The organism is Amycolatopsis sp. NPDC000009, assembly GCF_055563465.1.
Genome location: NZ_JBVHDI010000023.1, coordinates 56,351 through 114,021 on the forward strand (window position 1 = coordinate 56,351; position 57,671 = coordinate 114,021).

At 67.1% G+C, this 57,671-nt stretch carries 46 protein-coding genes (1 of these 46 cut by a window edge); 30 read left to right on the forward strand and 16 right to left on the reverse strand.

Annotation, left to right across the window (positions count from 1 at the left end):
* The first annotated feature begins 1,483 nt into the window (after nt 1-1,483).
* The 3 genes from ACZ3HL_RS38025 to ACZ3HL_RS38035 are packed head-to-tail and all read left to right on the forward strand — an operon-like array spanning nt 1,484 to nt 3,132.
* Nucleotides 1,484-1,681 carry an SAV_915 family protein gene (locus ACZ3HL_RS38025; RefSeq protein WP_465536376.1) on the forward strand — a complete coding sequence of 66 codons (198 nt, stop codon included), beginning with the start codon at nt 1,484-1,486 and terminating at the stop codon, nt 1,679-1,681.
* Nucleotides 1,678-1,968: a hypothetical protein gene (locus tag ACZ3HL_RS38030; RefSeq protein ID WP_465536378.1), complete on the forward strand. Its 291-nt coding sequence runs from the start codon at nt 1,678-1,680 to the stop codon at nt 1,966-1,968. Before ACZ3HL_RS38025 ends, ACZ3HL_RS38030 begins: the two co-directional genes overlap by 4 nt.
* Before the next feature lie 18 nt (nt 1,969-1,986).
* Nucleotides 1,987-3,132: a WXG100 family type VII secretion target gene (locus ACZ3HL_RS38035; protein ID WP_465536380.1), complete on the forward strand. Its 1,146-nt coding sequence runs from the start codon at nt 1,987-1,989 to the stop codon at nt 3,130-3,132.
* 230 nt (nt 3,133-3,362) lie between these two features.
* Here ACZ3HL_RS38035 and ACZ3HL_RS38040 read toward each other — a convergent pair whose 3' ends face one another.
* Together ACZ3HL_RS38040 and ACZ3HL_RS38045 are read right to left on the reverse strand one after the other, a co-directional pair.
* On the reverse strand, nt 3,363-3,686 hold the full coding sequence (locus ACZ3HL_RS38040; protein ID WP_465536382.1) for a hypothetical protein: 324 nt from the start codon (nt 3,684-3,686) through the stop codon (nt 3,363-3,365).
* 23 nt (nt 3,687-3,709) lie between these two features.
* Nucleotides 3,710-4,684: an RNA polymerase sigma factor gene (locus ACZ3HL_RS38045; RefSeq protein WP_465536384.1), complete on the reverse strand. Its 975-nt coding sequence runs from the start codon at nt 4,682-4,684 to the stop codon at nt 3,710-3,712.
* Nucleotides 4,685-4,840: 156 nt separating this feature from the next.
* On the opposite strand from ACZ3HL_RS38045, the gene ACZ3HL_RS38050 reads away from it, so the two are divergent.
* Both ACZ3HL_RS38050 and ACZ3HL_RS38055 read left to right on the forward strand, forming a co-directional pair.
* Nucleotides 4,841-5,611, forward strand: a complete 771-nt coding sequence (locus tag ACZ3HL_RS38050) for a GntR family transcriptional regulator (RefSeq protein WP_465536386.1) — start codon at nt 4,841-4,843, stop codon at nt 5,609-5,611.
* A gap of 121 nt (nt 5,612-5,732) precedes the next feature.
* Nucleotides 5,733-5,972 (forward strand): hypothetical protein, encoded by a 240-nt coding sequence (locus ACZ3HL_RS38055; RefSeq protein ID WP_465536387.1) that lies wholly within the window; start codon nt 5,733-5,735, stop codon nt 5,970-5,972.
* Between the two features lie 210 nt (nt 5,973-6,182).
* Here ACZ3HL_RS38055 and ACZ3HL_RS38060 read toward each other — a convergent pair whose 3' ends face one another.
* The gene (locus ACZ3HL_RS38060) at nt 6,183-6,773 is read right to left on the reverse strand and encodes a hypothetical protein (RefSeq protein WP_465536389.1); all 591 of its coding nucleotides are present in this window, start codon (nt 6,771-6,773) and stop codon (nt 6,183-6,185) included.
* A gap of 435 nt (nt 6,774-7,208) precedes the next feature.
* Nucleotides 7,209-8,156 (reverse strand): hypothetical protein, encoded by a 948-nt coding sequence (locus tag ACZ3HL_RS38065; protein WP_465536390.1) that lies wholly within the window; start codon nt 8,154-8,156, stop codon nt 7,209-7,211.
* A 245-nt stretch (nt 8,157-8,401) separates the two neighbouring features.
* Here ACZ3HL_RS38065 and ACZ3HL_RS38070 point away from each other — a divergent pair, with 245 nt between their 5' ends.
* Entirely contained in the window at nt 8,402-8,710 is a 309-nt protein-coding gene (locus tag ACZ3HL_RS38070) for a hypothetical protein (protein WP_465536391.1), read from the forward strand.
* A gap of 1,864 nt (nt 8,711-10,574) precedes the next feature.
* Here ACZ3HL_RS38070 and ACZ3HL_RS38075 read toward each other — a convergent pair.
* Nucleotides 10,575-11,168: a hypothetical protein gene (locus ACZ3HL_RS38075; protein WP_465536392.1), complete on the reverse strand. Its 594-nt coding sequence runs from the start codon at nt 11,166-11,168 to the stop codon at nt 10,575-10,577.
* Between the two features lie 649 nt (nt 11,169-11,817).
* On the opposite strand from ACZ3HL_RS38075, the gene ACZ3HL_RS38080 reads away from it, so the two are divergent.
* The 3 genes from ACZ3HL_RS38080 (at nt 11,818) to ACZ3HL_RS38090 (ending at nt 14,193) form a co-directional block, all read left to right on the forward strand.
* Nucleotides 11,818-12,951 carry a hypothetical protein gene (locus ACZ3HL_RS38080; RefSeq protein WP_465536394.1) on the forward strand — a complete coding sequence of 378 codons (1,134 nt, stop codon included), beginning with the start codon at nt 11,818-11,820 and terminating at the stop codon, nt 12,949-12,951.
* A gap of 323 nt (nt 12,952-13,274) precedes the next feature.
* Nucleotides 13,275-13,580, forward strand: a complete 306-nt coding sequence (locus ACZ3HL_RS38085) for a hypothetical protein (protein WP_465536395.1) — start codon at nt 13,275-13,277, stop codon at nt 13,578-13,580.
* A gap of 409 nt (nt 13,581-13,989) precedes the next feature.
* Nucleotides 13,990-14,193, forward strand: a complete 204-nt coding sequence (locus ACZ3HL_RS38090) for a hypothetical protein (RefSeq protein WP_465536396.1) — start codon at nt 13,990-13,992, stop codon at nt 14,191-14,193.
* A 304-nt stretch (nt 14,194-14,497) separates the two neighbouring features.
* Here the strand turns inward: ACZ3HL_RS38090 and ACZ3HL_RS38095 are convergent, their stop codons facing one another.
* Nucleotides 14,498-14,704 (reverse strand): hypothetical protein, encoded by a 207-nt coding sequence (locus tag ACZ3HL_RS38095; RefSeq protein WP_465536398.1) that lies wholly within the window; start codon nt 14,702-14,704, stop codon nt 14,498-14,500.
* A gap of 197 nt (nt 14,705-14,901) precedes the next feature.
* Between ACZ3HL_RS38095 and ACZ3HL_RS38100 the strand changes: the two genes are divergently transcribed.
* The gene (locus ACZ3HL_RS38100; RefSeq protein ID WP_465536400.1) at nt 14,902-15,732 is read left to right on the forward strand and encodes a hypothetical protein; all 831 of its coding nucleotides are present in this window, start codon (nt 14,902-14,904) and stop codon (nt 15,730-15,732) included.
* 809 nt (nt 15,733-16,541) lie between these two features.
* On the opposite strand, the gene ACZ3HL_RS38105 is transcribed toward ACZ3HL_RS38100, so the two are convergent.
* From ACZ3HL_RS38105 to ACZ3HL_RS38120, 4 genes are all read right to left on the reverse strand, one after another.
* A complete protein-coding gene (locus ACZ3HL_RS38105; protein WP_465536401.1) occupies nt 16,542-17,681 on the reverse strand; it encodes a P-loop NTPase fold protein in 1,140 nt (379 codons plus the stop codon).
* Nucleotides 17,582-18,433 (reverse strand): hypothetical protein, encoded by an 852-nt coding sequence (locus ACZ3HL_RS38110; protein ID WP_465536402.1) that lies wholly within the window; start codon nt 18,431-18,433, stop codon nt 17,582-17,584. Before ACZ3HL_RS38110 ends, ACZ3HL_RS38105 begins: the two co-directional genes overlap by 100 nt.
* Before the next feature lie 202 nt (nt 18,434-18,635).
* On the reverse strand, nt 18,636-19,724 hold the full coding sequence (locus tag ACZ3HL_RS38115) for a winged helix DNA-binding domain-containing protein (RefSeq protein ID WP_465536404.1): 1,089 nt from the start codon (nt 19,722-19,724) through the stop codon (nt 18,636-18,638).
* A gap of 1 nt (nt 19,725) precedes the next feature.
* Nucleotides 19,726-20,904, reverse strand: a complete 1,179-nt coding sequence (locus ACZ3HL_RS38120; RefSeq protein ID WP_465536406.1) for an epoxide hydrolase family protein — start codon at nt 20,902-20,904, stop codon at nt 19,726-19,728.
* Nucleotides 20,905-20,967: 63 nt separating this feature from the next.
* Here ACZ3HL_RS38120 and ACZ3HL_RS38125 point away from each other — a divergent pair, with 63 nt between their 5' ends.
* Complete coding sequence (locus ACZ3HL_RS38125; RefSeq protein ID WP_465374764.1) at nt 20,968-21,927, forward strand: helix-turn-helix transcriptional regulator; 960 nt, start codon at nt 20,968-20,970, stop codon at nt 21,925-21,927.
* Nucleotides 21,928-22,042: 115 nt separating this feature from the next.
* On the opposite strand, the gene ACZ3HL_RS38130 is transcribed toward ACZ3HL_RS38125, so the two are convergent.
* Nucleotides 22,043-25,360: an error-prone DNA polymerase gene (locus ACZ3HL_RS38130; RefSeq protein WP_465536408.1), complete on the reverse strand. Its 3,318-nt coding sequence runs from the start codon at nt 25,358-25,360 to the stop codon at nt 22,043-22,045.
* A 318-nt stretch (nt 25,361-25,678) separates the two neighbouring features.
* Between ACZ3HL_RS38130 and ACZ3HL_RS38135 the strand changes: the two genes are divergently transcribed.
* The 8 genes from ACZ3HL_RS38135 to ACZ3HL_RS38170 all read left to right on the forward strand — a co-directional run bounded on the left by ACZ3HL_RS38135 (nt 25,679) and on the right by ACZ3HL_RS38170 (nt 37,712).
* Nucleotides 25,679-26,791, forward strand: coding sequence for a tyrosine-type recombinase/integrase (locus tag ACZ3HL_RS38135; protein WP_465536409.1), 1,113 nt, complete (start codon nt 25,679-25,681; stop codon nt 26,789-26,791).
* Nucleotides 26,788-27,105 carry a helix-turn-helix domain-containing protein gene (locus ACZ3HL_RS38140; RefSeq protein WP_465536411.1) on the forward strand — a complete coding sequence of 106 codons (318 nt, stop codon included), beginning with the start codon at nt 26,788-26,790 and terminating at the stop codon, nt 27,103-27,105. The genes ACZ3HL_RS38135 and ACZ3HL_RS38140 overlap by 4 nt, the downstream gene beginning before the upstream one ends.
* Nucleotides 27,106-27,149: 44 nt before the next feature.
* Nucleotides 27,150-29,075, forward strand: coding sequence for a hypothetical protein (locus ACZ3HL_RS38145; protein WP_465536413.1), 1,926 nt, complete (start codon nt 27,150-27,152; stop codon nt 29,073-29,075).
* A gap of 692 nt (nt 29,076-29,767) precedes the next feature.
* A complete protein-coding gene (locus ACZ3HL_RS38150) occupies nt 29,768-30,910 on the forward strand; it encodes a metallopeptidase domain-containing protein (RefSeq protein WP_465536415.1) in 1,143 nt (380 codons plus the stop codon).
* Nucleotides 30,911-31,332: 422 nt separating this feature from the next.
* Nucleotides 31,333-33,645 carry an ATP-binding protein gene (locus ACZ3HL_RS38155; RefSeq protein ID WP_465536417.1) on the forward strand — a complete coding sequence of 771 codons (2,313 nt, stop codon included), beginning with the start codon at nt 31,333-31,335 and terminating at the stop codon, nt 33,643-33,645.
* Nucleotides 33,646-33,725: 80 nt separating this feature from the next.
* A complete protein-coding gene (locus ACZ3HL_RS38160) occupies nt 33,726-34,379 on the forward strand; it encodes a cutinase family protein (protein ID WP_465536419.1) in 654 nt (217 codons plus the stop codon).
* A 72-nt stretch (nt 34,380-34,451) separates the two neighbouring features.
* Complete coding sequence (locus ACZ3HL_RS38165) at nt 34,452-36,716, forward strand: ATP-binding protein (RefSeq protein WP_465536420.1); 2,265 nt, start codon at nt 34,452-34,454, stop codon at nt 36,714-36,716.
* Nucleotides 36,717-36,845: 129 nt separating this feature from the next.
* Nucleotides 36,846-37,712 carry an SGNH/GDSL hydrolase family protein gene (locus ACZ3HL_RS38170; RefSeq protein ID WP_465536421.1) on the forward strand — a complete coding sequence of 289 codons (867 nt, stop codon included), beginning with the start codon at nt 36,846-36,848 and terminating at the stop codon, nt 37,710-37,712.
* A gap of 171 nt (nt 37,713-37,883) precedes the next feature.
* Here the strand turns inward: ACZ3HL_RS38170 and ACZ3HL_RS38175 are convergent, their stop codons facing one another.
* Entirely contained in the window at nt 37,884-38,267 is a 384-nt protein-coding gene (locus ACZ3HL_RS38175; protein WP_465536423.1) for a hypothetical protein, read from the reverse strand.
* Nucleotides 38,268-38,795: 528 nt separating this feature from the next.
* Here ACZ3HL_RS38175 and ACZ3HL_RS38180 point away from each other — a divergent pair.
* The gene (locus tag ACZ3HL_RS38180; protein ID WP_465536424.1) at nt 38,796-40,058 is read left to right on the forward strand and encodes a S8 family peptidase; all 1,263 of its coding nucleotides are present in this window, start codon (nt 38,796-38,798) and stop codon (nt 40,056-40,058) included.
* On the opposite strand, the gene ACZ3HL_RS38185 is transcribed toward ACZ3HL_RS38180, so the two are convergent.
* The 3 genes from ACZ3HL_RS38185 to ACZ3HL_RS38195 form a co-directional block, all read right to left on the reverse strand.
* Complete coding sequence (locus ACZ3HL_RS38185; protein WP_465536426.1) at nt 39,950-41,590, reverse strand: carboxylesterase/lipase family protein; 1,641 nt, start codon at nt 41,588-41,590, stop codon at nt 39,950-39,952. The genes ACZ3HL_RS38180 and ACZ3HL_RS38185 overlap by 109 nt on opposite strands.
* A 42-nt stretch (nt 41,591-41,632) precedes the next feature.
* Nucleotides 41,633-42,502 (reverse strand): SGNH/GDSL hydrolase family protein, encoded by an 870-nt coding sequence (locus ACZ3HL_RS38190; protein ID WP_465536427.1) that lies wholly within the window; start codon nt 42,500-42,502, stop codon nt 41,633-41,635.
* 1,021 nt (nt 42,503-43,523) lie between these two features.
* Nucleotides 43,524-43,748 carry a hypothetical protein gene (locus ACZ3HL_RS38195; RefSeq protein ID WP_465536428.1) on the reverse strand — a complete coding sequence of 75 codons (225 nt, stop codon included), beginning with the start codon at nt 43,746-43,748 and terminating at the stop codon, nt 43,524-43,526.
* Nucleotides 43,749-45,099: 1,351 nt separating this feature from the next.
* On the opposite strand from ACZ3HL_RS38195, the gene ACZ3HL_RS38200 reads away from it, so the two are divergent.
* A complete protein-coding gene (locus ACZ3HL_RS38200; RefSeq protein WP_465536430.1) occupies nt 45,100-45,270 on the forward strand; it encodes a hypothetical protein in 171 nt (56 codons plus the stop codon).
* 164 nt (nt 45,271-45,434) lie between these two features.
* On the forward strand, nt 45,435-46,337 hold the full coding sequence (locus ACZ3HL_RS38205) for a DUF4238 domain-containing protein (protein WP_465536432.1): 903 nt from the start codon (nt 45,435-45,437) through the stop codon (nt 46,335-46,337).
* A gap of 340 nt (nt 46,338-46,677) precedes the next feature.
* Here ACZ3HL_RS38205 and ACZ3HL_RS38210 read toward each other — a convergent pair whose 3' ends face one another.
* Nucleotides 46,678-48,228, reverse strand: coding sequence for a hypothetical protein (locus ACZ3HL_RS38210; RefSeq protein ID WP_465536433.1), 1,551 nt, complete (start codon nt 48,226-48,228; stop codon nt 46,678-46,680).
* A gap of 875 nt (nt 48,229-49,103) precedes the next feature.
* Here ACZ3HL_RS38210 and ACZ3HL_RS38215 point away from each other — a divergent pair.
* The 8 genes from ACZ3HL_RS38215 to ACZ3HL_RS38250 all read left to right on the forward strand — a co-directional run.
* Nucleotides 49,104-49,472 (forward strand): hypothetical protein, encoded by a 369-nt coding sequence (locus ACZ3HL_RS38215; RefSeq protein ID WP_465536435.1) that lies wholly within the window; start codon nt 49,104-49,106, stop codon nt 49,470-49,472.
* A 228-nt stretch (nt 49,473-49,700) separates the two neighbouring features.
* Nucleotides 49,701-50,351: a hypothetical protein gene (locus ACZ3HL_RS38220; RefSeq protein WP_465536436.1), complete on the forward strand. Its 651-nt coding sequence runs from the start codon at nt 49,701-49,703 to the stop codon at nt 50,349-50,351.
* Nucleotides 50,352-50,485: 134 nt separating this feature from the next.
* The gene (locus tag ACZ3HL_RS38225; RefSeq protein WP_465536438.1) at nt 50,486-51,391 is read left to right on the forward strand and encodes a hypothetical protein; all 906 of its coding nucleotides are present in this window, start codon (nt 50,486-50,488) and stop codon (nt 51,389-51,391) included.
* 485 nt (nt 51,392-51,876) lie between these two features.
* Nucleotides 51,877-52,758 (forward strand): hypothetical protein, encoded by an 882-nt coding sequence (locus tag ACZ3HL_RS38230; RefSeq protein WP_465536440.1) that lies wholly within the window; start codon nt 51,877-51,879, stop codon nt 52,756-52,758.
* 235 nt (nt 52,759-52,993) lie between these two features.
* Nucleotides 52,994-53,500: a hypothetical protein gene (locus ACZ3HL_RS38235; protein WP_465536441.1), complete on the forward strand. Its 507-nt coding sequence runs from the start codon at nt 52,994-52,996 to the stop codon at nt 53,498-53,500.
* Between the two features lie 468 nt (nt 53,501-53,968).
* The gene (locus ACZ3HL_RS38240; protein ID WP_465536442.1) at nt 53,969-54,406 is read left to right on the forward strand and encodes a DUF7715 family protein; all 438 of its coding nucleotides are present in this window, start codon (nt 53,969-53,971) and stop codon (nt 54,404-54,406) included.
* 290 nt (nt 54,407-54,696) lie between these two features.
* Nucleotides 54,697-55,578 carry a hypothetical protein gene (locus tag ACZ3HL_RS38245; RefSeq protein ID WP_465536444.1) on the forward strand — a complete coding sequence of 294 codons (882 nt, stop codon included), beginning with the start codon at nt 54,697-54,699 and terminating at the stop codon, nt 55,576-55,578.
* 207 nt (nt 55,579-55,785) lie between these two features.
* Nucleotides 55,786-57,671: the 5' portion of a site-specific integrase gene (locus tag ACZ3HL_RS38250; RefSeq protein WP_465536445.1), read on the forward strand. Its footprint extends 463 nt past the window's final position; 1,886 of the gene's 2,349 nt are visible here — the first part of the coding sequence; it begins with the start codon at nt 55,786-55,788; its stop codon lies off the right edge, out of view.

Consider the following 57,671-nt stretch of genomic DNA (forward strand, 5'->3'; position numbering starts at 1 on the left):
CAGACGCGTGACGACATCAACGTCGCGCTCACGCCCGCGTCGTCACCGGGCGCGACCTTCCGTCTGACGATGACGCCGACAACGTCAACTGGGAGACAACATGCACGAGATCGCGCAGACACTGCCCGAGCTCATCACCACGCTGGGCGCCGCTATCGCGACGATCATCGCCGCCGCGTGCAGCAGGCCGAGCCTGAAAGGTACCGACGACGACCTGTAACCCCAGCGGCCGGAGACGCGCGGTACAGCTGTCGGAGACAGCACGCCACGGAGCGCCCAACTCCGGAACGTAATGCACCCAGCCCCTTCCACGGGCCGCTCCGAAGGCCTTCGGCACCGCCCACCAGCGCAGCCGGGCTGCCCAATATGGGTTCCAGCACGCAGATTGTCCCCACCAGCTCGTCGAGCAAAGAACCGATCAGCCACCCGCCAGACGTTCGCCATCGGCGCAAGGCACCCCGACAAAACGATATCTACAGACAGTGCTTTGACCATCACGCAAACGGTTCGTAGTCTGAGGTCGACAACCACACCTCAGCCCTTGAACAGCAAGAACGCCCTTACTCGCCCAGTAGGACGAACAGGACCACATCGCCCGTCACATCGCGGGGCAGTCCTACAACCATTCAGGTGACGGACCTTCCCGTCCCACGGACACCTGCCCAGCAAGCGATGCGAAGCGTAGCCATTTGCGCTCGCAACCGGGTGAGATGGCAAACGCACTGCGATATCCGTGTGAAAGGGGTGCCCACCTGCGCAAACTTGCGTAATGCTTGAAGGGAAAGAGAACAGAAAAAGGTGCCCCCTGCGGGAACAGGAGGCACCTGGTTGCAAGTCCCTCATCGTCCGGCGCTCACCAGAAGAAAGGGTGGTTGCATGTCCACCGTAACCTGTCGATGCCGTCATTGTCTCTGCTCCGATCCGTCGACTTGTGCGAAACAAGTCACGGCGAGCGGTTGGGACGTCCTGCTGACCGTAGCGCGCGAGCCTGAACCAGCACGACGGGTGCTGACGTTCCTGCTGCTCATCGCCATGAGCTCCGTATCACTGGCCATCGCGGCCGCCGCGGTCGTCGCTCCGCAGACTCTTGCCGAGCCCGCCGCCCCGCCGCCAGCGTGCAGCACGCGCTAGAGCGAAGGGCGCGCCTCAGGCGGCGTCTCGACCGCCCATCTCCATTTTCTCTATTTCCTAGCTGAATTCCGAATGCGTGAACAACGTCGGTGAACCTCATCGACGGAATTCGTTGATCGCTTTGAAGGAGCAGACAATGACTATTGATCCGTCGTGGTTCACTACAGCGCGCCTTCCACAGCCCGCTACGGAACCTATGGCGAGGCCGGTCTCCACTTTCGAACCTGACATGGAACCTCTCCCGCCCGCGCCGCGAGGGGCGGCGACCGCGCCTGTGCTCGCTCCGCCGGTGCTGTACGTGCCGTGTGTCCGACAGCCGACCGGCGGGGACGTCGAGATTCAGACTCGCGTGATGCGAGACGGTCGGGTCGCGCTCCTCGCCTACACCGCGCTGGACCGGCTCGCCGCCCACTGCGGGCACACCCAGCCCTGGGCTGCCGTGGAGACCGTGCATCTGGACGAACTGGACCGGGTATGGCCCTTCGACGTCCTGATGCTGGACCTGCCCGTTCCACACCACGCCCGTACCCGCAGCGGAGGTCGACGATGAACCACGACCTCCTCCAGATCCCGTTCGACAACCTGGCCGCGGCGGCGGGATCGCTGCGCGACGGAGGCTCACTCGTCGAGAGCCTGAAATCCTACCCACCGGACGAGACCGGTGCCGGCGATTTCAGTGGTGACGCGAGCGCTGTCATCGCACACCTGCTCGCCGCCGCCGGGCAGGTCGCGATCGGACTCAATGCCGTCGGTGACGCGGTCGCCACGGCCGCAGACTCCTACCGCTCCACCGACCGGGCAGCCCGCGACCGGGTGTCGCTGCTGTGGACGAACTGACCAGCCGAGAGGACAACGATGCCGATCAACACCGTGGTCGCAGGGGACCCCGACGCCGTTGCCGCAGCAGGGGCGTGGCTCCGGGGACGGCTCGCCGCGACCCTCCACGAAGCGACCGGAACCATCGCCCAGGCGAGGTCGACTACCAGCAACACCTGGACGGGACCGGCCTCAGAGGCCTTCGGTGCCCGGACGGAACACATCCGCCGTGGCATCGACGATCTGACCGCCGAGACCACCCGCGTCGCGAACTCCTTCGGAACATTCGCCGACGCCATGCGCGAAGCACAAACCAGGATGGGACGCGCCCGGGACATCGCCACCACAGCCGGGCTCACCATCACCGACGGCGTCATCGCCGAACCCGGTCCTCCGCCAATGTGTTTTCTCGACCCTGAGCTCGACGCCGCAGTGAGGCTCCGGAACAGGCAGATGCACGACGCCTATCAAGCAGCCCGCGCCGAAGCACGCTGCGCGTTCGACGTCCTCGTTGATAACGGTGTCACCGCGGCAAGGATCTGGAACGAAGCGACGAAAAAGTGGTTCCTCACCGCCCCCGAGTTCGTCGGCAAGGCCGCCAAGTCCCTGGTAGACAAGCACGTCACCGCGCTGGACGCGGAAGCGGACCGATTCCGCGACCAGAGCGTCACCGCCCAGCAGCGCGCACTCGAGGCCAGGGGCGGCCCTGACGCCGCGCTCCACGAGAGCATTCGTGACGAGACCAGCACCCAGGCCGCCGACGTGCGTGACAAGGCAGGAAAGGCGAAACTCAGCCAGTTCGGCCTGGCTGCCTTCGACAAGGGCATCACCATCGGCGCGATCGCGCTCGACATCTCCCAGGGCAAACCCCCGGGGAAAGCGATCGTTACCAACACCGCCGGATCGCTCGGTGGCGGCTTCATCGGCCGTGCCATCGACACGGCCCTCACTGCCCGAGGCGCCGGGGCAGCCGGCGTCGCTCTCGCCGCGGGCGCCACCGGTGCACTCGCCGGAGTCGCGGTAGGTCTCGCCGCCGAGGCAGTTTGGGATGACCTTCCACCAGTGGTCAAAGACAAGATCGAACAAGGAGTAAAGGAAGTGTTCGAGGCTGGCCAGCACGCCATCGCCGACGTGTGGCACGGCGCCGAGAACATCGCTGAAAAGGTCTGGAACTTCATCTTCTGACCGGCGATGCCCAGTCAGCCGTCGCGTACCGCGCTCGCACTTGTTTCGACAGGCGCGGTACGCGACGGTGAGGGGCCAGGCAATGAAGGTCAGCAACGGTGTAGCCGATTCAGCTGGCCGCAGCAGTCCGTGCCAAGGCACCGCTCTGATGCCGGAGAGCTCGTGCGGACGCGCCAGCCGGGCGATCGCCTGGGTGGCGGCGGAGCAACTGGTGCCGGCGCCGACAACGGCTATGCCATATCGGCCAGGAGCAGCGCCAGGCTTCCCAACGAGATCACGCTTCCGTCGCGGGCGGGGGGTCGTCTGGGCCAGCTGCCGGATCTCCGCGGCCCTGCCCGCGCCGACCTCCTGCCCCGGCTGGATGGCAGCGTCGAACGGGCGAGCCAGACCGCACGGCGAAGCCGCGCGAGATGCGCACGATCGCCGGTGCGTGCCGCGATCACCACCGCGTCGTAGACACCGGGGTCGAGCAGGAGGGTGGTGTCCGCGGTGATGGCTGGATCGTTCTCGTACCGTTCGCGTTCGCCACGCTCTCCACACCTCGGCCTACGCACACCATCGCCTCGACCTTACGGGTTCACAGCGGGCGGTATTCGCGGATCTTGCCCTTGACACGCGGTTGCGGGTCGTCGAGTGTCAGGCCGAGGTCGGCAGGCGCGTCCGCCTGTTTCAGGCGGGAATTTTCCCCGTACAGCTCGGTGACTACGGTCTGGCAGGCTCCGCACCCGCTCACGTGATGACCGACTTGCATGCTTTGCCGCTTCTGCAACCCGCCCCGAACCCATGCGCCCAGCTTTGCCGCCGTCGCCAGACAGCCCCGCGAGCGTTCGTCAGGCTCGGGCACATGCGCCTGAAGGTATTCCTGCCGCAGGCGTTCGCGAGCCCGGTAAGCCAGGGCGGACACCCCGTTCGGGGTCAGCCCCATCATCGGAGCGACCTGGAGGGGAGTCAGCTCCTCGACTTCGAGGTGCCACAGCACTTCCTGATGCCGCTCGGTGAGCCGGGTGAAGGCACGCACGGCGAGCAGGCGCTCCAGGCCGGCGAGCGCGGTGTCCCGGAACGGCTCGGTGATCGCGCCCGGGTTGCCGGTGTCGATCGCGGTGGTCTCGACGTCCGCGGTGAAGGTGATCCTGCGTTCCCGGCGTGTTCTGTCGTAGGCGATGTGCCGCAGGGTGGTGAGCAGGTACGCGCGGAACCTCGCGTCCTCCGGACCACGGTCCCCGCCCTGCAGGATGTCCAGCACTCGAAGGAATGCCTCGGAGACCAGGTCGTGGGCCTCGTGGTCCGGACCGGCCAGTTGCCCGGCCAGGTGGTACGCCGAGGCGCGATGCCGCAGGTACAGGGCGCCGTAGGCGGCCGCGCTCGTGGCGGGCTCGCCGTGACGCACGATCTGCAGCAGGTCGGCGTCGCTCCGCTCCTCGGTGGGAACATCGGGCGTGACGGCTGATGCCGCGGCCTGGTGGTGATTCTGGGGGTTCGTGCGCCGGTCGGCGGTTCGCTGAACGCGGAGGGCAGTGGCCGGCCGCTTGCTGGGCAAGACGATGGTGGACACGACTGACTCCCCCGCTGGACGTGGTACACGACGTGGTGCGAGGTACCGGCCGGATACCAGCGCAGATTCAAAGTCCTAGGACTTTGAGAATTGCATGCCGGGCCTGGATGCGCAATAGTCCTAGGACTTTGGTTCCGGCGGCGTCGAGGGGCTGGTGTGGTGGTCAAGAAGCCGACGTACGAGGTGATCGCGGCGGAGCTGCGGGACTCGATTGTCGACGGCACGTACCAGCCGGGTGAGATGCTGCCGCCGCTCAGCCGGCTCACCCGCCAGTTCGACGCGTCGAAGGAGACGGTCCAGCGTGCGGTGCGGGAGTTGGTCGCGGAGGGCCTGGTCGAGACGAGGCGCGGGGTGGGCGGCGGCACGGTGGTGACGGCCGCGCCCGTGCGCGAGGTGATCGTGCGGGAGCGCAGAATCTTCCGCGACGAGCGGGGATACTTCTTCGATCTGGCGGCACAATCCTGGGTCGCTGTCAGGGACCCGCTGGTCCGGACAGCACCGGCTCCTGCTGATATTGCCGTGCTGCTGGGGACCGCACCGGGTCAGCCGGTGGTCATCCGCGATCGTGTGATGGGTGACGCCGACACCCGCCAGGTGCACCACGTCTCCCTCAGCTACCTGCCTCCGTGGCTGGTCGACGAGCTCCCCGTCATCGCGGAGGCCGAGACCGGGCCGGGCGGGATCCTCGACCGGATGGAGGAGCACCTGCAGGCGGAGCTGGACATGGAGGAGCGAGTCGGCGCCCGCCCGCCGTCCGCGCGGGAGCGCGAACTGTGGGCCCTACCGCCCAGTGCGCCGATGCTGCGGCTGCGGCGGATCGCCCGCAGCCCGGACGGACGGATCTGCGAGGTCAACGAGACCGCGTTGCCAGGCCACCTTTACGAGATCGGGTACGCGCTCGAGCGCACGGACACACCAGACCGGTGAACTCGTCCAGACCAGGAGAACGCGACGACGTGCGTGGGCCAGCACTTGCCCTGCCAATCAGGTACGCGACGATGGGAGCGGTGACAGTGGCTGCCCACACGGTGACAGAAGGGCTTCCCGCATGACTGAGGCTGAACTTGCCGAACTGTTCGCGGGGGCGTCAGCGCTGATCGAACCCGGGCAGCCACTCGCGACCCAGGTCATGGCCGTGCAGCTCCTGCTCGGAGTGGTCCGGGAGGACCCGCGATACACCCTGCAAGTCAGGGAACTCCTGACCGCGCAGGTGGCACTGGGGGTGCAGCCCGAGCACCTCGTCACCGAAATCACCAAAGCGCTCGCGCACCTGCCTGTGCCCCGCTGATCACGGCAACATCCTCACCCCCCGACGCTCTGTCCACGTCGACAACCAGCTTGAATGCCGGCAGTGAGCGGTGGCACAGAGACCGCGCGCAAGCCGGTCGCGCCGGTTCCATCACCTCGGCTTCCCACATCCGCTGTGGCTCTGTGGCGCGTAATACCCTCAGCGTCGCCGGTTCGCCTGTCGCAAGCGCGGGCTGGCAACGATGCTCGATCACGCGAATTCCGAGGCTTCGAGCATATGAGTGCACCGTCGTGGATCTCCGAGCGTCATGCCGTCCGGCAGCTGCTGCGCTGCCCAGAACGCCTCCGCCGCCGCACTGTCGGTGATTGCCGTGGTCGACCATCGGTAGCCCTGGCCGCGCGCCAGCGCGGCGGTCACCAGCACGGTCCCGAACCCTCGTCGCAGGTACCGGTCATCGACCCGGACTTGCTCGATGACGCCGATGCGGTCCGTCTGGCAGACCTGCACGTCCAAATCGGCCACGGTCGTGCCCTGCAGCCGCAGCATGATCTGTTCGACCCCACCGGGAACCGTCGGCGGCTCAGCGGCCAGGATCACCGAAGGCGCCGGCCCTGGTGTTTCGTCGGCGAACCGGAGATCGACCTCGACCCACGTCGCCCTCGGCCAGCCCAGCTGACGGCACAGTTCGCAGCAACCGGTCGCCAGGTGCCGGATGGTGTCCCAGCCACGGCTCCGGCCCACGAGGTCGAGGTCGTGCCCGTTGAGGCATCTCGCGTGCCGCAGCGCGGGCCGGACGGCGAAACCATCGCCCACAGGTAGGCATCGACGTGGCGCGGGCATGATCGGAGTATGCGCTTGCTCCTGCCCCTACGCCTGAACGACGTCAGGTGAAGGCGGGTCGCGCCGGCCGTCGAGCCGCTTCGTTCGCCAGCTCCACAGATAACCGCCACGCACGTTGCGTCGGACCGGACCGCGGAGACTTCCGTGGTCGCTGGTCTCCGTGTGTGATAGACGCTGCGTGACCCATGTACTGCGCAGGTCAACGCCACAACCTCAGAAGGGGCGGTTCCTGACCTGCGAAAACACAGCGGCTCGTTGCGCCCGGATCTGACCTGCGGACTCGACCCTTACCGGGCCGGACACCCGACACCGCACAGGATTGCCGGCCCCAGCGTGACCGAGCAGTACATGACCCACGCCGAGCGCTATTGGTCGTCGTCACCTTCAGCCGAACCGGACGCGACGGAGCAGTTCGTGCGGTCGAGATCCGGGCAGCTAGGCCATGTCGGCGAGGAGTAGTGCCAGGCTTCCCAGCGGGATGGGTGACCCGTCGCGCCGGGTGATCGTCCGGGCCAGTTGCCGGATCTCCGCGGCCCTGCCCACCTCGACGTTCTGTCCGGGCTGGGCGGCGGCGTCGAGACGAGCGAGCCGGACCGCACGGCGGAGCCGCGCGAGATGCGCACGGTGGCCGGTGCGTGCGGCGATCCGCACCGCGTCGTAGACGCCGGGATCAAGTAAGAGTGCGGTGTCCGCGGTGATGGCGGGATCGTTCTCGTACCGCCCGCGTTCCCCCTGCTCCCACAGCGCGCCCAGCGCGCGTTGCCGCCGTCGCACCGCCTCCCGCCGCCGCTCCAGCGGACTCGCCTGCCCGCTTAAGCCGTGCCGCCGGGCCGATCCGGCACTACCCGGCATAGACGGCGCGCGGCGTTCCGCGTCACCGTAGACGAGGTGCATGCGTTCGGCCCACGCCTGGAACGTGGTGCCCGCAACCGGCGGGTCGGGCAGGACGGCCGGTGGACGGGTGATGTCGCGTGTGTCGTCCTGCTCGCCGGGATCGGCCGGGATCCAGGCGTGCAGCCGCCGGTTGAGGTAGATCGTCAGCGGCCCGATCGTCGGGGTCTCGCGATCGACCAGCCACGGCGGCCGCCGCGTTCCGTCCGGATCGGAATCCAGCATCCGCACGATCGCCTCATTGCACCACCCCGCCCGATACAGCGGAGCGAACAGCGCGGTCAGCTCCCGTGCCTGATCTCGGGGCCAGCGAGCGTTCCCGATCAAGGTCAGGACCGCTGCGGTGATCTGCCGGTCGTTGCCGGGGACGACCTTGCCCGGCCATGTCCGGATCTGACCCGACCATCCCCCGCCGTGGCCACGCGTGGTGGTCTGCAACTCGGCGGCGATGATGCCCGGAACCGGGCTGCGTTCGGCGACTGGCTGACTCATCGGGCGGGCGCGTGACTTCCTGTGAACTGGACCGGCAACGTCCCCCTGATCGTGCCATCGCCGTCCGTGAGAGGTTGGCACGATCGGCGACGTGTCGCCCGCGACTTCACCAGCCGCTGCGACCGGCAGCCTGACGTTCGACCGCCGCACACACCGTCACGGCCCACGGGGCCGTGCATGCCCTGCGCCGACGCGAGGTTTAACACCTTTGTTGCGTTTCGCGTCAGTTCAGCGATATCTCAGGCATGAACAGGCCCTCCGCACCGGAGCCCGCACCCGACCTGGCGCAGTCGCTTCTCCATGCCTGGGCAGCGCAGATCGTCTCCGCGGAGTACTCCGACGCGGTGTCCCTGAAGACGCTCGCCGAGATGTGGCAGCACCGCCGCCGCACACTGGACGCGGCGACCGCGTGCGAGAACGCCACCACCTGCTCGCCCAGCACACCAGCGTGGCTACCAGACGAGATCTGGCCGCGGCACTATCAGCGGCACACCCGAGGTCGTCAGCACGAGCTCGGCGAGTTCTTCACCTCGCCTCCGCCCAGCGCAGCTTGAGTTCGGCGGGCGCGAATCCCGCTCCCCTTGAAGCAGCCCCTGGGCGTTCCGTTCACGCCGCCCTCACCTGAGCGGCCTGCACACGTCTCGGCCGCCACCGCACCCCCTTGTCCATGTGGGTCAGGCGCCCGCGCCGTCGCCGAGACCGACGTCGCGACGACGGCGGATGTCCACTCGGTGGCCAGCCCCGGCCAGGGAGACCGTCCCCACGCCTAGAAGACTGGAATCTACCAGCGGGTAACATGCGACATTTCGGTGACATTTGCGCAGGCCGGAACAGGAAAAAGGCCAATCAATATGGACATTGAAAAGTGTCGCGCATCTATCGGCAGAATGGTCCACTCGTCGAGTTTTGCGGTATTCTTCCCGCAGGCACCATCTGCTTGACCATCTCTGCCGACCCGCTCCGGGCGATTCCCGTGCGCGGCGCCGGTGCGGGGTGACCAGCTCCGCAGCCGGCGGGGCGGCCCTGCCCGGTCGGGAACCGGGAGTGATGGATGGGCAGTCGAGGTGCCGACGACGAGGACCGTCGGGTCCAGAAGCGGTGCGCGCGGAGTTGCGAGGCTCTGGCGACGTTTTTGGAGGTGGGAGCTACTTCGGTGGAGCTCCTGCACGACGGCGCGAGCCTGGCAGCCAAGGCTGCCAGGCTCGCGGCAATCGGACTCCGGGTAGTCGCCAGATGGGCGCGTAGGTAGCCGGTAGCCCTCGTCGATGCGGCTGGGCGGCCGTCCGAGTGTCTGCAGCACTCGACGGCCGTTCAGTTGCACAGACGCAATCATACCGAATTAGCCATCTTGGCGAAAGCGCGTTGCGCCCGCACAATTGAATTCGCCCCCATGCAATTACCGCTTCCAGCGGACTGTCCCATTATGCAATTGCACCGTTTGCGTGATACCGACGATCTGCCGCAGCGTGTCGAATCACGTAGCAGAGCGGTCTGGCTCTGCGCTATCGCGCATTGGCGGAATCCGCGATCGACTCCACTCACGTCGCCGCCGGTCAGGGCGGTGCACACGGACCGGAACGCAGGTGCGGGGTCCGCCACCGGGAGCCGTCGCTGGATACGGCTCCGACACAGGGTCGCAACCGCAGGTTTGGCCCAGTGCGTCCGCGATCCGCGAGGCAGGCTTCGCGCGACCACGTGGCCGACCCGTCAACGGTGGTGCCGCTACCTGTGAACACGGTCATGCAGGTGAATGCGCTCTGCGAAACCACGGTGTCGATACATCGCGTGCGGTCGTTCTCTCGGTCAGGCGCGTGACGGAACTGCCGGCGCGCGCCCGGCGCTCAGCTCGACAGGGTGAGGTCGGCGTGGCCGCTGGGATGTCGTGCTGGCCGAGCGCAGCCAGAAGTGCCTGCAGGGACCAGGTCCCGTGCACGCCGGAGAGTTCGGCGAGGTGCCCTGGCCAGGGTCCAGCCATGGGCGTCGCACAGGCCGGTGGCCAGCATCCGCGGGTACGCCGCGGGGCGCGACCGGGGCTATCTCGTCGGCGGCCCCACAAGGCGGTGCAGCTCAAAACGGGATACCCGTCGAGACTGCCGACGCCCAGCAGGGTCTCGTAGCGGCCGGGGGCCGAGGGCGACTCCCCTTCGCCAGGACCGACGAGAGATCACGGTGGGCACCGGGCTCGCGGTACATCTCCTGAACCACGATGTCGCCAAACTGCCCCGAGGTGACCAGGTAGGCGCGTGCGAACGCCGCCCCGGGTCAACCCGGGATCGTGGAACGCCCGGCCATCGCCCAGACTCGCGACAGGGTCGCGAAACAGATCCCGCGGCGTAGTTCACAGCCGCGTGAGTCCACCGGCAGCTCCGAGTCGCGCATCGCCGAGCGGAAGGCCCAGCGGGGAACGACGAGGCTCGGTCAGTCGTCCTCGCTGCGGTGCAGCCGCGCGGCAAGGAGCGCCACGAGATCAACCTCGGCGCCCGGCCCGAACCGCTCGGCCTCCTCGACCGACACGGGTGTCGCACCGTGCCGCAATCGCGGGCAGACCGGGCAGGCGCCTTCCAGCCCGGCCTGCCAGGGGCGCCCACACGAGTGGCACAGGCCCAATCCGAGCAACGCTGCCTGTGCTCCGGAAGTGATGGTGGGGATGCGGTGCTGCCAGCGGATACGGGCGGCTTCGATCGCGTGGCGCTGTCCGGCCATGCGCGCGGCGTGCTTCCAGGTCGCATCGTCGGTATGCCTGGCCAGCTCGTCGTACAACCGGGAGGCAAGGGCGTAGGCCTCGGCCCGGCGGTAAGGGTCGGTCGAGCGGAAGTCCTTCTCGGCCATACCCAGGCCACGCTCGAGATCTTTCCGCGACAGACCCGGGCCGAACCCGCCGACGTGCCCCGCGCTGTCCGGATCGTTCTCGCGCCACGGGCAGCTGCGCTGATTGCGGACGTGGCTGTAGGAATCGTCACCGCCACGGGCCTTCACGCGATGGCGGCGCTTGCTGCCGGCGTTCTTGGTCATGATCGCCTCTCCACGGTCGGAGCCCACGCCATCCGACCGGCACGATCGACCACATTCCGAAGGATGTCGAGCTGCACGTGAGTCCCCAACCTCGCCCCTGGGCGGGTATCGACCCTTGTCCTCGTCGACGTCCGCGTCCTTGCGTGGGAAGGGGACATCTCGGAAGCCGGCAGCGACGTGCGGCAGCCTTGCCGACCGTACCGCACCCTCGTGACCGACCCCAGACGTTCATGCCGAGTCACGTATACGGGCTGGGTGCGTGAAGCTCCCGTACCCCGAGTCGCGGCCGACAACGCCAACCCCGATGCGCCGAACGACGCCGGCAGCATGGCGCCGGCCTCCGGAGGCTCGGCCGGAAGCAGCATCGCTCGGCGGCAGTGCGGGGCGAACTCATCGAACGGCGCCGGGCCCGGTCGTCCACGACCTGACCGCCACCAGAGCGAAGCACAGTTGCCGTTTGGGGGCGTCCGCCGCCCGGCTCGCAACCCCTCGGGCCGGAACGCCGCGATGTTTCGAGCTTCCCCGAGTGTCGGACCGGCGTGATAGACGGTGGACATGAACGTTGCACTGGAATGGCACCCGTGGAGGGCTGTCGTAACGTCCGCAGCGAGCGGTCCGGCCGCGGCGCGCCGCGTGCGGTGGTGACATCGTGTCGTTGACCAGTGAACTCGCCAGCCCCCGTAGCCCGCTCGCCGCGTGGTGCGAGCGAACGTTCGCCGGGACGGCGTCGGTGGTCGAGAAGATCGCGACCGCCGTACGGGACGTCCGCCCGGTCCGTCCAGTAGGCGAAGTCCCGGCACGGTGGTGGGCGGAGGTCGGCGGCGCCTTCGGACAGCGGCTTGCGGACCTGGTCCAGCCAGCGCCGCCGTACTACGCGCTGCTCGGGCTGATCCAGGCCAAGTGGGCGTCCCCTGGGTGGGCGCACGATCAGGCCGCGCGCTACCCCAGCCACCGGGACCTCACCGCCGAGTACCGTGCCCGCGCGCTGCATCTCCGGCCCGCGGCGGGGTCCTGGCTAGACCTTGGCGGCCCCGGCGAACCGCACCTGCCGGGCAATCCGGCCGCCGAGGTGGCGTGGGCGGACTTCCTCGAGCGCGGCCGCACCTACCTGGCCCGCCACGCCCCTACCGGAGCGCTCGGCTCCTCCGGCGCCGAAGCCGGACTGGCCCGCCTATGCTGGCTGCTGACCCTGTGCGAGGACGTCTACCGCACCGGTCTCGTCGACGACCGCCTGGCCCGGCTCTTCGATACCGGCCAACCGACCGTGGACCAGCTACGCGGCCTGGTCGAGCAGCGCCAGGTCGACGAACTCGTGACACTCGGCCGACGCCTGCACGAGCGCGGCACCCTCTGGGAGCTCCGGAAACTCGCCGGCAACCCCGGCCCCGGCACACCCCTCGGGATCGCCGGACCGACGATCGTCCCGCACTGGGCCGACGCCGACCTCCTCCTCGGCGCCATCGACCCCGACCACGGAATCGACGCCCACGGCGGAACGCTCATCGACGTCAAAACCGTCGTCAGCGTCCGCGACACCGCCAAGGTCGGACGCTGGCTGTGGCAAGTACTGCTCTACGCGTGGCTGGACACCGCTGACCTGTACCGGATCCGGCAGGTCGGTTTGCTCCTCGGCCGGCACGGTGTCCTGTTCACCTGGCCCGTCGACGAACTCGCCGAACGCCTCCTCGGACGCCGCGTCACCGGCGACCACGCCCGCAACGCCTTCCACGACATCGCCGGACAGATCATCACCGGCCACGGTCTCCCCTGGCCGGTTGCTTGACCATGCGACGACGAGACGCCTGTGTCGACCTGCTCCCCGGGACGACCTAAGCGTGGTCGGTTCGTGCGCCGGCCATCATCATCCGGCCTCCGCGGACGACCACATCCATCGCGCAGGAACCAGACACCTTGGGGTATCGCGTTCCTCGACTGCGCGCCCGAACGAAACGCCTGGGCAGCCACTCACCGGGCGTCGTTCGCTCCGATGCCCGGAGCACGTCATCGCGGCGCACGAACGCCTGGTCAGCCGCGCGATGGCGAGGTTAATGCCCCTATCCGATGCCTGCGCAATCGTCTGGTTCACACGACAGGGAAAGCGACACGGTGAGCAAGCCTCGGGGTTACTACTTCGACCGCATGCTGAGACTGCTCCGTGTCACAGGTCCCTTCACCGATTGGCTGGCCACCACCGCGACCTACCTCGTCCTCGCCAGCGTGCTGCTCTGGATCGTCTCGATTATTCCGATCGCGTGGGTGTCCGGAAATCTCCCAGCGCCGCGCGGCGGCTGGGGCGACGGGCTGGGCTGGCTATATCTCGCCGCAGTGCTTATCTGGGTAATCCCCGCCTCCGCCTGGTGCGGATTCCGGATCTACCAGAACCGTCGCATAACCGACTACTCGAACCGCTAGGCCTCACCGGCGTCCCTTTGGAAATTGTCCTCACGGGACGCGCGCAAGCTCAAGCTTTGGTATTTCCTCAGCTGGGGGTGAGCCTGACGGCTGCGGTGACCGGGCCTCGTGGGCCGGCACGGCCGCCTGCCCGGCAGACCTCATCGCTGCATGAACGGATGTTCGGCGGCGGTCCCCACGCGATCCTGTGACCGCACTATGCAGACCGTTGTCCTGTGCGGATGCTGCTCACCGTGCGACGCATCCGGCATACTCTGCCCCCGTGGACCTCGTCGTGCTCTTCCCGGTCGTGGCCGTAGTCGTCCTTCTCAGCGTGATGCTGCTGGCGGCGTTCACCAGAAAAGGCTCGGTGGCCACCATCTCGATGACCGCTTGGTGAATCAAGGAGCACACGGCAGCACCGCCGGACATGGTCTATACCTCGCTCACCCCGCACTGCCCGACCGGGTACTCGGTCGAGGATCACGTTGCCGCCCGCGGCAACGTGATCCTGTCGTCCCGACCGACGGTCTTCACATGGGGCTTCCTCTACCCGGCTGTCATCCACGCGGAGGGCACCGGGACGCGTGTGGACCTCGGGATCAAGCCGAAGCTGTTCAGTACGGGCCGTTAGTAACGCGAGCACACTGGAAACTCGCGCATGCACTGGTCATTCTGACCCAGGGCCACGTCGAAGGCGACTGACCTATACGATGCACGAGCTGATGCCATCGTGTGTAGGGCCTCACCGCTCGTGACATGTCGGCCTTGTGCGACCTGGGTCTTCTCGGTCGTCTCACGGCGACCTCACCATGATCAGTCTCAACCTGTGGCATTTCCTCTCGACGTCGGGGAGCAGGCCGAACTGTGAGGCGCCGCCAACCCGACCACAACGACCCCGCTCCAGCGCGCGATCGGAGTCGGTCGTCGATGTTCGCTCACAGGAGCCCGTGAGCCAGCTTGGCGAGGGAATCCAGCATCGAAGGATCCCCCGTGCCGATCGCCAGGACGGCGACAAGCAGTATCCCGGCAAGCCAGAAAGTGGTGGCCGGCCTGAGCCGCGCCACGCGAACTCCCGCGACGGCCATCACCGTCAGCAGAACAGCGGACATACCTGCGGCGATGAAGATGTATGTGACGGGCATAGACGCCACCCCTTTCGTGGAACTCCTCCCTTCATTTTTTGACAGCCGCCAATGTCTGTCCAAGACAACTTTTCGGGGCGAACCCGATTGATCCGACCTGAATCTTGTAACACCAGACTGGCATGTCGAGATATTCAACCCAGGCCGGGCGCCCCAGAGCTGGTTGCTCCATTGGGGTGAGGGAGTAGGAGGGGCTAATGCCTGTCACGGCGGGCTCGCGAACGCCGCGAGACGATGACCTCAGTGCCGTATTGCGCGACATCGCAGTCGGCCGCAAGCGCGATACCCGTTTGCGGTTGGCCAACATGGCGGAGACAAGGGCTTTTCTTGATGTAGGCTTGGAGTTGCTGCGAGAGGACCTGATCGACAGCGTCGAGCCGGATTTCGAAGAAGACGAGAGGTCGAAACTTTTCGAATCGATCTCTCGTGATCGAATTCTGCGAAAATCTGCGGATGTCGCACCCGAATTGCGACTCAGTGTCAATATGTTCCGATATCGATGGGATCGCAAAGACCGCTACACTGAAGACCTCATTTCTTACATGTTCCGGCTCGCTCCACAGAAGGCACACCTCGACGATATGGAGACACTGAGTCAAAGTATGGTCGCCGATTTGAGTCTCGGGCAGTTCGTTCGCCGCTTGGCGGACGAAGAGGTACGGTTGATGCTCGAAGATCCGCTTGTCGGCCTGCAGGGCATCGTCCAAAGCGCGATGCCCAACCATCCGCGGGTTCGCGAGTTCTGCCGAGCTCAGCTCAACCAGTTGCTCCCGCGCTGGGCCAGCCTCTATGCGCAGGTTTCACATGCTTACGGAGTGCGGCTGCGACCCGGCCGGACATGGCTCGATCTTGCGATTATGTTCAATGCAGTCGTTGAAGGCGAGCTGGCCTGGGCACGTCTCGGTCAGCGTCCGGTATTGACGAACGGTGATCACGTGCTGGCTGGCGCGATCCTCGCGATGCTGCCCAACCTGGTCGAGGGGCTGGATGACGATCTTGACAGCGTTCATTCAGTAGGCCGAGCGTGACTTCGCGGCACGTCCGTGGCCGCGGCGGGCAGGTCTTGCCAGGTCCCGCCAGGGGACTTGAACACCTCGGTGCCCGGACTTGCCACCGCGTCGGCGGGTACCACTGGCAATTCGAGCTGTCGCGGAGCGGGCTCGACATAGCGCGACCTCAAGCGGCATTTATCGAACGTCGTCTACGCCCGCATGCTCGCCGATCAGAAACGACGTTAGGCCGTTCACGGTCGCAGACCAAGCTTCCGGAATAGTAGCGCCGCCCATAGCAGGAACGAAAACGCCACGGCGCGGCTGCACGCAAGGTCTGCAAGTCAACGTCGAGCCAGCCGGTCACCAACACTGACGCGCAGTCTGGAAGCCGAACTTGAACCAACGCCGCCAGGGCCTTCAACGTAACCATGACCGAACTCCCCACCACAGGTGGGAGTTCGGTGCCTTCCAGGTCTACAGCGCGAGGCCCGACTGCGATCGCCGAGTCGCCAAGGCCCACTCAGGTGGTCCAGCGTTGACCAATCTCATTCAACGGTATATTTGCCAACATTGGTCAAGATTAGTCAAACTTTGCCACTGGAAATGTGACCTTACGTGGGTGCCTGTAGGTCTCGGCCCGTGTGGCAAGTTGATCTTCTCTAGCCTGCGCGTTCCCGAGCCGTCTCACTGCGATGTCATCATGATCATTCCCAGTGCACGTGTCATTTCCTTACTGAAGTTGTTAGGTCCTGTGGATGTTACGTAAGCACCCGCCTTATAAGCGGAGGGTCAGAGGTTCGAGCCCCCTTGCCGGCTGCACTCTTGACATGAGTCGGCCCGCGCCGTCAGCGAGGTGGAGAAGGCAGCACGTAAGAGAACGGTCGGACGCGCGGGACCCATGTCTGGAGGACTTGCAGGTCTGGCAGGTTGATCGCGTCCGAGAGCGCGAGCAAGCTGTCGTGCAGGTGTGTCCATGCCGCGAGTTCGGCGTCGGCGATCTGGCCGATCGCGGTGCTCGTCCAGTGTTGGGGCTGGCCTTGCGGCTTCAGCGTTGCGATAAAGTCGGTCCAGGTCGTCGCGGATGGCGTATGGAGCAGGGCGTCGGCGAGCCGACCGCTCAGGGTTGCGTGTGCGGCGAAGGCGCCGAGAAGCACGATGACTGCTTGGTATTCGTGGTCGATGAAGGCTGCGGTCTCGGTGAGGTCACGGGTTGAGCGGACCAACCGGTAGAGGTTGACCAGCCGTTTGGCGTCGCGGGGGGTCTCGATCAGCTGGTCCAGGCGCGAAAGCAGATCGATCTCATGGTCGAACAGGGGGTGCGGTCGCTCGGGAGTCTGTGTCGGATCCAGCTGTGTGGCAACTTGAGACCTCTCCTCGACTTGGATCGCCGTGGTCACCACGCTTGACGTCACGGGCGGCTCGGTGCGCGCGGCGGCATCGGTAGCTGGTGGCGTGGACGCGCTGTTTGAGTCCGCGTGGCGCGCTGACGGTTCGACCATGCTGTTGACTAGCTGCCGCAGGCCGCCGGATGCCATGGGGGGCAGGACGAGTGGGATGTTGAGGATCTTCTCGAGGTAGTCCTCGGGTGAGATGCGCCAGCCGTCGCGGTGTGCGGTGGGTTGGCCCTCGACGAGCTGGCCGTAGTGGCTGCTGATGGAGCGCAACAGCCAGCGCGGGTCTACCCCGACTACGACGACGAACAGGTCGAAGGCGAGGAGCAGGTGCACGGCTTGTAGTACGTCGACGACTTGAGCTGGAGCGCAACGGTCGAGGTCATCGATGTAGAGCACGATCCGGTCGACGGGTTTCGGCGGGTCATTCTCGCTCTGGGAGGGCTCCCGCAGCAGGGCGACGAGCTTCTCGAAGTCCTTCCGGATCGTGGAGATCAACCCCAGGCTGCCGCGGTAGTCTTCGGTCGTGGACCGCTCGGCCAGGAACGCATAAAGCCGGCGTCCGGGGGTGAGCTCGGCGAGCTGCCCTCCCAACTGCCCGACTCGCTCGATGACCTGTTGTAGCTGGCGAGCATTGCCGCATAAGGCAGGATCCCAAGCATGTCCTGCGCCGCGTCGATGTATTCGTTCGAGTCGACCAGATCCCTGCTTATGCCTCCGGCAAGCCTCCATGGACGCACTGCTTGCCGTGGGACATTCTCCCTGTTTAGCTCGCGATCGACGAACGTCTTGTACGTCGCTAAAATTGTCGCGCGCTCATCGTCATGCTCTACGCCGTATATAAATGCCGAGTTGAGGTGCCCGTCATTGACTGTTCGAGCTCGCGCCACTTCCTCTAAAGCGATTAATATTCTCGATTCGTAATTCCGCAACGAGAGGCGCCTGGATGGAGCACTAGCTTGAAAAGCAATGGATAGAATGCGTGGATCTTTAAGGCATTGATCAATAACCTTCGCAAACTGCGACTGCTTTATTTTGGAACTCGCTCGAGCACGGTTGCGCAGTAGGAAAATCACGTAGGGCTTTTCGCTTTTTGTTCCATCGTGAACATATATCGGTTTGAGTTCATGCTCGAAGACGTTCATGTCAACGGCAATGGCGGCCTCGGGCAGTGCCTCGGCGATTAATTCGAGCATGGACTTAATTTGGTCTTGTTCTTCTCCGACATCAACAATCAGCGCATCGGCGGGGATGCTCCGTGGTTGATCTGCTGAAGTGAAAGACCACTCAACCCTGAGGTGTACCCCGAGCTCTTGAAGGTCGACTTGCGCTGATTGAGGATCCATACTCTCAGCTCGCGTTGAGGTCGCTGAGTGTTACACGGCACCGACTACTGCCTGGTGTCTAGCTGGGAAGTGCTGCAGTACGAAACTGTAGGTTCTCGCCGCTGGTGACATGTCGATCTTGCGTGGCCTGGGCGTTCTCAGTTGTCTCACGGTGACGTCATCATGATCAGTCTCAAACTCTTGGCATTTCCTCATCTGTGGGCTATCCGTTGAACCGGATGTCGTGAACGGCGCCGGGAGCGGCGAACTCCAGTAGCCGCAGCGCTTCGGCTTCGATGGCTTCTCGGTCGGCGGCGGAGATCGAGCGCAGCGGCACGACGGTGAGCACACCTGTGCGGTCCTTCGTCCAGGTCGCGGCCACCGTGCCGTCGACGAGCACGGTGGCCGCGACCGCGTCGCCTTGGCAGACCTGGCGTCGGATCGGGTCGGCCATGACGCGGGTCCGGTCGGCGTACGCGAGCAACGTCGCGTCGAACTCCGGCAACAGCCGGACGGGCGCGGGGAGATCGGCGGGCGGCAGTTCCCGGTCGCGCAAGTCGAACAGCTCGCGGCCCGACTTGTCCGCATACGTGCGCAGTTCCGGCCGCAACTGCTCGAAGATCTCAGGCAGCCCGCTCACCCCGGACCAGGTCCGGGCGTCGGCGACGGTGGCCGGGCCGAACGCGGCCAGGTAACGCCGCACCATTTCGCGGGAGCTCTCGGCGGTCGCTTCGGGCAGGTCCGGAAAGGCCGCGAACGGGGTCGCACCACGCTTGCCCCACGTCCCGCTCGGCGCGGGATGCACCACGGGGAGCAGGTACTGCACCGTCCAGCCGAGCGCGGTCGCGTCGGCGCCGGGGCGGGTTCGCGCGAGCGCTCGGCCCAGTTCGGGACGGGTGAGCACTTTGCCACTGGACAGCAGTTCCGCCGCTTCGGTGACGAGGTCGTCCAGCTCGATGCCGGTGGTGCGGCGGCCGAAAACGTTGCGCTGCACCCGTTTCAGCAAGAGCGCCAGCACCGGCCGTACGAGCCGGAAGTCCGCCGCCGGCACCAGGTGCTGGGTAGCCCGCATCAACACGGACCGCACCAGGGAACCGGTTTCGATGGCGGTGGTGAGGTCCTCGATGGTGAAACGGTCGAGCCTGCTCCATAACGCGAGATAGGGCGGATCCGGGGACTGCGCGTTGAGCCCGAAGAGGTGCCCGGTCGCCGCGACCACGTCCAGTCCGGCGCGGCCGAGCAGCAGCTGCCGGTCGAGCAAGGCGCGGTTGAGCGCCCGCGGGCTCAGCACCGCGGTCCCGCGGGCGCCCATCTCAGCGCACCTTCCGGAAGAACACGCGGACGTCATCGACCAGCGCGGCGGGCGCCTCCATGGCGAGGAAGTGCCCGCCGTGGCCGAGTTCGGTCCAGTGCACGACGTGGTGGTCGCGCTCGGCCCACCGGCGGACGGTCACGTCGTGCGCGGACACGAGCACACCGGTGGGCACGGTCGGCGCCGCAGCGCCGCTCCAGTCGCCGGATCCCCAGTCCCCGGATTCGCCGCCGCTCCAGTCGTTCGCCGAAATCTCCTCGTAGTAGATCTGGGCGGCCGAACCGGCGGTGCCGGTGAACCAGTACAGCGAGATCGTGGCGAGCATGCGGTCGCGATCCACGCATTCCTCGGGCAGCGCTTCTTCGGGCATGGTCAGTTCCTTGAACTTCTCCACGATCCACGCGAGCTGACCGGCGGGCGAGTCGTGCAGGCCGTAGGCCACCGTCTGCGGACGCTTGGAGTTGCACTGCAGGTAGCCGTCGTTGAAGTTCTGCATCGACTCCCAGCGGCGCTGGTCGGCCTCGGGAAGGTCGTCCAGTTCGCCCTCGGCGCCGATCGGGAACGTGATCATCGCGGTGAGGTGCACGCCGAGCACGTGCTCGGGATCCTGCTTGCCGATCTCCGGGCCCACCCACGAACCGGTGTCGTAGCCGTGCACGCCGTACCGCTCGTAGCCGAGCGCGGCCATCAGCCGGGCGAACAGGCCTGCCATCTTCGCGGCGCTCATCCCCGGGCCGGCCAGCGGCGTGGAGAACCCGAACCCCGGCAAGGACGGGATCACCAGGTGGAAGGCGTCGGCCGGGTCTCCCCCGTGCGCCCGCGGGTCCGAAAGCGGCCCGATCACGTCGAGGAAGTCGGTCACCCCGCCCGGCCACCCGTGCAGCAGGACCAGCGGCGTGGCGTCCTGTTCCGGCGAGCGCACGTGGAGGAAGTGCAGGCGCTGGCCGTCGATGGCGGTGACGAACTGCGGGTGGGCGTTGAGCGCGGCCTCCTGCGCCCGCCAGTCGAACCCGGTGCGCCAGTACTCGGCTAGTCCGGCTAGGTAACCGACGGGCACACCCCGGCTCCAGCCGACGTCCGGCAGTTCGCTCGGCCAACGGGTGGCGGCCAGACGCGTGGCGAGATCGTCGAGGTCCGCCTGCGGGATGTCGATCGAGAAAGGGTGGATGTCCTGTGTCATGAGGACCACGCTAGAACCCGGTTAGGACAACTTCGGTCCTAACCGGACGGCAGAATGAAAACCATGCTGGAAACCTCCGCACGACTGCTGAAGCTCCTGTCGCTGCTGCAGACCCACCGCGACTGGCCGGGTACCGACCTGGCCGAACGCCTCGGCGTCACCACGCGGACCGTGCGACGGGACGTCGAGCGCCTGCGGGAACTCGGCTACCCGGTGCACGCGCTCCAAGGCACACCCGGCTATCGGCTCGGCGCGGGCGCGTCCCTGCCACCGCTGCTGCTCGACGACGACGAAGCGGTCGCGGTGGCCGTCGGACTGCGCACCGCCACGAGCAGTTCGGTCACCGGTATCGAGGAGACGGCGTTGCGCGCGCTCACCAAGCTGGAGCAGGTGCTGCCGTCGCGGCTTCGGCATCGGGTGAACACCCTCCAGACCGCGACCGTGCGCGCCGGAGTGGCGCCCGGCCCGAAGATCTCGGCGGACACGCTGATGACCATCGCGAACGCGTGCCGCCACCACGAACGCCTGCGCTTCGACTACGTCAGCCCGCGCGGCGGTGCTTCCCGGCGGCACGCCGAGCCCTACCGCCTGGTCCACTTCGGCAGGCACTGGTACCTCGTCGCCTTCGACGTCGACCGCGACGATTGGCGCACCTTCCGCGTCGATCGCCTCACCCCGCGACCGCCCGCCGGCGCCCGGTTCACGCCCCGCGAGCCGCCGTTCGACGACGTCGCGGCCTATCTGGCGCAGCAGCTCTCCGCGCGCGCCTGGCCGTGCCAGGCGACGGTCGAGCTGCACGAATCGGCCGACGCGGTGGCCGACCGGGTCTGGCCGGGGATGGGCGCCGTCGAGGCCCTCGACGAGCACCGCTGCCTCCTGCACCTCGGCGCCCCGTCGACGTCCGACCTGGTGTGGATGATCACCTCGGTCCAGACCGATTTCACCCTGGTCAGCGGACCGCCGGAACTCGAAGGCGCGCTCCGGCAGCAAGCAGAACGGTGCCTGCGCGCGATCGAAACTTGACCGGGCGCTGCCGCAGAGGCTCACCAGAATGTCGTCGATGACATCCACACGACATGGCCGGCAAGATAACGGCACGAATCATGAGACCCTACAGAAACGCGGAATCTGACGTCGACTACCGGAAGTCGCGCGATGTTGTGGCGAGACCGCGCAGATCGAGTGGTTCGAAGTGGTCTGCTGCGAGGCTGGTGACACCGTGGTGGGATTGGACGACACCGTGGACCAGGAGCGCGGGTGAGCTGCGCACGATCTTGTGCTCCCGATCCCAGAGGCGCTGTGTCACAACGATATTGAGCATGCCGGTTTCGTCCTCGAGGTTGAGGAAGGTGATGCCGCCGGCGGTGGCGGGGCGTTGGCGGTGTGTCACAGCCCCGGCGACCCAGATTGCGGCACCGTTCCCCGAGCCGGACACAGCAGCGATGGTGAGCGCACCGCGATCGTCGAGATACGCGCGCAGGTACTGCATCGGGTGCTCGCCCGGGGAGATCCCGGTAGCCCACAGGTCGGCGGCGGTGATCTCGAAGGCGGTCATGCCGGGCAGGGCGGGGGCGTCGAGTCCGGAGGCGATGCCGGGCAGGTGGGTGTCGCGGCTGGCGGCGGCGGGTCCGGCTGCCCACAGTGCCTGGCGCCGGTCTGGGCCGAGGGATTCCAGCGCTCCGGCGGTGGCGAGTGCCTCGAGCGCGGGGGTGGTGAGGTCGGTGCGGTAGCCGAGGTCGCCGAGGTCGGCGAAAGTGCCGTTCTGGTCTCGTTCGGCGATCAGCCGGTCGACGGCGTCGTCGCCGAGGTGGCGGATCCCGCCGAGGCCGAGCCGGATCGCGACCCCGCCCGTGCTGCCGGGGTCGGGTTCCAGGGTCGGGTGGGCCAAGGAGCGGTTGATGTCGGCGCGCCGGATCTTCACACCGTGGTGGCGGGCGTCGGTGACCAGGGATTGCGGGCTGTAGAAGCCCATGGGCTGGGCGCGCAGCAACCCCGCGGTGAACGCAGCCGGGTAGTAGCACTTGAAGAACGCGGAGGCGTACACCAGCAACGCGAACGACATGCTGTGTGCTTCGGGGAAGCCGTAACCGGAGAAGGCTTTGATCTGTTCGTAGATCGTGTCGGCGAGCTCGCCGGTGATCCCGTTGGCCGCGGCACCGGCGTAGAAGCGGTCCCGCAACCTTTCCATCTTCGCCGCGGACCGTTTGGCGCCCATCGCCCGGCGCAGCTGGTCGGCCTCAGCCGCGCTGAACGACCCGACGCTGGTGGCCATCTGCATCACCTGCTCCTGGAACAACGGCACACCCAAAGTGCGGTCCAAGGGGCCGGCCAGGAGCGGGTGCGCGTGCGACCACTGCTCCTCACCGCGGCGGCGGCGCAGATACGGGTGCACGGATCCGCCCTGGATCGGGCCCGGGCGGATCAGCGCGACCTCCACGACCAGGTCGTAAAACGTCCGTGGCCGCAGCCGGGGCAACGTCCCGAGCTGCGCGCGGCTCTCCACCTGGAACACCCCGATCGCATCCGCCGCGCACAGCATGTCGTAGACCTTCGAGTCGGCGAGGTCGAGCTGCCCGAGGTCGATGACGGTGTCATGGTGCTCGGCGATCAGATCGAGCATGTAGTGCAGCGCCGAGAGCATCCCCAGGCCAAGCAGGTCGATCTTCACCAGCCCCGCGGACGCGCAGTCGTCCTTGTCCCACTGCAAGATCGACCGGCCCTGCATGCGGGCCCACTCGACCGGGACCACCTCCGACACCGGGGTCTTCGACAGCACCATGCCGCCGGAGTGGATCCCGAGATGCCGCGGAAACCCCTCCAGCCGGGCCGCGAGCCCGAGCACATCCCGCGGGATCCCGTGCCCGTCCTGCCCGGCGGTCGCGGCGACGCTGTTCCACCGGTCGGCGGCCTTGGCGAACGCGTCCTGCTGACCGGGGCTGTACCCCAGCGCGCGGGCGGAGTCCCGGATCGCCGACGGCGCCCGATACGTGATCACGTTCGCGACCTGCGCCGCGTTGCGTCGGCCGTGGGTGTCGTAGACGTACTGGATGACCTCGTCGCGCCGGTCAGACTCAATGTCGACGTCGATATCGGGGTAGCCGTCGCGTTCGGGAGCGAGGAACCGTTCGAACAGCAGTCCGTAGCGGACGGCGTCGACGCTGGTGATCCGCAACGCGAAACACACCGCCGAGTTCGCCGCCGACCCGCGGCCCTGGCAGAGGATCCCGGCTTCGCGGGCGAACCGCACGATGTCCCACACGATCAGGAAATACCCCGGAAACCCCAGCTCGGTGATCACCTCGAGCTCGTAGTCCAGCTGCGCATAGGCCCGCGGCGCGTCGTCCCGGATCCCGTACCGCTCCCGCGCGCCCGCGTAGGTCAGCTCGCGCAGGTAGGAGGATTCGTCGTGCCCGTCCGGGACCGGGAACGGCGGCAACTCCGGCGCCACCAACGTCAGGTCGACCGCGCACTCCACCCCCAGCAGCGCCGCCCGCTGCACCGCTCCCGGGTAGCGGGCGAAGATCTCCGCCATCTCCTCCCCCGACCGCAGGAACTGCATTCCCGCCGCCGGGAGCCAGCCCTGCATGTCCTCCATGCTCCGGCGCGCCCGGATCGCCGCGACCGCGTCCGCGTACACTGCGTCCTGCGGCGCCGCATAGTGCGTGTTCGTCGTCGCCACCGTCGGCAGCTTCAGCTCGGCCGCCATCCCCGCCAGCAAATCGTTGTGCGTCGAATCCAACGGCAGGCTGTGATCGATCAGCTCAACCGTGACCGAGTCCCGCCCGAACCGGTGCACCAGCACCCGCAGCTGCTCGGCGGCCATAGCCGGCCCGGACTCCACCAGGGCCCGCCGCACCGCGCCCTTACGGCAGCCGGTGAGGACCTGCACATGCCCGCGCAGATCCTCCACCACCTGATCCAGCTCGTACCGCGGGGCGCCCTTCTCCCCCGCCAGCTGACCGGTCGAGATCGTCCGGCACAACCGCTGATACCCCTCCAGACCGCGGGCGATCACCAAAAGATGCGTCCCCGCCGGATCCGGCACCCCGTTCTGCGGCTCCGTCAGCCCGAGCGACAACTCCGCGCCGAACCCCGTCCGGACACCGAGCTCCTTCGCCGCCTCGGCGAACCGCACCGCCCCGTACAAGCCGTCGTGATCGGTCAGCGTGATCGCGTCCAGCCCCAGCCGCGCCGCCTCCTCCACCAGCTCCTCCGGATGACTCACCCCATCCAGGAAGCTGAAGTTCGAATGACAATGCAACTCCGCATACGGGGTCCGGGCCAGCGCACCACCACCGTCATCCGACCGCGGCGTCATCAGGTCCGGCGGCGGCCCTGCATACCCCTCACGCTTCCGCGACCACGCCGGCGCATCGTTACCGTCTCCCGCCGGTGGACGGCCCGACGCGATCCGCTCCAGCTCCGACCAGCTCGCCGGACCACCACTCCACGCCATCGACCACTCCACGACACACCAGAGGAGCCGTGGGGAAGACAGCACCAACATCGAACGTCTGTGCGATCGTCCGTTCTACCTGCAACTTTGTCAAATCCAGACCGAGCAGAGTTGCACCTATCACAACAGACTGCCTGTGCAGCGTTTGTGCAGATCACAAGCTTGCTGACGGAACCTCGGGGAGTCAAGTCGAACCTTCAGCGCGGGCCGTGAGCACCACTGCCACCCAGGTCGACAGGCACATCAGACGTTAGTCCGAACGAGTGGATCTGCGCATTGCTTAATGCCACATCGTTGTGTTTGATGCAACATATGGCAGTGGACGACGACCTTGCCGGCGCGGCTCGCATAGTGCTCGTCGAAGGCGTGTCGTTTCTTGATCCGGAGACGGCAGTGTTCGAGGCGATGCTCGAGGGGTGGGTGCGGCAGCAGCGAGTCCGGTCACTGAAGTCTCGGACCATCCGTGCCCGGTTGGATTTGGTACGTCGGCTCGCCGCGGCGTCGAACCAGTACCCGTGGCAGTGGACTGCCGGCGAGGTGGAAGCGTTCCTGTCGCATTTGCGCTCCGGCGACAGGCCGGTCCGGATGTCGACGCTGCGCGCGCACGAGGGCGTGTTGCGCTTGTTCTTGCAGTACGTCACCGATCCGCGGTATCAGTGGCCGGACGTGTGCGCGCAGCGATTCGGCGCGGCACCGGTGATGGTCTTGCATGAGTTCAACAGCGTCCGGCACGTCACTGACGTCGAGAGCCGGCCTGAGCGGCGCGCGTTGAGTTACGACGAGGTGCAGGCGCTGTTCGACGCCGCCGACGGGTTAGCGGATCAGGCGCGGGCGCGTGGTCGCAAGGGCAGCATCACCGCGTTACGGGACTCGATCGTCCTGAAGGCGGTGTACGCGTTCGGACTCCGACGCCGGGAAGCCTGGGGTCTGGATCTGCCAGACCTGCGCCACAATCCCCGCATACGCCATTTTCAGCGCTGCGGCGCACTGTTCGTTCGCTGGGGCAAGAGTTCCCGGGGAAGCCCGCCGAAGCGGCGCACTGTCCTGCTTGTCCCCGAGATGGACTGGGTGGTCGAGCCCTTCGAGGAATGGCTCGAGGAGATCCGGCCGTTGCTGGACACCGCCGGGCTCCAGGCGCTGTTTCTCACCGAGCGCGGTAGCAGGCTGGCGCCTCGGGGGCTCAATGCGGCGTTCCAGCGGGCCCGGGACGCCGCCGGCCTGGACTCAGAGCTCGACCTGCACTGTTTGCGGCACTCCTACGTGACGCACCTTGTCGAGTTCGGATACCCGCCACGGTTCGTCCAGGAGCAGGTCGGCCACGTATATCCCAGTACGACCTCGATCTACACCGATGTGTCGGACGAGTACCGGAACCGGTTGATGCAACAGGCACTTGGCGCCTTCGCGCCGTTCATGTGGGAGGCGCCGTGACCAAGAAAATGACCTTCGAGTGGCATCTGCGTATGCGGATGGCCGAGCGTGGAATGTTCCAGACCTCGGATCTGGTCAAGCCCTTGGCAGAACGCGGGATCGTGCTGTCTCGCGAGCAGATCTACCGGCTCGTCACGACGCCGCCCCAGCGGCTGTCGATGGATGTGTTCGCCGCCCTGTGCGACATCCTCGACTGCGCACCCAACGACCTGATCGAGATCAAAGCCACCCGTGCGTCAACGGCGAAGGCCGCAGGAACGAAACGGGTTCCGAACGCCCGCCGCAGCACCATCCGCCGCCCGGATCTGTCATGACACAACCAAACTCTGTTGGCGGGCCGGAGGAATCGGCCGGGCTCTTGAGCGCCCTGTCCAGGCACCTGCCCCACCTCAGTGATGCGGAATTGCAGTTGTTGCTGACCTCCTCGAGTACCGCCCTTGAGGATATCCCTGACCTCGTCGCCTTTCTGAACGATCACGACGACGCACTGACCACGGCCAGGTCGACCGTACCTTCCGGCTATCTTCCGCTGGCGCACCTGCTGTCGGTCCACACGGGAGTGAGCATCGCGCGCCCTCTGTGCTCGGCATGCGGGCGAGCGACTTTCTTCTTGCCTCATATCGCGCCGGAAGGGCGCTGGTGCGCACGCTGCGTCAACCGGCATACCCCGTGTTCGCGCTGCGGCACGCTGGGAGGCCGCCAGACCGTCACTCCCGAAGGTCCAATCTGCTCTCCGTGCCGACGCGGTGCTCGCTCTGCTCCGCCTGCGCGGGCGACGAAGCCCAAGGACGCGAAACCGCGGCGACGCACCCGCCGCATCACCTACCTGCCATGCACACTGTGCGGCAAGGTCTCGCGCCTCGGCGCCTTCTGGCCGCTCGGCGCTATCGGAGTGTGCTGTCACAGGAAAGTGATCTCGGCCAAGATGCCGTGTGCTGCCTGCGGCACCGTGCTGCCGCTCATCGGTTCAGGCGCCGACGGCACCCGGATCTGCGGCCCCTGTGCAGGCAGCCCGCTCACCTTCGCCTGCCGTACCTGCGGCACGACCGGCGACAACTACACCGCGCGTACCTGCCATCGATGCGCACTCACAGACCGGGTCACCAAACTGCTGTCGCGGCCGGACGGCACCATCGCCGCCCATTGGAAGATCCTTCAGACGAAGCTCGTCGCCAGCGACAACCCGTCGGCCACGATCAGCTGGATCACCGTGACGAAATCCAGCCGGTTGCTCCGCCAACTGGTCCTCGACGGCGTCCCCGTCACCCACGAGTATCTCGACACCTTGCCGTTCTCCCGAACGGTCAACCAGGTTCGGGACCTTCTCGTGCGCTGCGCTGTCCTGCCCGAGCGAGACACGGAGTACATCGACCGGATAGACCCGTGGCTGCGTCACCTGCTTGCCCAGGCGCCGCCACATCACATGCACCTTCTGGGTCCCTTCGCCCGCTGGTATCTCCTGCCGAAGGCCCGTCGCGGCGCACATCGGCGCGGAGTCGGTCAGAGCTCACCCACGACCATTCCGTCCACCGTGTTGGCAGCCTCCCGCCTCCTGCACTGGCTCGACAGTCAGCACCTCGTCCTTGCCGACCTTTCGCAGTCGCTTGTGGACGAATGGCTCGACAGCGGCCGCGGCCACTACCGATACTTGTATCCGTTCATCACCTGGGCCCGCACCCGCGGCCTCATCCCCGCGGAAATCCGCGTGCCGTTCCCGCAATATCCGCAACGGCTGGCCCTGCTCGACGACAACGAACGCTTACTCCAGCTACGTCGGTGTCTCGACGAGGGCGACATCCCACTCACGCTTCGTGTCGCTGGCGTTCTCTCCCTCCTCTACGGACTTCCCGTCACGACGATCGTCCGCTTGCGCCACGACCAGGTGATCATGACACCCGCAGGAACCTTCCTGACACTTGCCGATCACCAACTCGCCATTCCGCCGCGGCTAGCCAACCTCTTGGAAAGAGTCGCGGCTCAACCACCCACTCGTCGCGAGGCCCTTGGCCTCGAAGAAAGCACGTCGCCTCTGCTGTTCCCCGGGACAACCCCTCTCCGGCCGACGGCGGCCAACGCACTGTGCCAACGCCTGGCAGGCCACGGGATCGGCGGACTCGCAGCTCGCAACAGCGCACGGCTCGCCCTCGCTGCCCAGCTACCTGCCGCGATTCTCGCCCAGCTCACCGGCATCGAGGCGGAGACCGCCGTGAAATGGAACCAACGCGCAGCCCACGACTGGACCTCCTACGTCGAAGCACGCCTTTCCGTCGACCTGGACGCTTGAACCCGCACCTGCCGCTCTAAGGTTGCCCTGGCCCTCGGCACAAGAAATGATCGCTCGTACCGATCCCAAGCCCGGCTTCCGATTCTGGGCACTTTTGTCGAAAGTAGACTCCGCACCTGACGGCACCCAGATTGGCCGTCTCAGGAGCTGCTCCCGGGCTGTGGCCTTGCCCGGCGCGCCGGGCCGCCACGCCTGTCGCTGTTCGACGACCTAGCCGACGCAGCTGCTGGACTCCGCGTCTCAGGCGCTCGCGGACAGGTCTGCCTTCTTCAATCGGAGCTTCTCACCGTTCTGGACGCTCGTCTGAAAGCTGCATCATTGGTGCCTGCGCTTTGCCGTCGAACTCCTCAACCGAGGATTCAACCGACATGTCCGGGGCAGGCCCCGAACAGCAGATCGACGACGCGTTCGGAACGCCCCCACCCAACGACACGACCGCCCTCCCCTCAGCTCAGCCGACAAGCAGAAGCCGCCTGTCGAGCCGATCGACAGGTCCGACGAAGGGGCCGATGCCGGTGCCTCATGCAGGGCCACTTCCAGACGGCCGTTCTTGTCACTCTTGGAAGAAAATTCCGACGACTCTTCCTTGGCCGTATAGTCAGAACTACGTATTCGCGTGCGACGGCCTTGTTCCCGTGGACCCGGCGCTGTTTGGGTCGGCTCTCCCAGCCCTCGGACCCCGGGAGATCGTGATGCGCCGAACACGGTCGATGCTGACCACGCTGACCGTCGCCATCGCGGCGTTGTCGCTCTCGCCGGCGCCGCGACCCGCCAACGCCGCCGGCCCCACCCCGATCCGGACCGCGGTGGTGCTGGCCGACTTCGGCGGGAAAACGGTCGATCCCGGGCCGCGCTACCGCGGTTGGCTCACAGACACCTATTTCGGCTCCGCCGACTCACTGCGCTCGTACTACGAGGAGGCCAGTGACCGACGGATCACGTTCACGCCGATGACCGGTCGGCAGCCGGTTCTCGGCCCGTGGAAGCTCGATCTGGGAGCCACTTGCGACTTCAAAACGATCGAGACCGCGACGCGTCGACAGCTCGCCGCACGCGGGATCGGCGCGTCGGAGTTCGATCGCCTGTCCATCGTAGTCCCGGACATGCGCGGCCAATGCGCCTGGCTCGGCCTCGGTCAGCAGCCGGGGGACGTCCACATGTTGATGGACACCTTCGACCTCGGCCATCTGATTCACGAGAACGGGCACAACTTCGGCTTCTGGCACCTTTTCGGAGCGCGTTGCGACACCGGCCTGCTGACGAAATGCGCCGACATCGGTTGGCAAGGCTCCACCCCGATGGGCAAGGGCAGCAGCAAGGCGGGCCTGGCCCCCACCGAAATCGTGAAGGCGGGCTGGGCATCCCCGGATCAACGGATCGAGAACCCCGCGAGCGGCACGTATTCCCTGACCCCGTTGCACGCCACGGCGGATGTGACCGGACCGCGGATCCTCGACGTACCGATCGACGGTGACGGCGGCCGCCTCATGGTGGCCTACCGCAAGGAAGGGACCACACTCGACACCGCTGTCGAAACGGGCGTCCTGCTGTACAAGACCACCACCGCGAACTACGGCCGTTCCTGGCTGATCGACCCCACACCGGCCACGTCCGAAGACAACACCCTGCCTCCCGGCACCACGGTGACCGCACCGAACGGCACTCGCGTCACCGTGGAATCCGTGACGGATCAAGCCGCGGCGGTCCGGATCGAGGGAGCCACCACACCACCGACCACCCCTCCCCCTCCCCTCACGACCGTCCCGCCCACGCCGACGCCCCCCGCGCCACCCTCCGCCCCTCCGCGGACCTGCTGGTGGTTCATCTGCTGGTGAAGCACGGCCCACCCCGCGGCCGTGCCATAAGCTCTCTCCTGCCCTGCGTTCGGCGGCGGTCAGATGCCCCGGGGACGGGTGCTCCCGAACTGACCGGCCTCACCACCGCGCGAACGGTCGCCGCCGAACTCGAAAGTGTGGGCAGCGGGGACTCGGACTGCCACGGCTGAACGGCCGGTCAACCGACGCATTGTCCAGAGAATCGACGCGCGGCAAAGCCCTTCTCTGTCAGTACCCGAAATCGGCGGCAGTACCTTTCCGGAATACCCGCGAACGGCAGAGCAGTCATCGAGCGATACCGATGCTCGCCAGAGGGAGTGTCCGAACCAGAGCCGACATGCGAACACGCCTCGACTCGGGCTACGCTCAGCGCCCCGACTGGTTGACGAGGCAGGGAACGGGTGAATTCGTCGACGGAGCCCATGACACCATGCGCCGTCACATCGTTGGCCCGGCGGACCAGCTACATCGACCGTGCGCAACTGACGACGCGAGCTCTGGAGTTGCTGAACGCCGGGCCGGTGGTCACGTTGACCGGCGCGGGCGGGGTGGGTAAGACGCGATTGGCCGCCGTGGTGGCCGAAACGGTTTCCGGGAAATACCCGAACGGCGTGACTTTCGTCGAGCTGGCCGAGGTGCGAAACGTCGAGCTGTTGCCGAATGTGGTGGCCGAGCGGCTCGGGCTCTACGATCAGTCCGCGCGGCAGCAGCTGGATGTGGTCGCCGACTTTCTGCGGTCCCGCCGTCAGCTGCTCGTGCTGGACAATTGCGAACACGTGCTGGAAACCGGCGCCGACATGGTGACCGCGCTGGTCTCGGAATGCCCGAAGCTCACTGTGCTCACGACCAGCCGCCAATCCCTGGGAGTTCTCGGCGAACAGGTGCTGGTGGTGCCGCCGTTGTCGGTACCGGACGGCGAGGCGGCCGGCTCGGCGGCCGAACTGGAAACCTACGAGGCGCCGCGGCTGTTCGCCGATCGGGCGCGCGCCGTGCTGCCGGCCTTCGAGATCACCGACGGGAACTGCCGGGACATCGCCGCGATCTGCCGCGGCCTGGGCGGGCTGCCGTTGGCCATCGAGCTGGCCGCGGTACGGCTCCGCGTGTTGTCGGTGTCGCAGCTCAGGTCCCGCTTGGCCGATCCGCTGGCTTTGCTGTCACGAGGGCGCAGGGACGGCCCGGCCCGGCATCGGACGCTGCGCGCGACGATCGAGTGGAGCCATGCGCTCTGCTCCGAGCGCGAACAACGTGTCGTGGCCCGCGCTTCGGTGTTTTCCGGCGGGTTCGCGCTGGCTGCCGCCGAATGGGTCTGCGCGGGCGACGGAATCCCGGCCGGGGACGTGCTCGACCTGGTGCACGGGCTGATCGACAAGTCCCTGCTGACCGTCGAGGAGGCCGGCGGCGAACTCCGGTACAGCATGCTGGAAACGCTGCGCGAGTACGGCGCCGAGCGTCTCGCCGAAGCGGGCGAAACGGAACGCGTGGCCCGTCTGCATCGCGATTGGTGCGCCGACCTCACCGCTCGCTACGCGGCCGGCTGGATCGGGCCCGACCAAGTCGCCTGGCTGCGGCGGATCTCGCTCGAACACGCCAATCTCCGCGCCGCGCTCGAGTACTGCGCCACCGCGCCGGGCGAAGCGGTCGTCGGCCTGCGGATGATCAACCAGCTCGACGTGTACTGGTCCGCGCGTGGGCTGCTCAACGAAGCGCACCGGTGGCTGGACAGGCAGATGGCCGCCGCGCCGCCCGACACCCCGGAGTGGCCGCAGAGTCTTCTGCTCCGCGCGTGGTACTCCGTCCTTCGTGGCGACGCCGACGCCGCGGCGGCCGACGTGCGCGTCAGCCGGGAACTGGCCGAGCGGACCGGCGGCGAGGTCGCCGCCGCCTACGCCGAGGCGATACGGGCGACCGCCGTCCTCTACTTCGGCACCGAGCCCGTCGACTGGTTCGGCACGGCCAGGGAGGTGTTCCGGCGGCACGGGCTGACCGCGGCCGAAGCGTACGCCGAATTCCATCACCGGCACGCGACCGCGTTCGACGGCGATCTCGAAACGGCCAGGGAACAGTTCGCCGCGAGCATCGCGGCGGCGGAGGCCACCGGCGAGCTCTACTGGCGGTCTTGGGACTGGTGGGCGTTGAGCGTGACGGAGGAGCTGCACGGCGACCCGGCCGCCTCCGAGCGGGCCGCGCTGGAGTCGTTCCGTTTGCAGCAGGTCTTGGGCAACCGGTCGGCCGAGCCCCACACTGTGGTCGCCCTCGGGTGCGCCGCCACCCATCGCGGCGACATGATCCGCGCGGCGACCCTGTTCGGAATCGGCGGGACGATGTGGGCCGCCATCGGTACCGATCCGCGGCGTTTCGGCCGGTTCACCGCTCACAACGGCGAGGTCGCGGCACGAGTCGTCAAGACGCTGGGTCTCGACAAGGTCAAGCGGCATTACTGGTCCGGCAAGTCCCTGTCCCGCCAGGACGCCGTGCGTTACGTGCTGGAGGGGGCGGCGTCTCCGACGGCGAGGGCGTCGAGCGCCCCTCTGAGCGCGCGGGAGTTCGAGATCGCCGAACTGGTCACGCGCGGCCTGACCAATCGGCAGATCGCCGCCGAGCTGTTCATCTCGCCGCGGACCGCCGACACGCACCTCAGCCACATCTACACCAAGCTCGGCGTCGGCTCACGCGCCGAACTCGCGGCCTGGGTGGTGCGCCGCGCCGATACGCAGGCCGGAGACCCCAATACGTAGTTTCCCGGATGGAGCAGGCCTGCCCGATCGTCCAGGCTCGAAGATCGTCAAGCAGGGCGACTTCAAAGGAGAAGACGATCATGAGCGCACGATGGGGCCGTTTGACGGCGGCGATCGGGCTGGCCGTCGGCGCCGTGGCCATACCGGCCCCCGTGGCCGGGGCCACGGCGGCATGTCCGGATCTGGACGTGGTCTTCGCTCGCGGCACTATGGAGATCCCCGGCCCCGGCGTCGTCGGCAAGCCACTCATCCCGGCCGTACAGCGGGCTCTTCCCGGCAAGTCGGTCAGCTCGTACGCGGTCGATTACGCGGCTTCGATCGACCAGAGCAGCGCGGGCCCCGGCGCCACCGACATGACCCGCCACGTCATCCGGCTGGCGGCCGCCTGCCCGGGCACGAAGTTCGTGCTCGGTGGCCTGTCGCAGGGCGCCAGCGTCACCGACATCGCCATCGGCCTCAAAACCGGCCTCGGCACCGGTGAGACCGTTCCAGCGGACCTCGCCGACCGTGTGGTGGCGGTCGTGGTCTTCGGCAACCCCCTCGGTGGCCTGTTCCGGCAGACGATCAAGGACACCAGCGCCGTCTACGGGCCGAAAGCACTCGAACTCTGCAATCTCGGCGACATCGTCTGTGGCGGACTCGGGACTCGCGGGCCCGGCTTCGGTCACGGGTCCTACGCGTTCGACGGAAGTGTCGACTTGGCCGCGCGGTTCATCGGCCACCACTACCGGTGATCGAAGGCTTGTTCCTCCGAATGGGCGAAAGCGGGTTAAACTGATCATCCGTCGTACGGAGTCGGATGTGAGGTGGACGTGCTGTCATCCGCGCCGGTCTCGGCCGAGTCGACCAGCTATGTCGGCCGTGCCCAGGAGGGCGCCACGATACGCCGGTTGCTCGGCCAGGCACGGCTGGTGACGCTCGCGGGTCCCGGCGGGGTGGGCAAGACCAGGCTGGCGGCCAGGGTCATGCGGGACTCCGTCCGGGCCTTCGAGCACGGCGTGGTGTTCGTGGAGCTGGCCCCGGTGCGAGACGGCGCGCTCGTGGCGAACCTGGTCGCGGACCGGCTCGGGCTTCAGGATCGGTCCGACGCGTCGGCGACACGCATCGTGATCGCACATCTGCGGCACCAGACGCGGCTGCTGGTGCTGGACAACTGCGAACACGTCATCGACGCTTGCGCCGGGTTCGTCGCGGAAATCCTGGCCGAATGCCCCCGGGTGGTGGTGCTGGCCACCAGCAGGCAGTCGCTCGCCGTGGCGGGCGAGCGGCTGGTTCCGGTCCAGCCGCTGCCGACCGCGGACGCGGTGCGGTTGTTCCTGGACCGGGCCGCGGCGATCTGGCCGGACGCCGTCGACGGGGAAGCCTCGCGACAGGAGCTCACCGAACTGTGCCGGCGGCTGGACGGACTGCCGCTGGCGATCGAGCTCGCCGCGGCCAGGATCCGTTCTCTCTCACCGGCGCAGATCCTCGACCGGTTGTCCGGGCGCCTCACCTTGCTGACCACCGGCCCGCGTCTCGCGCCGCCGAGGCAACAGACGCTACGGGCCACCATCGACTGGAGCTACGAGCTGTGCACACCGTCCGAGCGGACGGTGTGGAAACGGGCTTCGGTCTTCGCGGGTTCCTTCGATCTCGACGCCGCCGTCCAGGTGTGCGGGGGCGATGACATCTCCCCCGAGGAAGTGCTCGACCTGATCGACAGCCTGTTGGACAAGTCGGTCCTCGTCCGTCACGACGAGCACGGCACCGCTCGCTACCGGCTGCTGGAAGTGCTTCGGGAGTACGGCCACGAACACCTGACGGGAGACGGTGAGCAGGACGAGATCGCCAGGCTGCACCGGGACTGGTACCGCGAGCTCGTCACCCTGGCCGACGAGGAATGGCTGAGCCGTCACCTGTACTGGATCGAACGGCTCACGCGGGAACACGCGAATCTGCGCGCCGCACTCGACTGGTCGCTGGCCCGGCGACAGGAGGCGGGCGTAGCACTGGTGATGGCGTCCCGCCCCTTCGAGTACTGGCTGCTGCGCGGGCTCTCCTCGGAAGAACGCAGGTGGCTCGATCGCGCCCTCGCCGCGGCGGCCCCGGAGCATCCGGCACGGCCGTTCGCGCTGTGCATCGCCGCTCTCCACGCGCTCTGGCAAGGAGATCACGAGAATCTGGGCAAGCACTTGGACGAGGTCGAGCAGCTGGCGGCCGCGGGCACGGACGAAGAGCTGACCGCGCGCATCCTGCACCTCCGCGCCTTCGCCGCCATGATGGCGGGCGGCCCCGAGTCCGTCGATCTCGCGGCCGATGCCTGTGCGATCTTCCGGGCGCGCGGGCTCGTGCGGGCCGAACTGCACCCGCTGTTCATCCACGGTGTCTCGATCGCCTACCGCGACCGTGACCTCACGACGGCGCGCCGCCTGCTGTCCCGGATGAACGACGTGGCCACCGAACACGGGACGACCTTCTACCAAGCGATGGCCCTGTTCGGGCTGGCCGTCGTCGAAGTCGAGTTCGGCGACATCGAGGCCGCCGCCGAGGCGGCCGCCGAGGCATTACGGCTCGACGTGCTCACCGGTGACCTCCACGGCCGCGCCTACCGGATCGACACCTTGGCGTGGATCGCCACCCGGCGAGGCGAGCACGCCCGCGCCGCAACGCTGTTCGGCATCGCCGCCACGGTATGGGACCGCATCGGGACCTCACCCGATTTCGCCGTCGCCATTCCCCACCGCCGGCATCTCAAACGGACGAGGCAAGAACTCGGCGACGCCCGGTTCGACGAGGCGTTCACCGCCGGCCGCCTGCTTCCCGACGAGGACGGCCTCCGCTACGCCCTCGACGAGCGCGCCCCCGAACCCGAACCGGCGAACGGGGCACCCGCGAGCCCGTTGAGCCCGCGGGAAACCGAGATCGCGGAGCTGGTCGCCGAAGGACTGACCAACCGCGACATCTCCACGAAGCTGGTGATCTCGCCGCGCACGGCCGAGACCCATGTCCAGCACATCATGACCAAGCTCGGCTTCCACTCCCGCGCGCAGATAGCGGTGTGGTCGGTCAGCCGCCACACCGAACTCATCTGAACCCGCTCAACCCGGCCCACGGACGAAATCCGCTTTCGGAAGCTACGCAAGATCACGGATGGTGCCCGTACGGGCATCGCGCAAGACTTCGGGTTCTCGCTTTCCCGTCCCCGAATCGAGGAGTAAGCCGTGCGCCGAGTCCTGCCCAGCCTTGCCGCGATCACTTTGGTGGCCACCGCGCTGACCTCAGGGTCCGCCTCCGCGAGCACCACCGGCTCCTATGGTTCCTATGTCGCGCTCGGCGACTCCTACACCTCGGGAACGCTGATCCCGAACACGGTCAACCTGCCCTGCACCCGCTCCGACCACAACTACCCGTCATTGGTCGCCGCGAGTCTCGCCCCCAGGTCGTTCACCGACGTCAGCTGTAGTGGTGCGGCGACACCGGATATGACCGGCAGCCAGCTGCTGGCGGGGAACCCGCCCCAGTTCAACGCGTTGAAGCCGGACACCGACCTGGTCACCGTCGGCATCGGCGGCAACGACATCCCCTTCGGTGAGATAGTGCTCAACTGCGGCGCCCGCGGCGTATTCGTGCCGCACGGCTCGCCGTGCAAGAACTTCTACACCAGCGGCGGCAAGGACACGTTGGCCGCCAAAGTGCGCGCGGTCGGCCCGAAGGTCGGCAAGGTGCTCGATGGAATCCACCAGCGTTCCCCGCGGGCCAAGGTCGTGCTCGTCGGCTACCCCACGGTGATGCCCGACTCCGGCGCGAACTGCTGGCCGTCCATTCCCATCTCCGACGGCGACGCGCCCTACCTGCGCGACATCACGAAGCTGCTCAACCAGGTCCTCGCCGAGCAGGCCTCCGCACACGACGCGATCTTCGTCGACACCTACACCAGCAGCATCGGCCACGACGTCTGCCAGCTCCCGTTCGTCAAATGGATCGAGGGCATCCTGCCCACCTCACCCGGCAGCCCGGTGCACCCGAACGCCGCTGGCACGGACAACCAGGCACGCCAGGTACTCGCCGCGCTCACGGCGCACAGGTGATGTCACCGCAGGCCTGTGCCACATCCACACCGGCTTCCACCAAAGGAATGCAGCTCAGTTCGGCCCGGCTCCGAACCGGACGCTGTACGCGGGACTCGCCAGCGGTCCTGCGTGGGGCCGCGGATGATGTCGCCTTCAGCGCGGAATTCCTTCGTGCGGCTCTGCTGAGTATCATCCAGCCGTACGCTGGACGGTGAAGTTCGCCTGCGCGGTTTGGAGTGCCCGGCGCGCGAGTGCGACGACGACCGACCAGTGAGGCAGTACAGCGGTCCGGCCAGGCGGCACGACCCAGCGGCATTCCGGCGTCGACCGGCCGGGCACCGGGAGCACGACCGCCCTGCCGGTGGGCAGCGTCCGGACATGGGCGCGATCGAGATCGCCGGGAAGCACGGTGCCCGGCGGCCGCGCGATCGTGAAGAAGGTCAGGCGTCCCCCACGTCCTGTCGACAGCACGACAGCCGGCTGCAAAGCGGATATCAGCCCATGGACGACGGCATTCGCGAGTGGCTCGGGGATCACGAGCGCGGACATCCGCCTGTCAGGGGTCACTGTCACGTGACAGACCTCCACGTCGAGCCCGACCGACCAGCCGAAGCTTCCCCGATAGGCGGCGCACGCCGCCGCGAGCGCCCTTCGCTCATCGCCACTCGTTCCTGAGCACATCACGATCCTCCGTTCGGCTGACCGGAACGGCCGTCAGCCGGTCCGGCGCCGGTCGCGGGACGAAATGTCGGGGTGATCCCGCTTCCGACATTTCGGGGACGTTAATCGCGGATGACGACGCACACATCCGTCGAATTACGCAGACCGGTCAGCTTTTCGTGACCTCATGCCCACCTTTCCGAGCACTCCGATGAGGCTTTTCGACGAAAGCGACAGCTCAGCGGAACCCATATCGCCAGAGGCATGGGCGAAAAATACGCATACGCCTTACGTAGTTCGACTGACCTCACGACAGAGCGTTTCGGGCACGCTTGCCCCTAATCTCACCCAGTGTTGCGGAAGGGGCATCCGATGCCAAAGGTCAAGACAACTGCGTCGCATTCGAGGCGACGGCGGAAAACAGCCCCTGCCGTGGGCCTGATGCTGACCGTGGTCGCGCTCGGGACGGTGACCGGGCAGGGACAGGCATCGGCCGCCGAGGCCGAAATCCGCGGCGCTGACTCCCAGCAGGCGATCAAGGGTTCCTACATCGTAGTGCTCAAGGACGGCATCTCGACGCAGTCAACTGTGGGTTCGCATGCACAGAAATACGGCGCTACCGTCAAACATCGGTACGGAAAGGCACTCAACGGCTACGCGGCCGATATGAGCGAGTCACAGGCCAAGCGGCTCGCCGCCGATCCCTCGGTCGCTTATGTCCAGCAGAACCAGACGATCCGCCTGAGCGAGTCGCAGCCCAATCCTCCGTCATGGGGTATCGACCGGATCGACCAGCCCGACCTGCCACTCGGGAACAGCTACCAGTACTCCACGGACGCTCCCGGCGTGCACGCCTACGTCCTCGACACCGGCATCAACACCGCGCACAACGACTTCGAAGGCCGCGCGAAGTGGGGACTCAACGCCGTCGGAGACGGCAAGGACACCGACTGTCACGGTCACGGCACCCACGTCGCGGGCACCATCGGTGGTAAGAGCCACGGCGTCGCCAAGGCGGTCACGCTGACTGCGGTGAAGGTGCTGAGCTGTTCAGGCCAGGGCGACACGTCCACTGTGGTCGCCGGCATCGACTGGGTCACGGCGAACGCCGAGAAACCCGCCGTGGCGAACATGAGTCTCGGCGGCGGCTCGGATCCCGCACTCGACGAAGCGGTCAAGCGGTCCGTCAGCGCGGGAATCACCTACTCGCTGGCGTCCGGGAATGGCAATGTCTTCGGTATGCCGCAAGACGCCTGCCAGACGTCTCCGGCCAGGGTCGGCGGATCCGCGGGTACCGCCATCACCGTGAACGCCTCGGACAAGAAGGACTCCAAGGCGTCGTTCTCGAACTACGGCCGCTGCACCGATGTCTACGCACCGGGCGTCGACATCACGTCGGCGTGGATCGGCTCGAACACGGCGACCAAGACGATTTCGGGAACGTCGATGGCCGCCCCGCATGTCGCCGGTGCCGCTGCCCTCTACCTCGCTGGCAACCCGTCGGCCACTCCCGCACAGGTCAAGCAGGCCCTTGTCGGCGCTGCGTCGCAGGGCAAGATCAAGGGCGTCAACAGTGACACCCCGAACCGTCTGGTCTATACCGGGCAGGGTGGCCAGACCCAGCCGCCGGGCCCCGGCCCGGATCCCGAGCCCAAGCCGAAGCCGTGGTACTGCATGTGGGTCCCGGCGCCGTTCTGCTTCTGAGCCCTCGCTCCCGCGAAAGGCCAGGGGCTTGACCACCGGGTGGTCAGGCCCCTGGCTCGTTTCCGTGTGGTGTGCGAACGTGCGCAGAACCTAGACGCGGGACTCGTCGTCGAAGACTTCGACCGGTTCGGTGTCGCGGTCGAACGCGGCCCAGCCGGGGTCACCCGTGGTGGCGAAGGAGATCCACGCCGTATGCATGCGGGTCGCCAGTTCTTGCGGCGGATTCGGCCCGGTGAGCGCGTCCACTCCGTAGGCGTCGAGAGTGTCGAACACGAACGGGATCTCCAGAGCATGGCAGGCGCCGAGTCCCTCGACGCCTGACGCCAGCCGAACTTGTAAGCATGAACCGAAGCATGTGCCGCCTGGCCGCGAGCGAGGCGCATAGCCGGCTCGCCGAACATCAGGTCGGTCACGATCGCGCACAGCAGGTCACCCGGCGTCCGCTCCTGACTGTTCGCCAGATATGGGTCCGCAGTAGACGGTGCCAGGCCCATCCCGGCGAGCATGGCGGGCAGCGCGTCCGCCGTGATCGCCGCGGCTACGCCGGTCGGCACGGCGAACAGCCGGTACTCCTGGGCGGTGGTGCCGACCAGCATGTCGACACCGGCCGCGGCGCCCGCTTCGATCACCTCGATCGGAAGCCGGGTGATCACCTCACCGTCGAGCACTGGGAACAGCGCCATCACGCCGTGTCCCTGCCGGAGTATCGAACCACCGAACCGGTTCGCGTCCCTGACGTCCCGCAGTTCCCGCGTGACCGCGGCCTGGGCTGCGATCAGCGCGTCAAGACCAACTGTGGACAACCCCGCCGCGGTCGGCTCGACCCCGAGCCGACCGGCCACCTCGCCGGTGACCAGCGCCGCGTCGCCCGCGTCCGCGGCGACCTCGGCCGAGCCGCTTTGAATGATCGCGCGACGGAACAGGCCACGCGCCGCCGGCAACGACAACAGCGTAGCCACGCTCGACCCACCCGCGGATTCCCCGAACACGGTGACGTTGCCCGGGTCACCGCCGAACGCGGTGATGTTGTCGCGGACCCACTCCAGCGCGGCGATCTGATCGAGCAGGCCCCGGTTGGACGGCGCGTCGGGCACCTCTGCGAATCCGGGCGCGCCCAACCGGTAGTTCATCCCGACGAGTACCACCCCGTCGCGGGCGAACGCCGAGCCGTCGTAACAGGGAACCGCGTTGCTGCCATTGCTGAACGCGCCACCCGGGATCCACACCAACACCGGCAGGCCGGAGGCGCCGGGGTCGGGTGTCCACACGGCGACGTTGAGGACGTCATCGCCGGGAATCGACGGTTTGAACAACAGTTCCTTGAACGGCGGCGGGTACGGTGCCTGCGGCGGGGTCGGGCCGTGCGCCACCGCGTCGCGCACCCCCTCCCAAGAGGGCTCCGCCGCCGGGGCGGCGAACAACGCCGCCCCGGTGGGTGGTGCGGCATAGGGGACCCCGAGGAACGTGTGAACCCCACCCGATACCCGGCCGCGGACTTTTCCGCCCCGGGTCCGCACGACACTGTCCACCATCGACTCCAGTTCCGAACCTCGAGTTACCGCGCGGCAAGCAGATCATCCGATCGCGTGGGACAACGCCTGGTAGTACCCGTTCGCCTGACCGGCCTTGTTCGGGTGGTACGACTCCACGATGTTCCCCAAGACGAGACCGTTCATCCACGGCTTCGCGCTGCACACGCCATGACCGTCGAACTCGTCACGCACGTCCTCATAAGTCAATCCCGCAGCACGTACCCGCTCGGAAATGACCTTCGAAAGTTCGTCGGCACCGTCATTGAGGGCCGTGCGCTTACCCAGCCCCATCGGGCAGAACGCCGAGCCGGACACGAAGATCCTCGGATAGCCGAGCACGACCACACGCGCTTTCGGCGCCCTGTCCTTGATGGCCGCGTAGGTCCTGTCCAGCTTGCCGGGAAGTTCCGCTCGCGCACTCGCTTTCGCCTGCTCGATCCGGTCCACGCACATCTTCTCCGTGCCGGTCGCGCACGTGGCCATCATCCCGGCGAACCCGACGTCGTTACCACCGATCGACAGCGTCACCAGCGTGGTCTGCGCGCTCACCGCACCCAGCTGGGTATCGAGCACCTCCTTGGTCGTCGCGCCGGCGCAAGCGGCGAACTTGAACGACGTCGTGGCGTGCGCCTTCGCCCAAAGCGCCGGATAAGCATTGGCGCTCCGCACACACATCCCGCTCGCCCCATAGTCTCCGGCACCCGTCCCCGCCGAATAAGAATCACCGAGCGCTACATAGTTTTCACCGGCGGCCTGAGCGGGCACCGACCCGGCGGCGATCATCGCGGCCGCTGCGGTCACGAGCATCACTGATCGTGCAAGACGCATGACTACCTCCGTCGCGGCACCGCAGCGCCGCTTCACCCCTCGAACAGTGAAAGAAGTCTGCGGTCGGGCCCCGGCCAGGCACATCGATGAAAATACTTATTCCGCCCACACACACGCCCGGGCTCCAGAACGGTGTCCTGATGCACGCGACCAGACTGATGAGCAGATGCATCCCGTCATCACGCTCCCGGACGTCGCAGAGGAGGACGGGCCGAAAGCCGCCTACGTCGGGAGCGTCACGATTCTCCTCCATGTGTTGCCATGAAATCCGCCAAAACCGTTCACGCCGACCACGAACGAGATGCCGCAGCACTCGAAGAGGTCGACGGCCGGAAGCACGCCTCGAGCCTGCGGCTGTCGGCCAACACCACGGCCCCGAAGATCTGCGGGTCTCGCAGTTTGCTCGAACCTCTCCGCGGTATGACCTCCGCGGTCCACCCGGGAGCCGTCACAATCGTGGTCGCCCACGCCGCGCCACCAACCACCGCCACACCCACTGGCGGAACTATCAGCAGACCCCTGCCTTGTAGCCAACCTCGCGTCCGTGCAGCCACGCCCCTCCATTGCGCCGTGGGACAGGGCCCCGACACCCGATCGCTCTCGATCAGCGGCTACCAACCGGCTATACCCCGGCGTATGGGCATCACGTGACCGCCAGGGAGACGAAGGCTTTGGCCGTTTCCTCGCGATGGGCGTCGGGGACGGCGACGACGGCGCTGTCCGACCGGGAGCGGCTGTTCAGACGGAGCCAGGTCCGAGGATGCGGTCATAGCGCGCCTTTACGCGCCGCCGGATGAGTACGTCAGTGATGGTGAGTACGACGACCACCGCAGCGAGCGAGCCGAGCAGCCAACCAAGGCCACGTGGGTGGGGTGTGCGCTGCGCGCAGCAAGACACGGTTCGACGGCGTCTGCGGGTCAGTTGATGCACCCGCCTCCCCCACTTCCCCCGACCTACCCGCGTCGCTCCACCAAACATGTGTTCGAGCAGATCGGCGCACGAGGCCTAATACCGCATACTCGAATATGTGCACTGCGCCAGTAGAATAGGCGTGTGACGGACCGCGCTATCTGTCATCTGATCACGCTGTCTGCACCTGAGAGGTTTAGTCCGTCGACCAGGTCTCCTCGGCAAGGCGAAGCGCTGCTTCGACCAGCATCGCGACGCTGTCGCCCTGTCGTTGAGTGGTGATGGCAAGCTCGCCTGCCAGATGTGTGAACAGTGTCGAGGCCGCGGCGGTGCGGTCGCCACCGTAAGCTCCGAGAGCTGCTTTGGCCGCGCCCACGAGCGCGTCGAGGTTGGTGTTGGCTTGAGCACGGATCTGGTCCATAGCGGCCACTGCGCCATAGCGTGGGTCTGTCACGGCATTCTCCAAGGTTCTTTGGTAGATGTAGCTGGGACCTCATCATGAGGTCCCACTGCGGCCGCTAAGGATGCCGGTCCGAGCATCAGTGTGGCTGAGCGCCAAACTGGCCAACTACTGTGCGCAACTGGCCAATTGAAGCGCTCAGGCACAGTTTCGCAGTTCACGCCCGGCTCGCCGCCAGCACGACGAGATTACGCGCCTGCGGGCCGCCTCCACGGCGGCCAGCCGTGTCACACGACTGCCACCACGGGCGACCTCCTGACATGCGCTACGGCATCGGACGGCCCTCTCGGATCTGCGGACAGTGAAATTCCTCCGGTGCCGCCGTGAGAACGGATCGCTGCATGCGAGGGCGGCCCGCTGCCCAATGCGGAGGAACTTAGTGCGCTGGTCGATCGGGTCCCTGAGCTCGTTTACCACGTTGCCGAGCGGGGCGGCATGGACGGGCAGTGCGTGGGTGACCTGGATATTGATAGTGAGTAACTCAGTACCTGTTCGAGGGCCATCCGCCGCACCCTCGGGGCGTACCGGTTCGTGGGCGCCCACCTAAGTTTCAGGGCCACGCCTCCAGGCAAATCGATGGACTTCATCTTCTCCGTGCAATTCGTCGGGCGTGGGCCGCAACATCGCCCTTTACCAAGTCCGACTTGCCACGGCGCGAGTTGCCTCCGGCGCGGTGGACGTGGCAGTTGAAACCGCCGGCGGCGTCCTGACCATCATCACCGAGAAGGCCTCGACAGCTGACGGGTCAATCGGGAGACTGGACCTCGTGAAGGGGGACGATCAGGTCACACCGCGCGCCCGGGGTGGACACACTCATGGTGCGCTATCGCAGGGTGCTCGCAGCCCGATGACCAGCCAGGCACCACCCCTGCTCGTGCGCTGCCACGACAAGGAAGGAATGCACCGGCTCCGCGACGACCTCCAGAAACTGATCATCCCCATGTCAGCGAAGCAGCCGTCACGACAACGACCAGCGCGGGCAGTTCCGCGCGCTGCCGATGGAGCCGGGCCCCACCGTGGTCAAACTACTCAGGAAGCCCGCGTTGATCGATGATTCCGGTGACAGATCGGGTCGTCTGTCAATTCCGAGGCTTGACCGTTCCTTGGTCGATGCGTGTTCGAGTTGGGCTCGGCAGGGAGCGAACGCGTTGAACCTCAGCGCCTGACGGGACGCGGCTGGCCCCGCGCCTCAAGCCGTAAGGCCTAAGGGGAGACTCTGTCGGTATCGGCGCCCCGAGTGGTGCCCTGGTCGCAGAGTCGGCATCCTGGCCGAAGCACCCAACGACGATTCCACGACACAGGAGAATTTGGCATGAACGGCCAGCACGCGCCGGACGACGTCGGCCAAGACCTCGAAGCAGGACAGCCTGCGCCGGCGATCGATGACCGCGCCCCGCAGGTCTACAGGTCGATGAACGAGGCCATGGTGGAGGCGGCAGAAGTTACGCCGCCCCTGCCGTTGCCGCCGGATGGCTGGCGATAACGCGTGGCAGCCGCAGTAGTGTGGTGAGCCTCTACGTCACACGGGCGAGACTCGACCGCGGTCCCGGCGAGCACGAAGACCTGGCTAGCTGGCTGGCCGGCGTCAGCCCAACATCATCCCACTTCACGCCGCCGCGCTGATGCCGGACCGGAAGGGGAGTGACCGTGCCACAACCGCAGCCGAAGCGGCGCCACCACACGGTTCCGAAGTTCTACTTCGACCGCTTCGCGTCCCGGCTGCCGGGCAGGAAGCACCCTCAGGTGACCCGAGTGGAACTCCCCGGCCACAAAATGCACCCGCAATCCACGAACGACGCGACCGTGGAGAACAACTTCTATCAACTGGAGGCACCCGGTGGTGCCCGCTTCGACGTGATCGAGAACCTGCTCGGCGACCTCGAAAAGGCGGCTGCCGACGCGCTCGGTGAACTGGTGGACCACGGCGCCGCCTCCGAGAATCCGCAGGTCCGGGAACCGATCGCTGCGTGGATCGCGATGCAGCATCTGCGCACGCCCGCCGAGCGGGAACGGACGACCATGATCCATGACCTCGTCACCGAGCTCACTAGCGGCGGCGCCGCATCGGTGGCCACGGGGCAGGCGCACGCCGCAACACCGCGGGGACGGACCGAGCGAAACAACGATCGCCAGCGACACACCCGCGACGCCCACCTGCGCGCGATGTTCGCCAACTACGAGCAAGCAGTCGAGAACATCGTCGACCGAAGCTGGGTCATCGTGCGGTTCGCCCGCAAGGCCCTGCTGACCTCTGCCTCCCCCGTGAGCCTACTGCCGGACCTGAACGCGGACGACAGGGCTCCCTTCGGACTCGCGACCTGCCGCGGCATCATCGTCCCGCTCGATCACCGGGTCGCGCTCGCGCTCGGGCCCCCTGGGCTCCCCGACGCTGCCATCGTCGGCACAGCGCTGCGGGCCAGGGCGCTGAACCAGGCCGTCGTGCTCGGTGCCCGCCAGTGCGTGTTCCACCACCCCGACGACGATCCGCTGCGCAGGATCGAACTTCCCGAGCCGATGGCCCACCGCATCCGATTCGAGCACCTGACGTAGACGCCGGATGTCCTGTGTGGTGATCGTGCTCGGGCAGACCGTCGAGCGCACAGACACCGGGGTTCCGCAAGATCGACACGGGAACTGCGGAATGAGGGCCCCGACCGTCCTCATCCACCAGCTGTTCGCCGCGCGGGACCTGGCCCCGCGCGGCCGGGCGGCGCCCGTCGCGGATCGCCCTTGCTCGTTGACGAGGCGAGCGCACTGCTCGGCGACCGGCGGACCAGCGCCGAGAACCACGTGGAGTTTGGTGCGGCACTGCCTCGCGGCGGGCCGCAACCCGGGCCTGCCGCCTGCGAGCGGAGCGGCCTCTCGGAGCGGGGACAGGTCGTCGGGGAGTCTATTCAGCGGCGGAACTACCGTAGACGTGTCCGATGAGCCACCAGGCGAACGTCCATAGTGGATTCGGCGAGTCAGCGACGTCGGTGTAGATCGGGTAGGCGCCGGGCATGTCGAATCCCTCACGGCCGTCCCACACCCGGGCCCCGACGTCGTAGGAACAGCTGAGTTCCGCTGTGTCCGCGTTGTCGATGGTGACCTCGATCGACCATCCGCCGGCGCCGTCGGCGCGGTACTCGACCTCGACCGTGTGACCGTTGACCTCCCGCTGGAAGTCCCCGTCGCCGTCGAAAGGCCAGCCGTCGGGGAGTTCAAGCCCCGGGATGACGCCCCCGAGCTCCTCCACGACACTTGCCAGCGCGTCACGATCGTCGTCGTAGGCGTCACCGGGATGCAAGGCGATCGCGCTGTCGGGCTGGATATCGACGACCTTGCCTGCGGACAGGTCGACGAACACATCGGCGCGCAGCAGCAACCCGGGCACGGTGTGGGTATCGGCCAGCTGGTGGCGGTGATGCAGATCGGTGACAGCGGTGGCGCGCGCTTCGGCGAGCAGCATCAGCGTCGCCACCGCGAGATGCGGGGTTTCTCGGCCGACCTCGCCGTCTCGCACATGCGGCTTCACCGCTCCGGCGTCCTCGGATTCGGACTCGGATGTGGCCGGTGCGGCCGCGAGGCCGGTGTCGTCTTCCTCCACCAAAACGGAAAAGATCCCTGCCACCCCGTCGATGCGTGTCAGGGCGACCGAGTCCACGCGGTCGACGTCCGGCGACAGGTGCGACATCACCACCTCGGCGAGATCGTCCACCGCGCCGAGATCGAGCAGACCCGTTCCCTGTTCGGCGGGAAGCTGCTCCGCCACATGCCGCAACACGATCGCCGCGGCGTCGCCCGGGTCGACCTTGACGGTGAACAGCGTCGGAAGGAGGTTCTTGCGCGAGCGAAGCAGGGCGGTCGTGTGCTTCCACGCCGTCAGTGCGTTCGTGATGTCCTTGTCCTCGGTGACGAACAATAGCCGCTCGGAGACGTTGCCTACTCGCGCCAGAACCTCCCGCAGCCATGCGCTGTCGGACGCCCCCGTCTTCACTCGCTCATCTTCGGAGCCTTTGCGCTTCGCCGGCGGCAGCTGGAGCACCTGGTCCTTCAAACCGGCCAGAGCGTGTTCGGGCGACAGCGGGATGACCTCCACATTGGGGACCGTCGCGACCTTGTCCAGAAACGCCAAGGCCACCGCGTTCTTGTCGGCGAACTCAGTCAGGAACTGGGCGAGATGGGCCTTGCCCAACCTCTTGTTGGTCGAGTTGATAGCGGTGGCCGCTTCGTCCCAGTCCTGCGCGAGGTGTTCCGCCCACTCCCATGCCACTGGTTCGGGTATCCAGGCCGGGATGTCGATTCTGGCCAGGTGCCCGGCGAAGGATGTGAGCAGCTTGAGGTCCGGGCGCCCGTATCCGAAGCAGTTCGCGTCGAACACCACAGCCCGCAGGCCGTCCCGGACCGCGACGTCGAGACCGACCTCGGCCGAGGTCGCTCGCTTCTTCCGGCCAGTCGTCACGTTCCCGCTCCTCGTCATCGCTCCCCGTCCGGCTGGTGCGTATCCAGGTCCGCACAGTTCATCCCATTGCTGGACGCTGATCGACCTGACCAGCCCGGTCTCGCAGAGTCATGGCCGCAGCGTAGCGGAGCCATCCGGCGCCCCGCGCCTGATGAAGGCCGTTCGCAGCCGCTTCGTCATGCGAGAAACCTGCCATGACGAAGCCGGCGGGATCCGTCAAGCTCGAATCACGGGTGCTGGCCCGACGACACAGGGACTGACGGTGTACGGACCATCCGATTCGACCGGCCGAGCTCCGCCACGGCGGCGCTGATGTTCCCGTACTTCTCCTACCTGCTCGACGGCATCAAGCAGTCTCGCTCCACCGCCGTTGGCGGCTGAGGCGTGATTCCCATCGTGAGAAGTGCTGGCCTGGCCAAGCCCAGGCCAGCACTTACACACCAACCCGCCTGGCGAGGTGCCAGACGCTAAGAATCAGGTGCGCCGTGGCACCGCGCGTGGGCGACGACCCAGCAGACGGGGGGCGTCCTGCTGAATCGTTGACCAGGTGTGTCTCCCGAAGTCGGCCGCGATCGCTGTTCTGTTACCCCGATCTCCCGCACTGGCGCGAAACTCGACGACCTCGGAGAGATTCGCGCCAGCCTCGGCAGCTGTCCGTTCCCGCGAAACTCAGCGGAGCTCGAGCACGCTGCGCTCGCGATGGGGCGGGGGGGCAAGCCCGGGGAAAGCATCCGGGGCTTGCCCCCGCCCCATCGAGAGCGTCGGCCGGTCGTGCCCCGCCGAACCTTTCGGGGCGCGGCCAGAACAACCCTCGATCCTTTCCTCTACCGGCATGTCGGGCTGGCCGTTCACCACAGCAGCACGGGAGAACGCTCATGGGCGCAGAAACGTTCCTTACCTATTCCGAAGGCACTGACGTCGAGATCGCGTTTCGCGAGGCCGTCGAACAGGCGCAATTCGACCACGGCCACGGCGGCTACACCGGCACCATCGCCAACAAGGACTCCTACATCGTCATCGACGACGTGCCACGCTCCGAAGCCGACGCGCAGCACCTGGCCTACGAGCTGATGGACGACCGCGACGCGCAAGTCGGCGACAAGCGAGGTCCCGCCGGTGCGCTCCCCCTCCGCGGTGGCACTCGCACCCTGCCCAGGCTGCCCGTGCCGATACGGGCCGAGGGCTATCCCGACCATGAAGCCGCCGCGCTTGCCGCAGCCGAGGGACGCCTCGGTGAGGGGTGAGACCATTGTCGACTTCCTCCTCGCCTTCTACCGCAACCGGCCAACTGGCGGAGTCCTCGCCGACGAGCACATCAGGGTCTCGGTCACCACGACCGGTTCGCCCGAACTGACGGGCTGGCTGTTCGTCGGATCGGCCCCGGTGACCACCCATGCGACGGGCTCCGTACCAACCACCCCGGCCCGGCCACCGCGCTTTCTACCACCGACACTCCCCACTCACCTGGGATCGTGGTGACCATGCGACTAGCACGCGTCGTGTTCCGTCCCGAACGCCTCTTCGAGCCGCTATCCAAGCAGCGGCGCTCGATCATGTTCTGGGTCGGTCTCAATGACCAGCACACCACTTCGACCGAGTGCCGGCTTTACGAGCAGCCGATTCGGACCTGGTTCGAAGGCGCCGTGCCCGGCGACGAGGTCGTCGAGATCTGGTTCTCCCGCCCCGAAATCCTGATCTGGGAACCGTCCAAACCACGCTGCGGGCAGGACATCGTGGTCGACGGCGGCGTCATCCTGCGCAGTGGCCAGGCATACCGGCTGGTGCTGGAAATCCACGATGCTTTCTGTCACTGCGCTAGGTGCCAGGACGAACCCAGCGTCGCCGGCGAAGCGGACTGGATAGCCAACCCCGCCGGCGTTTGGCTGACCCGACCATCCCGCCAGAACGACACGAGAAATGCAGTGTTCCGCCCGTTGCGGCGGGACGACGCACTCTGCACCACCACCCCGGTGAGGGCAAGCCGAAAAGCGCGGCTTGCCCTCACCGGCGCGCCGGTGCTCACCGAGTGCGCCCCGCCGCAACGGGACGCACCCCGTGATAGGCGCAGCAGCGTCAGCACGTTGGTGGCCGCGCGAGTTCACGACATCGACGTACACCTGTGACGGATGTGCCCCGTATCCGAGCATCCAGTGCCGGACCCAGCCGGTCACATGGAGCGCCGCAAGACTTGCTGACCCTGCTGAATTGGCAAGCCAGGGCGTGCCGCAGTTCCCCGAGAGTAGCCGAGAGGTACCACATGGACATCATCGACCAGGCGAACGACCTGATTCTCTGCCGACACCCCCGATACGGGTTCGTCATCGCGGGCCTACTGCACCAAGACGTCACGGCCTTGCTGGGCAAGTACGGCTTCACCCTCAACGAGGCCGGCTTTCTGGCGCTGCCGCTCGACACATCGGAAGAACGCGGCCACGACCTGCTCGGCTGCGCCGCGCAGCTACTGGCCATGACCGGGCACAATTTCAGTGTCCTGTCCGACAAGATCGCCGTCGAGTGGGCACGGGTGCAGGAGGCGATCACTGCGCTGTTCAGCGGCCGGAAACGGTTACTGGCCATGGTTCGCCGCGCACACATCATCCCCGGCTGCCTGCCCGTGCCCAGGCTCCGCGTGCCCGCCGACCGGGACGAGTTCGATGTGGAGGCCCAAGCGGTCTACCAGAACCTGTTCACCGAACACGGCCACCGCGCACCCCGCTGGGTGACCGCCCGCGACACTTGCACACATCTGCCAGCCGACACGGTCCTGGCGATCTACGAGGCGCTTTACCGCTGGTACCAGTTCCTGCACGCCGCGCTACGCCATATCGACGGCAGGACCAAGGAAAGCCCGTACGACCTCCAGGGGTGCGCCGAAGGTCTCGACGCGGCCATCGACGCCGTCGCGCCGGCGCCCGAGCACGACGTCGCGATCGAACCAGCGACAGTGGCCGAACTACGCGACGGTGACCAGTTCAGTCTGGACGCCGGTCAGCACTGGTACCTGTGCGTCCGGGACGACCCAGCGGACGCCGCCATCGCCGCCTTCACCGGCGAACACGACGTTGACGGCGCACCGCTGCGCGAGCACCTCGACGCCGAGCACGGGCAGGCGTGCTTGGTCCGGCGCGACCTCACAGCACACCCCCAGACCGCCGGTCTCTAATCTGACCTGCCCGCCCCCCTCGGACGGCTCATCCACACCTTCGCGCCAAACCGCCCGGCCCATGCCCGGTCCCGGGGTGGGCCGCCTAATCAACCGGACGACGCGGAGAAGACCTAACTCCCCGTCGGCTGTTCCGCATCCGGCGGGGAGCCGCGCATCGTGCACCGGCGTCCCGGTGGGGCAAGCCGAAAAGAGTGGCTTTGCCCCACCGGCGCGCTCGGTGGCCACCGAGCGCGCCCCGCCGGACGCGGGGCACACCGCCGTGTCCGATTCGACAAGGAATGCCGTCGCGCGCTCCCTAGAAATCCCCTGCGGCACAGCACCGTTCGCGTGTCCCCGAGTGCGGATCAGCTCCAAGGGATGTCAGGTCCTAACCCGCGACGCCGGAGGCCCGGCATCGGTTCCTCATGGATCGGTGCCGGGTCTTTTCGCTGTTCAGCACCCGTCGCATCGGGCCTGTCGCCCAATCCACGAGAGGAGTCATTGTGCCCATCGTCATCGAGTCCCGTACCCGCTGGCCCCACACCGGTATCGATGCCCCGTACGCGTTCACCGTCAGCGGGTTCAACCAGCTTGAAACCGCCCGCGGCGTGGCATACAGCGCCACACTCGTTCACCCCCAGCTCGGCGTCGTCGGGTTCATCGCCAACGAGGGCTACGGCGGCCCCACCACCTTCTACCCCGACGACCACCTCCGCTTCGGCCATCGCCAGCTCGAGCAGTTCCTCGAACGCTCCCTGCAGGACGGCGAGCCACTGACTGACCTTCTGGGCATCGAGACCCTGCTCGACGAGATCATCAACGAGGCCGAGTTCGAGCGGTGCGTGGCGGAAATGCGGACCGAGGGCAAGTTTCTCGTCCGCAGTTATGTCCCGAGGGAGGCGCAGTCTTTCGGTCCGCATCGCGAGTACCCGGTGATTTATTCCAAGATCTTGATCCGCCGGGACGAGCGACAGTCGATCGCCGCCTACCTGGACAACGCCCCAGCCCACCGCGGCCACGAGGGTTCCTTCTGGCAGATGTTCAACGGTGAGGACTGGGTGCCGCTACTCGGCGCGCGCCCCTTGACCGAGCAGCAGATCGCCGAGCGAACGAGGCGCGCCAGTGAACTCGCCCGCGAACTGGATGGCCCGGACGGCAAGCACAGCGGGGAACTCTTCGGCGACGACCTGTACCTCTTCGGTTCACCTCCCCGCACCTTCACTCTGATCGGTGACCGTGTCAGCACGGTGAGGACCACCACGTGGTGCCGGTGCCGCAGTCGTAAAAGCGTCATCCGGTTCGAAAGATGGCGCGACAGTGTCCTCGTCGGATCGGGGAGCATTCACGCTGCCCGGAAATGCCGCAGCCTGGTCCGTCTTGATTGATCGATCCGTCCTAGACACCCGCTCCGGGGGCGGCTACTTCGGCCCCGGGACTATCCGCCGCGGCACAGGGTCGTGCTGCCGCGGCGACATGTGGCCGCGCCCATTGCGCCACGCCGCCGTCGTAACACCCGCGAAGGGGTCGGCGGCCGCTGTCCCACAGCGCCCGATCGGCTATGTGTCTGCGCCACAGCCCCGGCTCGATCACCCCTGAAAACCAAGCCAGCAAGGAGAATCTGTGTCCACCCGATCTCTCGTCGGCGTCCTGGACGCCGACGGCCGCACCTACCGTGCCCGCTATTGCCACAGTGACGGCTACCCCACCTACCAGCTCCCTGCCCTCGGCGAAGCCCTCCATGGGCACCACAACAGCGACCTCGCCCTGATGGCCGCCGCACTCCTAGAGCATGACTGGTTCCTGATCGCCGCGAACGAAGCCACCGCGGAAGTGCCCGACGGCAGCGCGGTCGCCTCCTACCGGCCTGGTGATGTCCAGCCCACCGCCGGCGTCGGCTACCGCTTCGCCGATCACCTGGCCCCCGAGCCCCGCACCGGCGTTCTCGACGAGGGCGCAGGCAGCGACATCGAGTGGCTCTACCTCGTGGACGGCGATCAGATCCGCGCCTACTACCCGATGGGCAGCCGCTGGGAGCACTTCGGCGACTTCAGTACCATCGACCTCAAGGACCCCGATCTGGCCGATCTCCGCAGGCGTGAATCCACCGCCTACGACCGGCGCTACTGACCCGCCCGCTCGTCGTCGCCGGAATGCGCCCGTCGCTCCGTGCCGCGAGGATGTCCCACACCACCCGCTCTTGGATGCGCCGCTGCCCGTTGCGGCGCCGCCCGCGCCTAACGACATCACCTGGTTTGCCGACGCCGGACTTCACTGGCTGGAGTCCGAGGCTGCCGCGCCCATCGGCTCGCGGGGCTACGACGCGACGCTCGGCAGCAAAGTGTGCCGCACCGGCCCAATGCGCTAGGCAGCTTGTATGCCCGCTAGGCGGGACCACCTTCACCGGGCTGCGCCGGCGCGTCGGCGCCCGGCCAGCAAATCGCACCGTTCGCCACCGAACTCACCCCCCGCCGAACGACGCAAGCAATCCCCGGCCCGGCGTGTGGCGGTCTGACCCGCCCAAGCCAGCGTCCCCCGTCCCCGCAACCTCGTGTACGGGGAGGGCCGAGTTCGACCTCACAATTCAAGGAGACTCCCGTGCCCACCATCCCCGTCCTCGTCGCCACCGATCGAACCCAGCGCGACCGCTCGAACGATTTCAACTGGTGCTCCCCCGGTGAGCTGGTCGACATCGGTTCGTCCTGCGACCGCGACCGCGGCAACCCCGACGGTGCCTGCGGTCGCTGCCGTTCCTTCACTGGTCTGAACTCGCGCCGCTCCACCACGACAGCCGAAGTCGCGCGGCACCCGATGAGCTTCGCCGAGTACGTCGCCGCCCACCACGCCAGCCTGGTGGGCATCGGACTGCCCGACGACACGGCGTGCGCCTGGGCCGGCGAGGCCGCCCGGGACATGGTCAGCCTCGCCGCGGCCTTTCCCGTCGGGACCTCGTCGAACGTCGCGGCGACGAGATCGTGGCACGACTGCTACCCCGTGACGAGAAAGCGGCGAGCTGATCACCGCCCTGTCCGGTGAGACCTTCGCCTGGTGCGTCGGTTCCGGAGTTATCTGGCGCTGTCCGTCGAACCCTGGGCAGCGCGCCTGTCCACAAGAGACATCACGCGACCGGGCAGAGGACACCAACCCCCACCCTGTGGGGGCACCCTGCCCGCCGAGCGTCGTTCGCTGTCGTCCAGGCCTGAACAGGCACACATGCCCGTGCACGGCGCGACGGCCCAGCGCCCGGCATCCCCGCAATTCTGCGCTGGAAGTCACGTCGTCCACATCAAGTCACCGCGTTATCCCTCCTCACAGAGAAAACCTTCATGTCCACAGCCACGCCGTCCCCAGCCCACTGGACGCACAGCGGGATCGACGCCCCGCACGCGCTCACCGTCACCGATTTCGACTACCTGGACCTCGGCCGCGGTCTGGCCTACGGCGCCACACTCATCCATCCCGACCTCGACGCGGTCGGCCGCATCGCCAACGACGGCTCAGGCGGGCCGACGACCTTCCACCCCTACGACCACACCCGTTTCGGGCACGGGCAGCTCGACGAATTCCTCGCTCGCTGCCTGCACGATGGCAAGCCACTGGACCGCCATCCCGACGCGAGAAACAACTTGCTCGAGGCGATCCTCACTGAGGCCGACACCGAGTACCTGGTTCAGGAAATGCGGGCCGAGGGCAAGTTTCTCGTCCGCAGCTACATCCCGAGCTCGGCCCGGCGCTTCGGCGCGCGCCGCGGTGCCCCCAAGCTCCTGCCCAGGATCCGCACCCTCCGCGTGGAACGGGAGTTTTTGGCCGGCCACCTGAACTCCGATCCGGACGAGCCTCTCGACGACGGCGCCTACTGGCAGATGTTCAACGGCGAGGACTGGGTCCCGATGCCCGGTCCGGAACCACTCACCCCGGAGCAGCTCGCCGGGCGGGCCGAGCGCATCAGTCAGCTCACAGCTGGGCAGGCCCCTGCTGAGGGCCCGGTCGACGCGGTGCCGTTCGACGGCACGCTGTACCTGTTCCCGGCGCGTGGCGGGCGCGTCCTGCTGTGTGGTGACCGCGTCGGCAAGGTCGAGAGCACCCGATGGTGCCGGTGCCGCCGCAAGCGCGTCATCGCCTTCGAGGGCTGGAACAACGACGCCCTCGAGGTATCCGGCACCCTGCACGCCGCCCCCAGCTGCCGCGGCCTGGTCCGCCTCGACTGATCGTCACCACTGCAGACAGGCCTGCCACTGGCGTCCGGCGGCTCTCGCCGTTCCGCGAAGGCCCGGTGCCGGTTCCCGTGAACCAGCGCCGGGCCTTCGCGTTGTCCGCGCCTTCTTCCCCCTGACGGCACCTGCGCCCACGCATGAAAGGACCCACGTGAGAACGCCAGCACATCACGCACCTACCTCGCCTCTGGGCGGTCGGCCGTGACCCCGCTCCTGGATCGTCCACTGGAACATCCCCTCGCCGACCGCGTCCCCGATCAGATCGCGCAGGACGCCGTCGATCTGGCACAAGCCGCGCTCGGGCTGCGGCGCCCGGCCCCGCCGCCGGGCGCGCTGTCGCTGGCCTCGGTCCGGGGCCAGGCACCACCGCGCGTCGTGCTCGGATACGGCCTGGGTGCCGACTCCAGCGCCATCCTCGCCCGCTGGCTCACCGATCCCTCAAGCCGCGACTTCGAACTGGATGAACTCGCTGTAGTGACCGGGATGACCGGTCAGGAATGGCCGGCGACTCGCGCACTGGTCGAGCAGAACCTGTTGCCCCTCATGGCCGCGTCGAATGTGCGCTATCTCCAGATCGCCCGCCGCGGACTTCACCAGGCCGATGGGATCGACATCCTGTCTGACTCCCGCCATCCCGACCGGTTGCACCTGGTCGGCGCGTGGACGCTGGCGCACGAGATGTTCGATGGCGGCACTGTTCCGCAGACCGCCGGCGACAGGCTTTGTAGCCAGCATTTTAAGGCATGGCCCCTGGACACCGTCATCGCCGAGCTCACTCAGGGACGGCCCTACCGGCACGTCATGGGCTACGAAGCCGAGGAGACCCGGCGTGCCACCCGCGATGCCAAGTACAACACCGCATTGCGCACCGGCGAATACCCGCTCCGCGTGTGGGACGGCGGCTGGAACCGTGCCCGTGCCCAGGCGTTCTTGCGCGGGCTTTTCGACATCGAGACCTGGGTCAAGAGCGCCTGCGACGTCTTCCCTAATGATCTTGCGTGTTGCGGTTGGCGGTGTTGCCATCGAGGAGGAGAAGTGTTGAAGGAATGGCAGGTTCACTGGATCCCTGCTTTCGAGTCCGACGTCTATGCCGGGGTGCCGGTTCTTGCCGAGTGGTCTGACCTGAATTTGAATTTGACCACGCGGGAAGCTGCGAGTCGCATCGATCCGGGTGACCCGTTCATGACCGACCCGCTCTACCGGGTCGACCCGCGGTTGACCGAGTACTTCACTCGTTCGTCCTTCGCGCATCTCGCGCGGGAGACGAAGCGGAACTACACCCAGGATTGCTGCTTGTTCTTCAACTTCTTGTGGCAGCACGGGAAGAGCTGGCGGGACGCGACCGAGGAAGATCTGCTGGACTTTCAGGACTGGCGGCGGTGGTCGCCGCGTAACCCGGACCGGATTGGTGGGGCGAAGTGGAACCGTGAGCTGGCCGCGTTGAACCACCTGTACGCGTGGGCGGTCCGCAAAGGACACATGGCATCGAGTCCGGTGACGACGCGAGAGGTGATCAGTCGGCATGGTCACAAGATCGCCGTCCCTGCCGCGTATGCGAAGGACGCGCGGTCGAGCAACGTCAAGTGGCTGACTCCGCGTGCATATCGGTTGTGGCGCGATGTCGGGCTGCGTGGGTACACCGCGGACGAGCGTCGTGATCCGGCCTGGCGTGGCCGCAACGACGACCGTAACGCCGCCTACGCGGACCTGCTGTTCTCATCGGGGATGCGCCGGACGGAGGGCGGGTCGCTGCTGACCGTCGAGGTGCCGACGCTGGAGGACAGCGCGCGCCGCTACTACGACGGCCGGATCGCCAAGGCAGTCACCAAAAGCCAGCGGGAGCGGACCTTCTACGTGTCAGGGGACGCGTTGCGGTTCATCGATACCTACTGCCGGACCAGTCGGCGGGCGGCGATCCGCCGGGCGCAGCGCCACGGTCGATACGAGGCGCTGGATGGGCTGCGTGTGATCACTGGCCGCTCAGGCTTTAGGCAGTCCGTCCTGCACTGGCGCGACCACAGCGGCACGGCCGTCGGACGCGCGATCGGCAAGCTGGACGTCGAGGAGCGGCAGCGCCTGTTCATCGA

Excerpts from the sequence above, each read along its gene's own strand:
- ACZ3HL_RS38025 (WP_465536376.1), top strand. The coding sequence starts at position 1,484 with ATGCGAGACGGTCGGGTCGCGCTCCTCGCCTACACCGCGCTGGACCGG.
- ACZ3HL_RS38030 (WP_465536378.1), top strand. The coding sequence starts at position 1,678 with ATGAACCACGACCTCCTCCAGATCCCGTTCGACAACCTGGCCGCGGCG.
- ACZ3HL_RS38035 (WP_465536380.1), top strand. The coding sequence starts at position 1,987 with ATGCCGATCAACACCGTGGTCGCAGGGGACCCCGACGCCGTTGCCGCA.
- ACZ3HL_RS38055 (WP_465536387.1), top strand. The coding sequence starts at position 5,733 with ATGACTGAGGCTGAACTTGCCGAACTGTTCGCGGGGGCGTCAGCGCTG.
- ACZ3HL_RS38060 (WP_465536389.1), bottom strand. The coding sequence starts at position 6,773 with ATGCCCGCGCCACGTCGATGCCTACCTGTGGGCGATGGTTTCGCCGTC.
- ACZ3HL_RS38065 (WP_465536390.1), bottom strand. The coding sequence starts at position 8,156 with ATGAGTCAGCCAGTCGCCGAACGCAGCCCGGTTCCGGGCATCATCGCC.
- ACZ3HL_RS38070 (WP_465536391.1), top strand. The coding sequence starts at position 8,402 with ATGAACAGGCCCTCCGCACCGGAGCCCGCACCCGACCTGGCGCAGTCG.
- ACZ3HL_RS38075 (WP_465536392.1), bottom strand. The coding sequence starts at position 11,168 with ATGACCAAGAACGCCGGCAGCAAGCGCCGCCATCGCGTGAAGGCCCGT.
- ACZ3HL_RS38090 (WP_465536396.1), top strand. The coding sequence starts at position 13,990 with ATGGTCTATACCTCGCTCACCCCGCACTGCCCGACCGGGTACTCGGTC.
- ACZ3HL_RS38095 (WP_465536398.1), bottom strand. The coding sequence starts at position 14,704 with ATGCCCGTCACATACATCTTCATCGCCGCAGGTATGTCCGCTGTTCTG.
- ACZ3HL_RS38100 (WP_465536400.1), top strand. The coding sequence starts at position 14,902 with ATGCCTGTCACGGCGGGCTCGCGAACGCCGCGAGACGATGACCTCAGT.
- ACZ3HL_RS38110 (WP_465536402.1), bottom strand. The coding sequence starts at position 18,433 with ATGGATCCTCAATCAGCGCAAGTCGACCTTCAAGAGCTCGGGGTACAC.
- ACZ3HL_RS38115 (WP_465536404.1), bottom strand. The coding sequence starts at position 19,724 with ATGGGCGCCCGCGGGACCGCGGTGCTGAGCCCGCGGGCGCTCAACCGC.
- ACZ3HL_RS38120 (WP_465536406.1), bottom strand. The coding sequence starts at position 20,904 with ATGACACAGGACATCCACCCTTTCTCGATCGACATCCCGCAGGCGGAC.
- ACZ3HL_RS38125 (WP_465374764.1), top strand. The coding sequence starts at position 20,968 with ATGCTGGAAACCTCCGCACGACTGCTGAAGCTCCTGTCGCTGCTGCAG.
- ACZ3HL_RS38130 (WP_465536408.1), bottom strand. The coding sequence starts at position 25,360 with ATGGCGTGGAGTGGTGGTCCGGCGAGCTGGTCGGAGCTGGAGCGGATC.
- ACZ3HL_RS38150 (WP_465536415.1), top strand. The coding sequence starts at position 29,768 with ATGCGCCGAACACGGTCGATGCTGACCACGCTGACCGTCGCCATCGCG.
- ACZ3HL_RS38155 (WP_465536417.1), top strand. The coding sequence starts at position 31,333 with ATGACACCATGCGCCGTCACATCGTTGGCCCGGCGGACCAGCTACATC.
- ACZ3HL_RS38160 (WP_465536419.1), top strand. The coding sequence starts at position 33,726 with ATGAGCGCACGATGGGGCCGTTTGACGGCGGCGATCGGGCTGGCCGTC.
- ACZ3HL_RS38180 (WP_465536424.1), top strand. The coding sequence starts at position 38,796 with ATGCTGACCGTGGTCGCGCTCGGGACGGTGACCGGGCAGGGACAGGCA.
- ACZ3HL_RS38185 (WP_465536426.1), bottom strand. The coding sequence starts at position 41,590 with ATGGTGGACAGTGTCGTGCGGACCCGGGGCGGAAAAGTCCGCGGCCGG.
- ACZ3HL_RS38190 (WP_465536427.1), bottom strand. The coding sequence starts at position 42,502 with ATGTGCCTGGCCGGGGCCCGACCGCAGACTTCTTTCACTGTTCGAGGG.
- ACZ3HL_RS38195 (WP_465536428.1), bottom strand. The coding sequence starts at position 43,748 with ATGGACCAGATCCGTGCTCAAGCCAACACCAACCTCGACGCGCTCGTG.
- ACZ3HL_RS38200 (WP_465536430.1), top strand. The coding sequence starts at position 45,100 with ATGAACGGCCAGCACGCGCCGGACGACGTCGGCCAAGACCTCGAAGCA.
- ACZ3HL_RS38215 (WP_465536435.1), top strand. The coding sequence starts at position 49,104 with ATGGGCGCAGAAACGTTCCTTACCTATTCCGAAGGCACTGACGTCGAG.
- ACZ3HL_RS38225 (WP_465536438.1), top strand. The coding sequence starts at position 50,486 with ATGGACATCATCGACCAGGCGAACGACCTGATTCTCTGCCGACACCCC.
- ACZ3HL_RS38245 (WP_465536444.1), top strand. The coding sequence starts at position 54,697 with ATGTCCACAGCCACGCCGTCCCCAGCCCACTGGACGCACAGCGGGATC.